The organism is Roseovarius aestuariivivens, from assembly GCF_004761875.1.
GTDB lineage: Bacteria > Pseudomonadota > Alphaproteobacteria > Rhodobacterales > Rhodobacteraceae > Roseovarius > Roseovarius aestuariivivens.
The window spans coordinates 1-55,823 of sequence record NZ_SJEY01000002.1; the positions used below are offsets into that span (position 1 = coordinate 1).

Annotated in this window: 54 protein-coding genes; 32 read left to right on the plus strand and 22 right to left on the minus strand. The window is 64.7% G+C overall.

Annotated features, from left to right (window positions below):
* Positions 1–127: 127 nt before the first annotated feature.
* On the plus strand, positions 128–403 hold the full coding sequence (locus EZV60_RS03495) for an I78 family peptidase inhibitor (RefSeq protein WP_135502226.1): 276 nt from the start codon (positions 128–130) through the stop codon (positions 401–403).
* On the opposite strand, the gene EZV60_RS03500 is transcribed toward EZV60_RS03495, so the two are convergent.
* Positions 381–917 carry a hypothetical protein gene (locus tag EZV60_RS03500; protein ID WP_135502228.1) on the minus strand — a complete coding sequence of 179 codons (537 nt, stop codon included), beginning with the start codon at positions 915–917 and terminating at the stop codon, positions 381–383. The two genes, EZV60_RS03495 and EZV60_RS03500, sit on opposite strands and share 23 nt — an antisense overlap.
* A 152-nt stretch (positions 918–1,069) precedes the next feature.
* On the opposite strand from EZV60_RS03500, the gene EZV60_RS03505 reads away from it, so the two are divergent.
* Both EZV60_RS03505 and EZV60_RS03510 read left to right on the plus strand, forming a co-directional pair.
* A complete protein-coding gene (locus tag EZV60_RS03505; RefSeq protein ID WP_135502230.1) occupies positions 1,070–1,951 on the plus strand; it encodes a LysR family transcriptional regulator in 882 nt (293 codons plus the stop codon).
* The gene (locus tag EZV60_RS03510) at positions 1,948–2,835 is read left to right on the plus strand and encodes a DMT family transporter (RefSeq protein WP_135502231.1); all 888 of its coding nucleotides are present in this window, start codon (positions 1,948–1,950) and stop codon (positions 2,833–2,835) included. The genes EZV60_RS03505 and EZV60_RS03510 overlap by 4 nt, the downstream gene beginning before the upstream one ends.
* Before the next feature lie 6 nt (positions 2,836–2,841).
* Here EZV60_RS03510 and EZV60_RS03515 read toward each other — a convergent pair whose 3' ends face one another.
* Together EZV60_RS03515 and EZV60_RS03520 are read right to left on the minus strand one after the other, a co-directional pair.
* Positions 2,842–3,831, minus strand: coding sequence for a glycosyltransferase family 61 protein (locus EZV60_RS03515; protein WP_135502234.1), 990 nt, complete (start codon positions 3,829–3,831; stop codon positions 2,842–2,844).
* Positions 3,828–4,166: an ArsR/SmtB family transcription factor gene (locus tag EZV60_RS03520; protein ID WP_135502236.1), complete on the minus strand. Its 339-nt coding sequence runs from the start codon at positions 4,164–4,166 to the stop codon at positions 3,828–3,830. Before EZV60_RS03520 ends, EZV60_RS03515 begins: the two co-directional genes overlap by 4 nt.
* A 106-nt stretch (positions 4,167–4,272) precedes the next feature.
* Between EZV60_RS03520 and EZV60_RS03525 the strand changes: the two genes are divergently transcribed.
* Both EZV60_RS03525 and EZV60_RS03530 read left to right on the plus strand, forming a co-directional pair.
* Entirely contained in the window at positions 4,273–4,695 is a 423-nt protein-coding gene (locus tag EZV60_RS03525; protein WP_167853455.1) for a universal stress protein, read from the plus strand.
* Between the two features lie 107 nt (positions 4,696–4,802).
* Positions 4,803–6,458: a Y-family DNA polymerase gene (locus tag EZV60_RS03530; RefSeq protein ID WP_135502240.1), complete on the plus strand. Its 1,656-nt coding sequence runs from the start codon at positions 4,803–4,805 to the stop codon at positions 6,456–6,458.
* A 1,771-nt stretch (positions 6,459–8,229) separates the two neighbouring features.
* Here EZV60_RS03530 and EZV60_RS03535 read toward each other — a convergent pair.
* Complete coding sequence (locus tag EZV60_RS03535) at positions 8,230–8,976, minus strand: SDR family oxidoreductase (protein WP_135502242.1); 747 nt, start codon at positions 8,974–8,976, stop codon at positions 8,230–8,232.
* A gap of 198 nt (positions 8,977–9,174) precedes the next feature.
* A complete protein-coding gene (locus EZV60_RS03540) occupies positions 9,175–9,519 on the minus strand; it encodes a cyclophilin-like fold protein (protein WP_135502244.1) in 345 nt (114 codons plus the stop codon).
* A gap of 265 nt (positions 9,520–9,784) precedes the next feature.
* On the opposite strand from EZV60_RS03540, the gene EZV60_RS03545 reads away from it, so the two are divergent.
* The 6 genes from EZV60_RS03545 to EZV60_RS03565 all read left to right on the plus strand — a co-directional run bounded on the left by EZV60_RS03545 (position 9,785) and on the right by EZV60_RS03565 (position 13,219).
* Entirely contained in the window at positions 9,785–10,249 is a 465-nt protein-coding gene (locus EZV60_RS03545) for a (R)-mandelonitrile lyase (protein WP_245306195.1), read from the plus strand.
* 93 nt (positions 10,250–10,342) lie between these two features.
* Entirely contained in the window at positions 10,343–10,606 is a 264-nt protein-coding gene (locus tag EZV60_RS19440; RefSeq protein WP_280952562.1) for a helix-turn-helix domain-containing protein, read from the plus strand.
* Positions 10,607–10,618: 12 nt separating this feature from the next.
* Positions 10,619–11,272 (plus strand): LysR substrate-binding domain-containing protein, encoded by a 654-nt coding sequence (locus EZV60_RS03550; protein WP_280952566.1) that lies wholly within the window; start codon positions 10,619–10,621, stop codon positions 11,270–11,272.
* Between the two features lie 107 nt (positions 11,273–11,379).
* On the plus strand, positions 11,380–12,141 hold the full coding sequence (locus EZV60_RS03555) for a carboxymuconolactone decarboxylase family protein (protein WP_135502246.1): 762 nt from the start codon (positions 11,380–11,382) through the stop codon (positions 12,139–12,141).
* A 25-nt stretch (positions 12,142–12,166) separates the two neighbouring features.
* Entirely contained in the window at positions 12,167–12,802 is a 636-nt protein-coding gene (locus tag EZV60_RS03560) for an NADPH-dependent F420 reductase (protein WP_135502248.1), read from the plus strand.
* Between the two features lie 18 nt (positions 12,803–12,820).
* On the plus strand, positions 12,821–13,219 hold the full coding sequence (locus EZV60_RS03565) for a (R)-mandelonitrile lyase (RefSeq protein WP_135502250.1): 399 nt from the start codon (positions 12,821–12,823) through the stop codon (positions 13,217–13,219).
* 137 nt (positions 13,220–13,356) lie between these two features.
* Here the strand turns inward: EZV60_RS03565 and EZV60_RS03570 are convergent, their stop codons facing one another.
* Positions 13,357–13,713, minus strand: coding sequence for a cupin domain-containing protein (locus EZV60_RS03570; RefSeq protein ID WP_135502252.1), 357 nt, complete (start codon positions 13,711–13,713; stop codon positions 13,357–13,359).
* Between the two features lie 344 nt (positions 13,714–14,057).
* Here EZV60_RS03570 and polA point away from each other — a divergent pair, with 344 nt between their 5' ends.
* On the plus strand, positions 14,058–16,862 hold the full coding sequence (polA, locus tag EZV60_RS03575) for a DNA polymerase I (protein WP_135502254.1): 2,805 nt from the start codon (positions 14,058–14,060) through the stop codon (positions 16,860–16,862).
* Between the two features lie 34 nt (positions 16,863–16,896).
* Here the strand turns inward: polA and EZV60_RS19025 are convergent, their stop codons facing one another.
* Positions 16,897–17,046 carry a hypothetical protein gene (locus EZV60_RS19025; protein WP_167853456.1) on the minus strand — a complete coding sequence of 50 codons (150 nt, stop codon included), beginning with the start codon at positions 17,044–17,046 and terminating at the stop codon, positions 16,897–16,899.
* Positions 17,047–17,211: 165 nt separating this feature from the next.
* On the opposite strand from EZV60_RS19025, the gene EZV60_RS03580 reads away from it, so the two are divergent.
* The gene (locus tag EZV60_RS03580) at positions 17,212–17,685 is read left to right on the plus strand and encodes a hypothetical protein (RefSeq protein ID WP_135502256.1); all 474 of its coding nucleotides are present in this window, start codon (positions 17,212–17,214) and stop codon (positions 17,683–17,685) included.
* 72 nt (positions 17,686–17,757) lie between these two features.
* Entirely contained in the window at positions 17,758–18,501 is a 744-nt protein-coding gene (locus EZV60_RS03585) for a sulfite exporter TauE/SafE family protein (RefSeq protein WP_245306196.1), read from the plus strand.
* 6 nt (positions 18,502–18,507) lie between these two features.
* Here EZV60_RS03585 and EZV60_RS03590 read toward each other — a convergent pair whose 3' ends face one another.
* Positions 18,508–19,086, minus strand: a complete 579-nt coding sequence (locus EZV60_RS03590; RefSeq protein WP_135502258.1) for a DUF1285 domain-containing protein — start codon at positions 19,084–19,086, stop codon at positions 18,508–18,510.
* A gap of 68 nt (positions 19,087–19,154) precedes the next feature.
* Between EZV60_RS03590 and EZV60_RS03595 the strand changes: the two genes are divergently transcribed.
* From EZV60_RS03595 to EZV60_RS03610, 4 genes are read left to right on the plus strand one after another with little or no spacing between them, the layout of a single operon-like run.
* Complete coding sequence (locus EZV60_RS03595) at positions 19,155–20,162, plus strand: AAA family ATPase (RefSeq protein WP_135502259.1); 1,008 nt, start codon at positions 19,155–19,157, stop codon at positions 20,160–20,162.
* Positions 20,159–21,043 carry a DUF58 domain-containing protein gene (locus EZV60_RS03600; protein ID WP_135502261.1) on the plus strand — a complete coding sequence of 295 codons (885 nt, stop codon included), beginning with the start codon at positions 20,159–20,161 and terminating at the stop codon, positions 21,041–21,043. Before EZV60_RS03595 ends, EZV60_RS03600 begins: the two co-directional genes overlap by 4 nt.
* A complete protein-coding gene (locus EZV60_RS03605; protein ID WP_135502263.1) occupies positions 21,040–23,808 on the plus strand; it encodes a DUF4159 domain-containing protein in 2,769 nt (922 codons plus the stop codon). Before EZV60_RS03600 ends, EZV60_RS03605 begins: the two co-directional genes overlap by 4 nt.
* On the plus strand, positions 23,805–25,853 hold the full coding sequence (locus EZV60_RS03610) for a DUF7408 domain-containing protein (RefSeq protein WP_135502265.1): 2,049 nt from the start codon (positions 23,805–23,807) through the stop codon (positions 25,851–25,853). The genes EZV60_RS03605 and EZV60_RS03610 overlap by 4 nt, the downstream gene beginning before the upstream one ends.
* A gap of 3 nt (positions 25,854–25,856) precedes the next feature.
* Here the strand turns inward: EZV60_RS03610 and EZV60_RS03615 are convergent, their stop codons facing one another.
* On the minus strand, positions 25,857–26,243 hold the full coding sequence (locus tag EZV60_RS03615; protein WP_245306197.1) for a hypothetical protein: 387 nt from the start codon (positions 26,241–26,243) through the stop codon (positions 25,857–25,859).
* Positions 26,244–26,376: 133 nt separating this feature from the next.
* Between EZV60_RS03615 and EZV60_RS03620 the strand changes: the two genes are divergently transcribed.
* From EZV60_RS03620 to EZV60_RS03650, 7 genes are all read left to right on the plus strand, one after another.
* Positions 26,377–27,816 (plus strand): FAD-linked oxidase C-terminal domain-containing protein, encoded by a 1,440-nt coding sequence (locus EZV60_RS03620; RefSeq protein WP_135502267.1) that lies wholly within the window; start codon positions 26,377–26,379, stop codon positions 27,814–27,816.
* Between the two features lie 51 nt (positions 27,817–27,867).
* Entirely contained in the window at positions 27,868–29,001 is a 1,134-nt protein-coding gene (gene glcE, locus EZV60_RS03625) for a glycolate oxidase subunit GlcE (protein WP_135502966.1), read from the plus strand.
* Entirely contained in the window at positions 28,998–29,366 is a 369-nt protein-coding gene (locus EZV60_RS03630) for a hypothetical protein (RefSeq protein ID WP_135502269.1), read from the plus strand. The genes glcE and EZV60_RS03630 overlap by 4 nt, the downstream gene beginning before the upstream one ends.
* Positions 29,363–30,661, plus strand: coding sequence for a glycolate oxidase subunit GlcF (gene glcF, locus EZV60_RS03635; protein WP_135502270.1), 1,299 nt, complete (start codon positions 29,363–29,365; stop codon positions 30,659–30,661). Before EZV60_RS03630 ends, glcF begins: the two co-directional genes overlap by 4 nt.
* A gap of 59 nt (positions 30,662–30,720) precedes the next feature.
* A complete protein-coding gene (locus tag EZV60_RS03640) occupies positions 30,721–31,551 on the plus strand; it encodes a trypsin-like serine peptidase (protein WP_135502272.1) in 831 nt (276 codons plus the stop codon).
* Positions 31,548–32,366, plus strand: a complete 819-nt coding sequence (locus tag EZV60_RS03645; protein WP_245306198.1) for a trypsin-like serine peptidase — start codon at positions 31,548–31,550, stop codon at positions 32,364–32,366. Before EZV60_RS03640 ends, EZV60_RS03645 begins: the two co-directional genes overlap by 4 nt.
* 151 nt (positions 32,367–32,517) lie before the next feature.
* Positions 32,518–32,985: an Hsp20 family protein gene (locus tag EZV60_RS03650; RefSeq protein WP_135502274.1), complete on the plus strand. Its 468-nt coding sequence runs from the start codon at positions 32,518–32,520 to the stop codon at positions 32,983–32,985.
* 86 nt (positions 32,986–33,071) lie between these two features.
* Here EZV60_RS03650 and EZV60_RS03655 read toward each other — a convergent pair whose 3' ends face one another.
* Positions 33,072–34,547, minus strand: coding sequence for an NAD-dependent succinate-semialdehyde dehydrogenase (locus EZV60_RS03655; protein ID WP_135502276.1), 1,476 nt, complete (start codon positions 34,545–34,547; stop codon positions 33,072–33,074).
* An 81-nt stretch (positions 34,548–34,628) separates the two neighbouring features.
* Here EZV60_RS03655 and EZV60_RS03660 point away from each other — a divergent pair, with 81 nt between their 5' ends.
* Entirely contained in the window at positions 34,629–35,423 is a 795-nt protein-coding gene (locus EZV60_RS03660) for an alpha/beta hydrolase (protein WP_135502278.1), read from the plus strand.
* A gap of 8 nt (positions 35,424–35,431) precedes the next feature.
* Here the strand turns inward: EZV60_RS03660 and EZV60_RS03665 are convergent, their stop codons facing one another.
* Complete coding sequence (locus EZV60_RS03665) at positions 35,432–36,424, minus strand: P1 family peptidase (protein WP_135502280.1); 993 nt, start codon at positions 36,422–36,424, stop codon at positions 35,432–35,434.
* 159 nt (positions 36,425–36,583) lie between these two features.
* Between EZV60_RS03665 and EZV60_RS03670 the strand changes: the two genes are divergently transcribed.
* Positions 36,584–37,819, plus strand: a complete 1,236-nt coding sequence (locus EZV60_RS03670) for an aminopeptidase P family protein (protein ID WP_135502282.1) — start codon at positions 36,584–36,586, stop codon at positions 37,817–37,819.
* 222 nt (positions 37,820–38,041) lie between these two features.
* Here EZV60_RS03670 and EZV60_RS03675 read toward each other — a convergent pair whose 3' ends face one another.
* Complete coding sequence (locus tag EZV60_RS03675; protein WP_135502284.1) at positions 38,042–38,857, minus strand: cyclase family protein; 816 nt, start codon at positions 38,855–38,857, stop codon at positions 38,042–38,044.
* A 108-nt stretch (positions 38,858–38,965) separates the two neighbouring features.
* On the opposite strand from EZV60_RS03675, the gene EZV60_RS03680 reads away from it, so the two are divergent.
* Positions 38,966–39,541 (plus strand): DUF1523 family protein, encoded by a 576-nt coding sequence (locus EZV60_RS03680; protein ID WP_135502286.1) that lies wholly within the window; start codon positions 38,966–38,968, stop codon positions 39,539–39,541.
* 5 nt (positions 39,542–39,546) lie between these two features.
* Here EZV60_RS03680 and EZV60_RS03685 read toward each other — a convergent pair whose 3' ends face one another.
* From EZV60_RS03685 to EZV60_RS03720, 9 genes are all read right to left on the minus strand, one after another.
* Entirely contained in the window at positions 39,547–40,419 is an 873-nt protein-coding gene (locus tag EZV60_RS03685; protein WP_135502288.1) for a dimethyl sulfoxide reductase anchor subunit family protein, read from the minus strand.
* The gene (locus tag EZV60_RS03690; protein ID WP_135502290.1) at positions 40,419–41,180 is read right to left on the minus strand and encodes a 4Fe-4S dicluster domain-containing protein; all 762 of its coding nucleotides are present in this window, start codon (positions 41,178–41,180) and stop codon (positions 40,419–40,421) included. The genes EZV60_RS03685 and EZV60_RS03690 overlap by 1 nt, the downstream gene beginning before the upstream one ends.
* Positions 41,177–41,323: a hypothetical protein gene (locus EZV60_RS19030; RefSeq protein WP_167853457.1), complete on the minus strand. Its 147-nt coding sequence runs from the start codon at positions 41,321–41,323 to the stop codon at positions 41,177–41,179. Before EZV60_RS19030 ends, EZV60_RS03690 begins: the two co-directional genes overlap by 4 nt.
* Positions 41,320–44,151, minus strand: coding sequence for a molybdopterin oxidoreductase family protein (locus EZV60_RS03695; RefSeq protein ID WP_135502292.1), 2,832 nt, complete (start codon positions 44,149–44,151; stop codon positions 41,320–41,322). The genes EZV60_RS19030 and EZV60_RS03695 overlap by 4 nt, the downstream gene beginning before the upstream one ends.
* Before the next feature lie 72 nt (positions 44,152–44,223).
* On the minus strand, positions 44,224–45,279 hold the full coding sequence (locus EZV60_RS03700; RefSeq protein WP_135502294.1) for an acetate/propionate family kinase: 1,056 nt from the start codon (positions 45,277–45,279) through the stop codon (positions 44,224–44,226).
* Positions 45,276–46,208: a phosphate acyltransferase gene (locus tag EZV60_RS03705; RefSeq protein WP_135502296.1), complete on the minus strand. Its 933-nt coding sequence runs from the start codon at positions 46,206–46,208 to the stop codon at positions 45,276–45,278. The genes EZV60_RS03700 and EZV60_RS03705 overlap by 4 nt, the downstream gene beginning before the upstream one ends.
* An 82-nt stretch (positions 46,209–46,290) precedes the next feature.
* Entirely contained in the window at positions 46,291–48,066 is a 1,776-nt protein-coding gene (gene xsc, locus EZV60_RS03710; RefSeq protein ID WP_135502298.1) for a sulfoacetaldehyde acetyltransferase, read from the minus strand.
* A gap of 111 nt (positions 48,067–48,177) precedes the next feature.
* Positions 48,178–49,638, minus strand: a complete 1,461-nt coding sequence (pdxR, locus tag EZV60_RS03715) for a MocR-like pyridoxine biosynthesis transcription factor PdxR (RefSeq protein WP_135502301.1) — start codon at positions 49,636–49,638, stop codon at positions 48,178–48,180.
* 102 nt (positions 49,639–49,740) lie between these two features.
* Positions 49,741–50,436, minus strand: a complete 696-nt coding sequence (locus EZV60_RS03720; protein ID WP_135502303.1) for an ArsR/SmtB family transcription factor — start codon at positions 50,434–50,436, stop codon at positions 49,741–49,743.
* Positions 50,437–50,508: 72 nt separating this feature from the next.
* Between EZV60_RS03720 and EZV60_RS03725 the strand changes: the two genes are divergently transcribed.
* The 3 genes from EZV60_RS03725 to EZV60_RS03735 all read left to right on the plus strand — a co-directional run bounded on the left by EZV60_RS03725 (position 50,509) and on the right by EZV60_RS03735 (position 52,428).
* Entirely contained in the window at positions 50,509–50,832 is a 324-nt protein-coding gene (locus tag EZV60_RS03725; RefSeq protein ID WP_135502305.1) for an NIPSNAP family protein, read from the plus strand.
* A complete protein-coding gene (locus EZV60_RS03730) occupies positions 50,829–51,176 on the plus strand; it encodes an antibiotic biosynthesis monooxygenase family protein (RefSeq protein ID WP_135502306.1) in 348 nt (115 codons plus the stop codon). Before EZV60_RS03725 ends, EZV60_RS03730 begins: the two co-directional genes overlap by 4 nt.
* A gap of 64 nt (positions 51,177–51,240) precedes the next feature.
* On the plus strand, positions 51,241–52,428 hold the full coding sequence (locus EZV60_RS03735; protein WP_135502308.1) for an aminotransferase-like domain-containing protein: 1,188 nt from the start codon (positions 51,241–51,243) through the stop codon (positions 52,426–52,428).
* Positions 52,429–52,462: 34 nt separating this feature from the next.
* On the opposite strand, the gene EZV60_RS03740 is transcribed toward EZV60_RS03735, so the two are convergent.
* Positions 52,463–54,295: a peroxidase family protein gene (locus tag EZV60_RS03740; protein ID WP_135502310.1), complete on the minus strand. Its 1,833-nt coding sequence runs from the start codon at positions 54,293–54,295 to the stop codon at positions 52,463–52,465.
* A 171-nt stretch (positions 54,296–54,466) separates the two neighbouring features.
* Here EZV60_RS03740 and pncB point away from each other — a divergent pair, with 171 nt between their 5' ends.
* Positions 54,467–55,759, plus strand: coding sequence for a nicotinate phosphoribosyltransferase (pncB, locus tag EZV60_RS03745; protein WP_135502312.1), 1,293 nt, complete (start codon positions 54,467–54,469; stop codon positions 55,757–55,759).
* Positions 55,760–55,823 lie beyond the last annotated feature (64 nt).

A 55,823-nucleotide genomic window follows, 5' to 3' on the forward strand; every position in this document is an offset into this window, starting at 1 on the left:
TCTTGTTCTCATGACACTGTCCTTCCCTTTTGTGTTTTGTCGCGCGATGTTCATCGGATTAGACAATCAGGACAACATAGACAGAGGGGTGTGTCCAGCACCGGACGGCACGGAGGGAGCGAGGAACATGGTATCGAGAGGGCGGACGATTGTCCTGGCGTTCTGCGCCGTCGCAGGTCTTGCGGCCTGCAAAACCGAAGACACGGAAAAGGCGGACGCGTGCGGCGGCGCCGGGCTTGGGACGCTCGTGGGTGCACCCGTTTCAGAGTTCGATGCGGATGCATGGGATGGTCCCGTGCGCATCCTGCCACCCGACAGCGCCATGACCATGGATCACCGGCCCGATCGTCTGAACATCGACAAGGACGGGACCGGCACGGTCACGCGGGTCTGGTGCGGCTGATGGCCGGTGAGGCCGAACGCGCACCGCGCTCGTCCAGCCATTCGTTGACTGCGCACACCAGGCGCGCCGCAGCGCGGCCCGAGGCGTAGATCTCGGTCACCGGGTGCACGGTTTCGCGGGACGGGTCCGATGCGCCCGGTATCCTCGGCGCGGCCAGCACGAGCGCCGGCCGGGACAAACGGCGGGCGCCCGGCCCGCGCTCTTCGGTGGCGTGCAGAACCCTTTGCAGCGGCAGCACGGTCTCGGAGCGCTGCCACAGAGTACGGCGGCGGATAACGGCGCGCCCGGTCCGGGCGTCGAGCACCAGTTGCAGCCGTTCCACGAACACGCCGAGCGCAGCGCAGCCGAGCCCGCCGCCCGCCCCGGCAAAGAGCAGGCCCGCTGGAACCCCGCTGGCGGCGATGGCAAGCCCGACACCCAGAAAGGTCATGGTGAAAAGAAAAAGCATGACCGCAATCAGCCATGGCACCTCTTCGGCGACAAGACGCTCGGGTGTGTTTTGAATTATGCGCATTTCGTCCTCCTGCAGGGTGTCCGAGTCATAGGTCGGGCGCGGTGGGCGCGCGGTTCAATCGACCGGGCATTTGGATTTGACTTGTGCCGGAGGACACGCAAAACTCGCCGCGCTTTGCTATTTGTTGATTTCCGCACAGTACGAGGGACAGGATGGAAAGCTGGGACGAAGTGCGCACCGCTTTTCACGTCGCGCGCGTGGGTACGGTCAGCGGGGCGGCCGACGCGCTTGGGGTGCATCACGCCACCGTCATCCGCCATATCGACTCGCTGGAAGAGCGGCTGGGCGTGAAACTGTTCCAGCGTCACGCGCGCGGCTACACCACGACCGAGGCAGGGCAGGACCTGTTGCGCGTGGCCCAGGCCACCGACGAGCAGTTCAACCAGCTTTCGGGCCGCATCAAGGGGCGCGGCAACGATGTCTCGGGCGAGCTGGTCGTGACCTCTCTGGGCGGGCTCAGCCATGCTCTTGTTCCGGTGCTGGCGGCGTTTCAGCGCGATTACCCGGACCTGATCGTGCGTTACCTGACCGGCGAGCGGCTTTTCCGTCTGGAATACGGCGAGGCGCATGTGGCGATCCGCGCTGGCGCGGCCCCCGATCAGCCCGACAACGTGGTACAGCCCTTCTTTCGGCAGGCAATCACGCTTTATGCCGCCGACAGCTATATCGCGCGACACGGCCTGCCCAAAAGCGTGGATGATTTCCAGGGCCATGTCTTCGTCGGAGCCGACGATCCCAATTCGCGCGCGCCGTTCCACAAATGGCTGCGCGATACCGTCCCCGACAGCGCGATCACCTTTCGCAGCGGCGATGTCTATGCGCAACGCTACGCGGTGGCGCAGGGCGCGGGCATCGGTTTCATGTCGCGGCTGCAGGCGCAGGAGATCGGCGGCCTGACCGAGGTGGTGCCGCCGCGTGACGAATGGTCTGCGCCGCTTTGGATCGTGACGCATATGGACCTGCATCGCACGACCAAGGTGCAGGCTTTTCTCAAGTTCCTCAAATCCCGCGCCGAGGACTGGGATACGTTATGACCGACCGCCTGCGCGGGCATCTGGCGATGCTCGCCTTTTCGGCGCTGATCGCGGGGTCGTTTCCGCTCGGCGCGATGACGGTGCAGCATATCTCGCCAGAGGCGTTTACCGCCCTGCGGTTCGCCATTGCCACCGGTATTCTTGGCGCAGTGGCGTTGGCGACGGGCGGCGTGCCGAGAACCAGCCTGTCGGCCCCGTGGCGGTATCTGCTTCTTGGCGGGTCGATGGCGATCTATTTCGTGCTGATGTTCGAGGGCCTGAAGACCGCGGCCCCGGTAAGCGCGGCGGCGGTCTTTACCCTGACGCCGATCCTGTCGGGGGCGTTCGGCTATCTTCTTTTGCGGCAGATCATGACCCGGCGCATGTCGGGCGCACTAACGGTGGGCGCGGCGGGCGCGCTTTGGGTGATCTTCAGGGGGGATTTGACCGCCCTGCTCGCCTTTGCGGTAGGACGCGGCGAGGTCATCTATTTCCTCGGCTGCGTGGCGCACGCGCTTTACACGCCGATGGTGCGCAAGCTCAATCGCGGCGAACGCCCGGTGGTGTTTTCCTTCGGCGCGATGGCCGGGGCGGCCGTGCTGCTGCTTGTCGCGGGTGCGGCTGACATCGCACGCACCGACTGGGCCGGGTTGCCCCCGATCGTGTGGATCACTCTGGTCTACACCACCATGTTCGCCACTGCGCTAACCTTCGTTCTGTTGCAATATGCCTCGCTGCGGCTGCCGGCGGCGAAAGTGATGGCCTATACGTATCTCACCCCGACCTGGGTGATCTGCTGGCAGGCGGCGCTTGGGCGGGGCCTGCCCGGCTGGGTGGTGTCGTGCGGCGTGGCGCTGACCATCGTGGCGCTGGCGATGCTTCTGAAGGACGAGCACCCGGCTTGACGCGTGTCAGAGAAAGCCCGCCGCATCCAACTGGCGCGAGAGCGCGCGAAAGTTGATCGGGGCCGTCTTCAGCGCGCGGTCGTCGCCGCTCTGACGTTCGCGGGGCAGAAGCGGGGTGATCAGATGCGTCTCGACCTCGGCGAAGGCGGCAAACTGATCGAGGAAGGACTGCACCACCTCGGGCCGGTGCCGCCGCTGGATCACGCCGACGCGAGTGCCGGGCACCACCACGCAGGCGGCCAGGTGAAAGGCCGACCCATCGGGCCCGACCAGCCAGCGCGCGGCCCGGTAGCGTGCGACCTGCGTCGCGATGTCATGACGTTCGGGGTGAAAAACGGTGTAGCCCGCGCGGCGCATCAACTTTTCGATCCGCGCCTCGCCGTCGACCAGTTTTTCCGCACCCCGGAGCCGGCTGCGCGAGATGTAAAGCCGCTCTGGCCCGTCGGCGGGAAAGGCCGATTCGAGCCGGCTGCGCATCAGCGCGCGAAAGGCGGGCGTGCCGGTGATCCAGGGCCCGTGACCGAAGGCCTGTCCCGGCACGATCAGTTCCTCGACGACCACCGGCTCGGTCGTGGCGATCTGCGGCAGGCCGGGACAAAGCGCGTCGAACAGGCCGGCATGCTGGCTCTGGAGCGGTCCCAGCGAAATGTCCGCGCGGGGCGGCAGGAACAGCAGGCCGTCGGGTGGCACGGCGTCTTCGGTCAGCGGCCAGAGGCGGCCGAGGCTTTCCAGAAGGAAATGCCCGAAATGCGCGCGCGCCGGGCCCGCGAATAAAAACCGGCCGGGCAGACGGCGCGCGCCTGCCGGATCCGGTCGGGGCGGAACATCCGTAAGCCGCCCGCGCGACAGCAGGGTGCGCGACGCCTCGACAAAACTGCCATCGGCGCGAAAGACGCCGGCGGCCATGCGCCCGTGCGGCAGCACCGGCGCGACGCAGGCGTTGCGCACGATCTCGACACCCGGCACGGGCGGTGCGTCGGGCGCAGGCGCTGTCACCGGGGCGGGCTTTCGTCTTCGAGTTCCGCCCGCAGAAACCGTTCGAACGCGTCCAGGTTTATCGCCTCGAACTGGCCAAAGCTTTGCATCCAGATCGACGCATCGCGCAGCGCATCGGGTTCCAGCTTGCACCATTTCACCCGGCCCCGGCGTTCTTGACTGATCAGTCCCGCGCGTGTGAGGATCGCAAGATGTTTGGAGATCGCCGCAAGCGACATGTCGAACGGGTCGGCCACATCGGTCACGGCCATGTCATCCTCAAGCAGCATCGACAGGATCGCCCGCCGCGTGGGATCGGCCAGAGCGGCGAAGACGGTATCGAGCGGATTTGACATGGAAACCGTTAAAGCCCCGGCCCGCGTCCCCCGTCAACTGCCTTTGATCTGGAACAAGGCACGGGCCATCGAAACACTTAGCCTTAGGGAAAAGGAGGATTTCTATATGTTTAAACATATCATGGTGCCGGTCGATATGGCGCACGAGGAAAACATGGACCGCGCCGCCAAGGCCGCTGCCGATCTGGCGAAGCTCTATGACGCCAAGCTGACCTTCGTCAGCATCAGTGGCGGGCCTTTGTCCGGCAAAGAGCATTCGTCCAAATCCGAGCCGCAATTGTTAGAGGACTATGCCAAGTCGCAGGCGGAAGAACATGGGGTGGCAATCGACACCCACACGCTCGATTCGCATGACGTCAGCGTTGAGGTGGACCGCAAGCTTCTGGAAGCGATCGAGAAGATGGGTTCAGACCTTGTGGTGATGGCCACGCATCAGCCCGGCTGGCTCGACTACCTTGTCAATTCGCATGGCGGGCGGCTTGCGTCGCACGCACCGATCTCGGTGATGGTGGTGCGCAACCCGGGCTGACTGCCCGTCCCCGGCAGATCAAAGAGTGGACTCGACTTCGTGTCGGGGCCGCTCTAATTGTGGGAACATAAAGAGAACATTCATCCTGCTGATCCGGGGCCGCTGCCATGCCCGAACGGCGTATCCTTTCCGTCTGGTTTCCCCGGCTGGGGGCCGAGCGCCTGCTGCGGCGGCTCGCCCTGCCCCATGACGTTCCCTTTGCCGTGGTGCGCGAGACCGGCCAGATGCAGGTGCTGATCAGCCTGTCGCCCGCCGCCGAGGCGGCGGGGTTGCGGGTGGGTCAGCCGCTGCGCGATGCCCACGCGATGTGCGCCGCACTGCTGACGCGCCTCCAGACCCCGCAGGAGGAGGCGGCGTTTCTCGACGTGCTGGCCCGCTGGGCTGGCAAGTTCTCGCCCTGGGTGGCGGTAGAGCAGCCCGATGCGCTGATGCTCGATGTGACGGGCTGTGCGCATCTTTTCGGCGGCGAAGAGGGGCTGATGGCGCGGGTCACCGAGGAGGCGGGCGATCTTGGGCTGACGGCGCGTTGCGGCATGGCCGGTACGGTCGGCGCGGCCTGGGCGCTGGCGCGCTATGCGGGCGCGGCGCCAGGGGCCACGCGGTCCGGCGACGCCATCGACCAGGAGGCCCGCGCGACCCGCTCGCGCGCGGCCAAGCGCCGGCACTGGGAACGCGGCGGCGCGGCACCCGCGCAGGGGACCCCCACCGCCGTCACCGGGCGCATCGCGGCGCCCGGCAAGGCGCATGGCGCGCTTTCGCCCCTGCCGGTCGCCGCCCTGCGGCTGGACCCCGAGACGGTCGAGGCGCTGGCGCGGCTGGGGCTGCGGCGCGTGGGCGATCTTCTGGGCCAGCCACGCGCGCCGCTCGCGCGCCGTTTCGGCCGGGGGCTGGTGCACCGGCTGGATCAGGCCATCGGCGCCGCCCCAGAGCCGGTTTCGCCCGCCCGCGACGCGCCGCGATTCGCCACGCGCCTCACCTTGCCCGAGCCGATCGGGCTTCGAACCGACCTGCACGCGGGTCTCGACCGGCTGGTGCCACGGCTCTGTGCGCTGCTGGCGGCGCAGGGACAGGGCGCGCGGCAGCTGCGGCTGGAGGCTTTCCGCGCGGACGGCACGATGACCTGCGTCGAGGCCGGGCTCGCGCGCGCCAGCGATGTGCCCGACCGGATCTTGCCGCTTCTGGCGATGAAACTCGAAGAGATCGACGCGGGCTTCGGCATCGACGTGCTGCGGCTCGAAGCCGTGCGGGTGGAACCGCTGGAGACGCGGCGCATGTCGGGGCACCTGGAGGCCGGCGCGGCGGTACGCGCGCGGCTGGCGCAGGATACCGGAGTGGAGGATCTGACCGCGCGGATCGGGGCGCGGATCGGGCTTGAGGCGATCACCCGCCGCCACCCGGTCAGCAGCCACATCCCGGAAAAGACCGCGCAGGTGCTGGCCGCCGCCTGGTCGGAGCCGGCGACGGGCTGGCCCGCGCCGCCGGGGGACCGCCCGCTGCTGATCTGGCGCCCCGAGCCGGTGCAGGCCCCCGACACACCGCATCTCGCGGCGCGGTTTCGCTGGCGCGGACGTGATCACGACCTTGCCGAGGCGCGCGGCCCCGAACGCATCGCGCCCGAATGGTGGCTGGATGAGCCCGACTGGCGCTCGGGCGTGCGCGACTACTGGCAGGTGATCACCGCCGGGGGGGAGCGGCTCTGGCTCTACTATGCCCATGGCGCGGCGATGAGTTCGGGCTGGTTCTGCCAGGGCAGCTTCACCTGAGCCACGCTACACGGTCCGGGTCCGCCCTCGTGACCGCTTGACGGCATCCCTGAACACGTGTCCGGAAATTTGAACCCATCTAAAGCAAGCGAGCCGTCGCTGAATGCCTTCTGGCTTTTCCATCTTTAGACTTTGATCTGCCAGGCCGAAGATGGATACCTAACCCCTCGTCGGGCCGTATACGACGCTTGACTACGGCGAACGCACGTTAGGCGAAGACGTCCGCATCATGGGGACGATGGCCTCTTTTTGCGGTGTTTCGATGCTCGGCCTTTCAACGGCGTGTCTCGTTGGCGTGACTGGCAGAATATTTGGAAAGATCGAGCACGGTTGATCGCAGCCTGTGCGCGATGCGCCATACGGCGTCAGTTCGGGGCAAGCACCCAAGCGCCGCTGGCGTCACGGCATCTGCGCATGTAATAACGCATCTTCGGTTTCGCCTTGCGACTTGGCCAGATGACGGAACACCACGCAAGGGCCGTCTCTTTTGACTTCCAGAACCTCGACCGCACCTGCGGCCCCGGTTTCGGCATTTGCCCATTCGGCGGTCGACCCGACCTTTACCCCGTCATCGATATAAAGTCGCGCTGCCAGCAGCGGTGGCCAGTTTCATGGCCTCTGACGTCAGCGCCGCGTCTTTGAAGAAATGCGCGACTGGGCCGACACCGGAAGCGACATGGTCAACAAACCTGCACCGGCCAGAGGAAAAGCAGGCTTCAAAAGAAGGCTGAAAGATAAGTCGTTCCCGTTCAGCTCCAGTTCATAAAAATCATCTGTGCCATCAGCGATACGGTCGGGGCACCACAGCCTGCAAATGTCGCAAAGTTGGTAGGATCGCCGTCGCCTGTCGACTCACCGCTCTCGATTACACCGCTGATCGGCCTTTGGCCCAGAACGAAATCGCAGACCAAATGGCACGGTAGGCTCAGCACAAGATCGGCGTCGTCCGCAACCGCTTCGACGAAAGCGCCTATGCCGTAAAACTCTTTCAGCTAGGGATCGTTCACAAGGCAATCCGGCACCTAAATCAGGTCCACGAGTACTTCGCGCATGGCGTCTTTGTTCATGTGCCGGATAGACCGAACGTGCAGGTAGTGGATGACATTGCGGTAATTGCGGGTTCGCTCGGTGATAAACCAGTCGCCGACCCAAGACCGCCTGCGAGAGTGACAATACGCATCGATCTGCTCGGTATGGGCGAAAAGTTGGTCGACACACTTGTACCATTTCTATCCGGCCACGGTACCAGACGCGGTGCAGCGTGTAGCAGTTGGGACAGGTCTCACCCTAATGGTCTCGGCCCCATGGACGAGAAATACGCGGGCAAGGTAAAAAAATGCACCTACCGGTCGCCAGTGAACGCGACCCCGGCTAGTCCTTTCCCACACGTTCCGGCATCACTATTGCTCCGTCAAAGCAAGCGGGCAGTGTTTTCCAGACAGGCTTGATCGGACAGGACCTGAGCAATTGTCATTTGTCTGCACCTGTGGATCAAGTCTGCTTTGCGAAGACTGCGCTGCGGAGTTTACGGCCTTTAGCAAGGTTCAGATTGGGCCGTTTCCAATGCTTGGTCTGGTTTGGACAGCAAATGGTCATTGCCAGCGTGTACCGAAAAGGGCTGTTACCATGTCCGAGGGGTCCTAGATTTGTACATTCGACCTGCTTTCCGTGAAGAGATACCGAAAGCTCAGGGAAAACAGGCAACAACTCGTTTGGTTCGGGGGGAAGTGTTCCGACGCCGCAAGTTCTGCGGCGCCGGTAGTGCTCATCATCACACGGGCTGCACGGTCGGGCGGAACAGGATCTCGTTCACATCGACGTTTTCCGGCTGCGACACGGCGAAGGACACCATGTCGGCCATCGTGCTGGCCGGCACCGCGATATGCTTGACGAAGTCGCGCACGTTATCGCCAAGCTCGGGCTCGGTGATGTGCTGGGTCAGTTCGGTATCCACTGCGCCCGGCGAAATCACGGTGACGCGCACGTTGTAATCCTTGACCTCCTGCCGCAGCCCTTCGGAGAGCGAGCGCACGGCGTGTTTGGTGGCGCAATAGACCGCGCCCGAGGCGACGGTGATATGGCCGTAGACAGAGGACACGTTGATGACGTGGCCCGACTTCTGTTCCTTGAAGATCGGCAGCACGGCGGCGATGCCGTAAAGCGTGCCCTTCACGTTGACGTCGATCATCTGGTCCCACTCGTCGATTTTCAGGCTTTCGAGCGGCGAGAGCGGCATCAGCCCCGCATTGTTGAAGATCACGTCAACGCGTCCGAACGTGTCCTTTGCCTTGGCAACAAGCGCCTGCACGTCGTCGAGCTTGGTCACGTCTGTTTCCACCGCGACAGCCTCGCCGCCCGCGTCGGTGATGTCCTTGACGATGCTGTCGAGCCGGTCCTTGCGTCGCGCGCCTAGGGCGAGCTTGGCGCCTTTCGCGGCCAGATCTCGGGCCGTGGCCTCGCCCATCCCCGAAGATCCGCCGGTGATCACAATGACTTTTCCTGTGATGTTGTCGGTCATGATATGTCCTTTCGTTTGGATGCAGGTGTTGCGCGGGCAAACCGTTTTGGCCCTGCCCAGTGTTACTTGAAGGGTGTCAGGAGAGGCCTACTCCGCCGTCTCGATCCGGACCGGGAACTCTCCGCCGCGCATCAGCGCGTCGATCGGCCCGTCGAAAGCGCCCAACCGCACGAGACCGCGCGAGCGCTGAAACGGTTTTCAGAAGATCGCGAGATTGCCCCAGGGCACATAAAGCGTGATATCGCCGGCCTTCGGCTCGTAGCTGTCCGGTGCGCCGGTGGTGTCCAGCGCGCGCGGCAGGTCCGCGACCTTTTCGATGCCGTGGTAGTCGCTCAGCGTCAGGTCGAGCGGCAGGAGCGCGGCAAAATCCTGTGCCACATGCGTTGCGTCGAGCGTGGCGGTCAGGGTCTCGTCCCCGACGATCACTCTGATATGGGTCATTGCGGCCTCCTGTTTCAGTTCGGTTACCTGTGCGGCAGGCAGATGGCTGATCGTCAGCACCGCGACAGCCAGACTGGCAAGTCCTGTCTTCGTCCCGTTCATGGTCGATCACCCTCGTTGATGAGGGGGGATATACGTCGAAGACCGCGCCGGATAATCCCCCATGTATCTCTACCTCTCATGAGGCCGCCTCATGAATGCCGGGGATTGTACAGGCAAAGGTTGGGCGGTTCATTTATGAACCCTCCTCATGTCCGCATCCGGTTTGCGCCCCATTATCCGCACAAACCCAGGTCCTAGCTTTCACGCTATGAAAGGCCGGTCGCGGTGATCGGCCCCAGCACACAGGCAGCAGGAAACAATTCAAATGACACGGATACTGGGACCCACACTTGCGCTTGGGCTTGCCGCGCCCGGCGCCTTCGCGCAATCCATGGACTTAACCCGCGCGGGAGAACAGGACGGCTTTATCGGCGATGCGGAGCTATTCACCGGCACCGCCTATATCGAGCCGGTCTTTCCCGCGAACGAGCCCTTCGCCGTGAACGCCGGAAAGGTGACCTTCCTGCCGGGCGCGCGGTCGGCCTGGCACACGCATCCGGCAGGACAAATGCTGATCGTGACCGAAGGTACCGGCTGGGTGCAGGAGCGCGGGCAAGAGCGCGAGGTCATGCAGGCCGGTGATGTGGTCTGGTGCCCGCCGGATGTCGAGCACTGGCATGGTGCGACCGACAGCACTGCGGTGACCCATATCGCGGTCCAGCAATTCGCGGACGGTGAAAATGTCGTCTGGGGTGAGCATGTGACCGACGCCGAATACGGGGCAGAGTAAAAGCGTCCGCGCCGCCCCGTCATGTCATGTGTCGGGGCGGCATAATTCTTCGACACATGAAGAAGCGACATATATCCTGAAGGGCAAACCAACGTGATCATCGATCCGCAGATCCAGGGCGCCCTCATGCTTCGAGAGAAAATCCAGGACCTTATCGCGCTGGCCGCCGTGGCCGGAGAGCGCAGCTTTACCCGCGCCGCCGCGCGACTGAACGTGTCACAATCCGCGCTGAGCCATACGATCAAGGGTCTGGAGAAGCGCCTTGGTCTGCGGCTTCTGACGCGCACGACACGATCCGTCGCACCGACGCTGGAGGGCGAAGATCTGCTCGCCACGCTGAACCCCTGCCTGGAATAGATCGAGGCCCGGCTGCACGCGCTCAACGACTCGCAAGGCGCGCCGTCGGGCACGGTGCGGATCGTGGGCGTGGAATACGCCATCGAGTCCCTGCTTTGGCCCAAGCTGTCGCCGGTTCTGAAGGACCATCCCGATGTGAAGATCGAGTTCGTGATGGATTATGGCTATACCGATCTGGCCGAAAGCCCGTGTGATGCGGGCGTGCGCTATGGCGATCAGGTGAGCGAGTGGATGATCGCCATGCGGATCGGCCCGGATGAGCGCACGGTCTGCGTCGGCGCGCCGGCCTATTTCGACACGGCGGGCACGCCCGAAATGCCGCAGGACCTGACCAGACACCAATGCATCAACCTGCGCCTCAGCAACCATGGCGCGCTTTATGCGTGGGAGTTCGAAGACAGGGACGGCAACGAGATCCGGGTCAAGGTGCAAGGCCAGGCGATTTTCAACACGATCAATCCGGTGCTGCGGGCCGCAAAAGATGGTCATGGTCTGGCCCTTGTCCCTGAGCGCCTTGCGCAGGAGCATCTTGACAGCGGAGCGCTGCGCCTCTGTCTCGGGGACTATTCACCTTATTTCCCGGGCTTCCACCTCTACTATCCCAGCCGACAACGCCCATCCTCGGCCTTTGGTGTGGTGCTCGATGCGCTGCGCGAAAAAGGCTGAGGATTAATGCACCGGGATCATGAATGGTTTGAGCATCCCCGCCATTAAGGCCGAGGCCCATCGCACCATATCAGGAGGAGACAACAGCGAACCAAGGAGATCCTCCGATGAAGACCATTCTCACCGCCTCCGCTCTTGGCCTGCTAACCGGTGCCGCCATGGCGCAGGATGCGGCCAAGACCCTCCCAGAAGACGTGGGCAAGGTCGCCCCGGCGCTTGAAGCCTATTCCGACAACACCCTTTTCGGCAAGGTCTGGACAGATGAGACGATGTCGCCGCGAGACCGGGCGCTTGTCACGTTTGCGGCGCTGATGACCCGGCAAGAAACCGGCGCTTTGGCCGATCATGTCGCGCTGGCCCTTGATGCCGGTGTGACAGCGGCCGAGATTTCCGAGACGATCACCCATCTGGCCTTTTACACCGGGTGGGGCAATGCGACCGCTGCTGCAACCGCCGCAGCGCCGGTTTTTGAGGCGCGCGGCATCACCGCCGAGGACCTTCCGGCGGTAGACCCCGAGTTGCTGGGCTATGACGAGGAAGCCGAGGCAAACCGCCAGGACTTCGTGCAGGGCACCTATGGCGGCGTCAGCCAAGGCGTGGTCGACGACACCGAGCAGTTGCTGTTCCTCGATCTCTGGCGCCGTCCCGCGCTGGCGCCGCGCGACCGGAGCCTCGCGACCGTCGCCGCGCTCATCGCGGCCGGCCAGGCAGAGCAGATGACCTTTCACCTCAACCGCGCGATGGACAACGGCCTGACGCAGGACGAGGCCGGCGCGATGCTCTCGCACTTGGCGTATTATGCGGGCTGGCCGAAGGTCTTTTCTGCCATGCCGGTGGCCAAGGACGTGTTTGAGAAACGCGCAGAGTAAACCTCTTGCCGGCGAGGGAAACGCTATGAAGATCGGAATTCTCGGCTCCGGCCTGATGGGATCGCAACTGGGCCGTATCTGGGCCGCTTCCAGGCATGATGTGCTGTTCTCATATGCCCGAAACAAGACCAAGCTGGACATGCTCGCCAGAGAATATGGCGCATTGAGCGGACGGGTGGACGAAGCCGTGCGCTACGCCGATGCCCTTCTTCTCGCGGTTCATTGGTCTCGTATTCCCGACGTGCTTGAACAGGCCGGCTCGCTCAAGGACAAGATCGTGCTGAATTGCAGCGTGCCCTTGAACGACGCGAATACCGAGCTTGTTCTCGGCACGAACACCTCGGGAGCGGAAGAACTGGCACGCATGCGTCCCGAGGCGCGGTGGGTGTCATGCTTCAACACCGTGCCGTCCGAAGCTTTTGCGCCGGTCTTCGCCCGCAAAGGACAAATGCCCCCGCCCCAGGTTTTGACCTACGGGGACGATCCATCGGCCAAGAAGATCGCTCAAAAGCTGATCCGCGACGCGGGTTTCGAACCGCTGGACGCAGGGCCTTTGCGGACCGCGAGGTTCGCGGAACCCTTCGCCATGGTGACGGCGGAACTGGCCTATTCCCATTCGGGCGGCCCGGCATTGACCTATCGTTTCACGAAATTGCGCTGACAGCGCGGGAAGGGAAAAATGAAGATCACCAGATCCGGCAGCAACGCATCACAACCCGGTCCAGAGGATTATTTCACCGGAAAAGTGCGGCTCGATCCGCTTTTCACAGCCGAAGACCCCGGCAGAACCAGCGGCGCGCACGTCACCTTCGAACCCGGCGCAAGAACGGCCTGGCACACGCACCCGGCCGGTCAAACGCTGATCGTGACGTTCGGGCGTGGCCGAGTGCGGCGCGAAGGTGGGCCGGTCGAAGAGATCAGCCAGGGCGATGTGGTCTGGTTTCCGGCTGGCGAAAAACACTGGCATGGCGCATCGCCGGAAACGGCCATGAGCCATATCGCCATACAGGAAAGCATAGACGGCACACCTGTCACCTGGATGGAGAAGGTCTCGGATAAAGACTACAACGGCGTTTGAGCCTGCCCGGTGGATGGAAATGGATCACCTGGTTCGTTTCCGGCTTCTTAGGCAGGCGGAGATCGGGCATTCGGCTTTCGTCCAGCGAAGGGCGGCACTGGGCCGCTACGCGCAATCCGGATTAGCGCTTGTCCGGCTCAAATCTTCGTCTTCGACACGGCGGTTGCCGCATCGCCGGTGTTGGGCTCGCCAATCGGTTCAATGAGAAGCAAATGAACCTCTTCATCGGCGACGGGCCGATGCTCGACGCCCTTGGGCACAACGAAGAGTTCGCCCGGTCCTAGCACCACATCGCGATCGCGCAGCTCGATCCGCAACGTGCCGGACAGCACCAGAAAGAAGTCGTCGGTTTCATCGTGCTTGTGCCAGTTAAACGCCCCATGTGCCTTGACCACCATGACATCACAATCATTGAATCGAGAGATGATTTTGGGGCTCCAGTGCTCTGAAAATGTGGAGAGTTTCTGGGTCAGATTGACGGCATCGCTGGTCATGAGGTGCAGGTCCTTTGTAATATGTCGAGCGCTTTGTCGTTTGTTGGTCCGAAGGCTAGCCGCAGCAGAGTGGTTGCGCCATTCTTCGCGGACGGGTGACCGATTGCCGAAACAGGTGAACCAGGCCGAGAATGCGGATGGCCTGATCGTTTTCGGTGCGGCCCAGTAAAAAAGAATACTCCTCCGGCGGGAGTGTTTGATCCAGAAAGACGTCGAAGCGCGCCTTTCTGATTCTTCTTGGCGAAAATACTCATTCCACGTCGGCCATTCTGCACCCCGTTAATCACTTTCCGCGCCGCGCGGCCCATGGCATACCTGCGCCATCTGCAAGAACGGAGCGCGCCATGGCATTCGGTAAAGGCTGTCACCTGCATCTCATCGACGGCTCGGCCTTCATCTTTCGCGCCTTTCACGCGCTGCCGCCGCTGACGCGCAAATCCGACGGGATGCCGGTGGGCGCGGTGCAGGGCTTCTGCGACATGCTGCGCCGCTACGTGGACCGCGATCACGGGTCGGATGCGCCCACCCATATCGCCGTGATCTTCGACAAGGGCAGCCACACCTTCCGCAACGACCTTTATGAAGACTACAAGGCCAACCGCGACGAGATGCCCGAGGACCTGCGCCCGCAGATCCCGCTCACGCGCCGCGCCACAGAAGCCTTCAACATCGCCTGCAAGGAGATGGAAGGCTATGAGGCCGACGACATCATTGCGACCCTGGCCTGCCAGGCGCGCGACGCCGGCGGGCGCGTCACGATCGTCAGTTCCGACAAGGATCTCATGCAGCTTGTGGGCGGGGGCGTCGAGATGTTCGACGCCATGAAGAACCGCCGCATCGACAGCGAAGGCGTGGAAGAGAAATTCGGTGTCGGCCCGGACAAGGTGGTGGACGTGCAGGCGCTGGCGGGCGATTCGGTCGACAACATTCCCGGCGCGCCCGGCATCGGCATCAAGACCGCGGCGCTTCTCATCAATGAATACGGCACGCTGGAGGAGCTTCTGGACCGCGCCGAGGAGATCCCGCAGCCCAAGCGGCGCGAAACGCTTCTTGAAAAGCGAGACCAGATCGAGCTCTCGAAGAAGCTGGTGCAGCTCGATTGCGAAACGCCGCTCGACTTTACCATCGACGATCTGGAACTGCGTGATCCCGATGTGGACAAGCTGATGGCGTTTCTGGCCGAGATGGAGTTCCGCACCCTGTCAAAGCGCATCGCCGACGCGCTGGACGTAGAGCCGCCGGTGATAGAGGACACCAACCCGGCGGGCGCCAACCCCGACGAGCAGAGCGCGCCCGACTGGCCCAAGATCGATCCGGACACGTACGAGACCGTCACCGACATGGAGGCGCTGCAGACCTGGATCGATCGGATCAACGCGCGGGGCTACGTGGCGGTCGACACCGAGACGACGTCGCTCAACGAGATGCAGGCCGAGCTTGTGGGGATCTGCCTTGCCGTCGAAGTGGGGCAGGCCTGCTACATCCCGTTGGCGCACAAGGATGGGACCGCCGACGATCTTTTCGGCTCGGAGGCGATCCTGGACGGGCAACTGGACCGTGACGAGGTGTTGAAGGCGCTCAAGCCCGTCTTCGAGGACGACGCCGTTCTAAAGATCGGCCAGAACATGAAATACGACGCAAAGATTCTCGCCAATTACGGCGTCGAGATCACGCCCATCGACGACACGATGTTGATGTCCTACGCGCTCAACTCGGGTTTGCATGGGCATGGGATGGACACCTTGTCGGAACGGTACCTCGGCCACGCACCCATCCCGATCAAGGAGCTTCTGGGCTCGGGCAAATCCGCCATCACCTTCGACCGGGTGCCGATCGAGACCGCCACGCGCTATGCGGCCGAGGACGCGGATATCACCCTGCGCCTTTGGCACACGTTCAAGCCGCAACTGCACCGTACGAAGGTCACGACCGTCTACGAGACGCTGGAACGCCCGCTGGTGCCCGTGCTGGCGCAGATGGAGCGCGCGGGCATCCTCGTGGACAAAGGGACGCTGTCGAAGATGTCCAATGCCTTCGCCCAGAAGATGGCGCAGCTGGAGGACGAGATCCACGAACTGGCGGGCGAGAAATTCAACGTCGGTTCCCCCAAGCAGCTGGGCGAGATCCTTTTCGACAAGATGGGGCTGGAGGGCGGCAAGAAGGGCAAGACCGGCGCCTATGCCACGGGGGCCGATGTGCTGGAGGATCTGGCGACCGAGCATGACCTGCCCGCGCGCGTTCTCGACTGGCGGCAGGTATCCAAGCTGAAATCGACCTACACAGACGCGTTGCAGGATCATATCGACCCCGATACGGGCCGGGTCCATACCTCATACGTGCAGACCGGCGCCAGCACGGGCCGGCTGGCCTCGACCGATCCGAACCTGCAGAACATCCCCATACGCACCGAAGAAGGCCGGCGCATCCGCGAGGCCTTTGTGGCGGGCGAGGGCAAGGTTCTTCTGTCGCTGGACTATTCCCAGATCGAGCTCCGCATCCTGGCGCATGTTGCCGACATCGCCCAGCTCAAGGAGGCGTTCCGCGAGGGGCAGGACATTCACGCAATGACCGCGTCAGAGATGTTCGACGTACCGATGGACGAGATGACACCCGAGGTGCGCCGCCGCGCCAAGGCGATCAATTTCGGGGTGATCTACGGCATCTCGGGCTTTGGGCTTGCCCGCAACCTGCGCATCCCGCGCGCCGAGGCCCAGGGATTCATCGACCGGTATTTCGAGCGCTTCCCCGGTATCAGGGATTACATGGACGACACGGTGAATTTCGCCAAGGAGCACGGGTTCGTGCAGACGCTATTCGGCCGCAAGATCCACACGCCAGAGATTTCCGCCAAGGGGCCGCGCGCGGGCTTTGCCCGGCGCGCGGCGATCAACGCGCCCATTCAGGGCACTGCCGCCGACATCATCCGCCGCGCGATGATCCGGATGCCGAAAGCGATCGAGGACCTGCCCTGCAAGATGCTGTTGCAGGTGCATGACGAACTTCTCTTCGAGGTCGAGGAAGGCGCCGCCAACAAGGTGACCGAAGCGGCGCGCGAGATCATGCAAGGCGCCGCCGATCCGGCGGTCAAGATCGACGTGCCGCTGGTGGTGGAGGCCGGCGCGGGCAGGAACTGGGCCGAGGCACATTGAGGCCGCGCTGAAGCACGGCCTACGGGTGGTCGCCTTAGCTTCCGTGACAAAGGCTGCAGGTGGCCGCCGCGCGATCGGCCCATGTGCCGGACCCTTGCGATGCGCTGATCAGCGTTGCGTGGATGCCAAGCCCAGCACCGAAAAAGATACCGAGGGCCAGAAGGCCGATGAGGATGCGTTTCATGGTCTCTCCTCCCGAGCAGGTCCAGCGGCCCGATCATAGCCTTTTCCACGCCACGTCGCGAGTCGCCCGGCCCCGCAGGCAGCCATGTTTGGGCCGCATTGCCCCCTTAAGCAGGCCGTAAATCCATGCGACGGGTCGAACCGGGACACCTATCGGAGGTTGCAGATGTCCGAGCAACTCATCGCGCCGCGCCCGGTCTGGGGCCTTGCGGGCTTCGTCGCTGGGGCCGTCGCCCTGGTCATCGTCGTGCTGCAGATCTCGGCGGTCTTCGCCGAGCCGCCGGGAAATCCCGGCACAGCCATCGGAGAGATCGCGGCCGAGATCAAGAAATCCGCCGTACGCAGCCTTTTGGGCCAGCCGCAGCCCGAACCGGAGGTCGAGCCGTGGAATATCATGGACTATCTCAGCTTTGCCGCGCCGATCCTTGCGGGACTTGCCGCCATTGCGGGGGCGGTCGGGCTTTTCAGGCGTGAAACACCGCAGCTGCCGGTCATTGCCATCGGGTTTGGCGCGGGGGCTTTTGTCATGCAATACGCGTTCTGGCTGGCGCTGCTGATCGGGGGCATCTGCATCCTCGTGGCGATCCTAAACAACATTGGCGACATCTTCGGCGGCTGGGGCGATATGTTTAGCGGGTAGGATTCCGCTAACACCGACGCCGCATTTGGCCTAGCGTCCCCGTATGTCGGGTCGATAGTGGAGCGGGGCGGAGTGCTGCCGGATTTTCAAACGACGCAAATCGCGTTTCTGGCCGGCGCCTGTTTTCTGGCGGCGCTGGTGCGCGGGTTTTCCGGCTTTGGCTCGGGCCTTGTCTACCTCCCGCTGGCCGCGCAGGTGCTGACGCCGTTCCAGGCGCTGACCACCATCGTGATTTTTGATCTGTTCGGCCCGATCCCGATCCTGCGCCGCGCCGCACGGTCGTGCGAGGCGCGCGATCTCGTCCGGTTGCTGACGGGACTTGTCGTGGCGCTGCCTCTCGGTCTTTTCGCGCTCACGCTCGTCCCGGCGGAGGTGTTTCGCTATGCGGTGTCGGCGGTGGCGCTGACGCTCTTGGTCTGCCTGGTGTCCGGACTGCGCTATCACGGCGCGCTGACGCCACCGCTCGTGTACACCACAGGTGGCCTGTCGGGCTTCCTGCAGGGGGTGGCGGGCCTGCCCGGACCGCCGGTCATCCTGCTTTACATGGCCAGCACCCGACCGGTTCAGGTGGTGCGGGCCAACACACTTCTGTTTCTCTTCGCGACTGACGTGGTGCTGTTGCCGATGCTGGCGCTCTTCGGGCGGCTCGACCCGTCGGCGCTGGTGCTGGGCGCCGCGCTTGTCGTGCCGAATCTTCTTGGCGGACTTCTGGGCGCCCGGCTGTTCCGGCCCGAATACGAGCGGGTGTACCGCACCATCGCCTACACGATCATCGCGGCCTCGGCGCTGAGCGGTCTGCCTTTCTGGGACGGCTGAGCGCCATTACTCTGGCAGCTCGTCCTCGGGGATGATGCGGAAGAAATCCCCACCCGACCAGAGGCCGAACCAGCCGTCCTGCCGCGCGCCGATCTCGACCAGCCGGTAAAAGCTTTTGCGGTCGATGAGCGCCTCCAGCCCGTCGCGCACCAGCACATATGGAGAGGGCTCTCCGGTCTCGGGGTCCCGCTCCACCCGAATCGGGTTATCGGGGCCGGCCAGCACCTTGTCGCCCACATTGGTCTCGAACAGAAGATTCTGCGCCTCGCCCGCGCCGCCGGCCTCGAAATCGACCGCCACGAAAGGCGCGTCATCGACGGTGATGCCGACCTTTTCCACCGGCGTGACGAGGAAATACTTGTCGCCCTCGCGCTTGAGAATGGTGGAAAAGAGCCGCACAAGCTCGGGCCGGCCGATGGGCGTGCCGAGATAGAACCATGTGCCGTCCCGGGCGATGCGCATGTCCAGATCACCGCAGAACTCGGGGTTCCACTTGTGTACCGGCGGAAGGCCCTTCTTGCCGGCCTGCCGGGCAGCCTCGGCGAGGCTTTCTGCTGACGGGGTCGTGATGGATTCTTTGCTCATTGCTTTTGCCATTTCCATCCTGCGCTGTACATTCACCGATAGATATAGCCGACAACGGAGCTTTTGCCATGGATGACACCGCCGACCTGCTGGCCGGGATCGAGGCCCTCGAGGACAAGCTGGCGCAGGCGCGCGCGTCGATCACGCGGCGGTTTATCGGGCAGGAACGGGTCGTGGACCTGGCGCTGTCGGCGTTGCTATGCGGCGGGCACGGCCTTTTGATCGGCCTGCCGGGTCTGGGCAAGACTCGACTGGTGGAAACGCTGGCCACCGTGATGGGGCTGGCCTCGAATCGGGTGCAGTTCACGCCGGACCTGATGCCTGCCGATATCCTCGGCTCGGAAGTGCTGGAAACCGGGAGCGACGGCACGCGGGCCTTCAAGTTCATCCCCGGCCCGATCTTCTGTCAGCTTCTGATGGCCGACGAAATCAACCGCGCCAGCCCGCGCACGCAATCCGCGCTGCTGCAGGCGATGCAGGAACGCAAGGTCTCTGTCGCGGGCGAGGATCGCCCGCTTCATCCGCCGTTTCACGTGCTGGCCACGCAGAACCCGATCGAGCAGGAGGGCACCTATCCCCTGCCCGAGGCGCAGCTTGACCGGTTCCTCGTGCAGATCGACGTGCCTTACCCAGACCGCGACACCGAGCGGGCGATCCTGCTGGCCACCACCGGTGTCGCCGAGGAAGAATCGCACGAGGTCTTCACTCCCGCCGAACTGATGGAGGCGCAGACGCTGTTGCGGCGCATGCCCGTGGGCGAGGCCGTGATGGAACGGATCATCGACCTTGTCCGCGCCTTCCGCCCCGAGGACCCGAGCGCACCAGACCGGGTGCGCGAGGCCGTGGCCTGGGGGCCCGGCCCCCGCGCCGCACAGGCGCTGATGCTGACGGTGCGGGCGCGCGCGATGCTGCAGGGCCGGCTGGCGCCCGACGCGGACGACGTTGCCGCGATGGCGCAGCCGGTGCTGGTGCACCGCATGGCGCTCAACTTCGCCGCGCGGGCGCGGGGCGATGACCTCAATACGCTGATCGCCGATGTGGCCGCTGGCGTCACGAGCACCGCGAGCGCTGCATGAGCCAAGCCCACATCGCCCCCCTGCGCGCCCGGTCCGAGACCGAAGCCGCGCGCTTTCCCGCGCTTCTGGCGCGGGCAGAGCATCTGGCGGGGACAGTTCTTTTGGGCGAACACGGGCGCCGTCGGCCCGGCATGGGCGACGATTTCTGGCAGTACCGGCCTGTGCAGGCGGGCGATGAGCTTCGTCAGATCGACTGGCGCCGCTCGGCGCGCTCGGACGCACAGTTCCTGCGGCAACGGGAATGGCAAATCGCGCAAAGCGTGACGCTCTGGGTCGATGGAGCGGCCTCGATGCGGTTCAGCTCCGACCCGCTGATCCCGGAAAAGGCCGACCGTGCGCGCCTACTGGCGCTGGCGGCGGCGATCCTGCTCAACCGCGCGGGCGAACGCATCGGGCTCTCGGGCTCGGGTGTGCCGCCGCGCCGGGGCGAGGCGCAGATCCAGCGGCTGGCACAGGCGCTGACGCTGGATCGGGACGAGGATTACGGCGCGCCCGAAACGGCGGGCATGCCCAGCCACGGGCGCGCGGTCTTCCTGTCGGATTTCCTTGGCGATCTCGATCCGGTGAAGGGCGCGCTGACCGCCGCCGCCGACAGGGGTGTGCAGGGCATTCTGATGCAGGTGCTGGACCCGGCGGAGGAGAGCTTTCCCTATCGCGGGCGCACCATTTTCGAGAGCATGGGCGGCACGCTGGCGCATGAAACGCTGAAAGCCTCCGAGTTGCGCGACCGGTATCTGGCGCGCCTTGCCGAGCGCAAGGACGAACTGGCGCGGCTCTGCGCCGCGACCGGCTGGCGCTATGGCCAGCACCATACGAACCAGAGCGCGCAATCGGCGCTTCTGTGGCTTTACAACGCCATTGACGGGGGGCGCGGACGATGACGCTTGGCCCCATCGGATTCGCCGCGCCGTGGCTTCTGGTTGCGCTGGCCGCGTTGCCGATCCTGTGGCTGATCCTGCGCGCCGTGCCGCCCGCACCGATCCGGCGGCGCTTTCCGGGTGTGGCGCTTCTGCTTGGCCTGCGCGACGACGATACGGTGACGGACCGCACGCCGTGGTGGCTTTTGCTGTTGCGGATGCTGGCGGTGGCGGCGGTGATCGTGGGTCTTGCGGGCCCGGTCCTGAACCCGCGCGACGAGGGCGAGACGACCCGCAGCGGGCCGATGCTTCTGGTGCTGGACGCAAGTTGGGCCGCCGCCCGCGACTGGCCCGCCAAGGCCGATCTTCTGGACGCGATGCTGGCCGAGGCAGGGCGCGACGTCCGGCCCGTCGGCGTGTTGCGCCTGACCGATCCCGAGCCGCCGGTTTTCCAGGCCGCCGAAACGCTGCGCAGTCAGCTCTCGGGGCTGGACCCCAGCCCCTGGCCGCCCACGGCGACCGACATGGCCGAGGCGGCCGGCATGCTTGGGGACGACAGGTTCGAAACGCGCTGGTTCTCGGACGGACTGGCGCGCGACGGGCGCGACACGCTTTTGTCCGCGCTGGAGGCGCGCGGCCCCGTCACGGTGCACGAAAGCGCGGTGCCGGTCATCGCGCTGCGCCCTGCGGTGGTCGAGGACGGCGATCTGCGCCTTTCGGCGCTGCGCGCCCGCAACGGAACCGCCCGCGAGATCACGATCGAGGCGCATGGCCGCGACCCGTCGGGCGTGTTGCGGCTTCTGGCGACGCTGCCCCTCACCTTCGAAACAGACGCGGTCGAGGCTACGGGCCTTTTGTCCCTGCCTGCCGAGCTGCGCGCGCGGCTGACCCGGTTCGAGATCGCCGGCCAGCGCCACGCCGGCGCGGTGACGCTCACCGATGACAGTCTGCGCCGTCGCGAGATCGCGCTTCTGGCGGGCCGCGAGGACCGCGAGGGGCTCGAGCTGCTGTCGCCGCTGCATTATCTCGAACAGGCGCTGGAACCCTCCGCAGATATTCTCGATGGCGCCTTGATGGATATCCTGCCCGCCAATCCCGACGTGATCGTTCTGGCCGATGTCGCCACGCTCTCGGGCGCCGAGGAAGAGGCGCTTCTTGAGTGGACCGAGGGAGGCGGCATGCTCTTGCGCTTTGCCGGGCCGCGGCTGGCGGCCTCGGACGTGTCGCGCTCGTCTGAACATCCCCTGATGCCCGTGCGCCTGCGCGCTGGCGGCCGGTCCGTGGGCGGCGCGATGAGCTGGGGCGAGCCCAAATCGCTGGCCCCCTTCGCCGAAGACAGCCCCTTTTTCGGGCTCGACCTCTATAACGACGTGACCGTTTCGGCGCAGGTCATGGCGCAGCCCGACCCGACGCTCGCAGACCGAGTGATCGCGCAACTCAGCGACGGCACGCCGCTTGTGACGCGCAAGCGGATCGGGGCGGGACAAGTGGTTCTGTTCCACGTCACCGCAAATGCCGAATGGTCCAGCCTGCCGCTTTCGGGCCTTTTCGTGCAGATGCTCGAACGGCTGGCCGTTTCTTCCGCCGTCGCGCTGCCCGATCTGGCAGAGCTTCAGGGCACCACCTGGCAGCCGGTGCAGGTGCTGGATGCGTTCGGTACGCTGCAGGACGCGGGCACCTTGCCCGGCGTGGATGGCGAGCGGTTCGTACAGGACCGGATCGGCCCGGATTTCCGCCCCGGGATCTACGAGGGTCCCGACCGGCGTCTGGCGCTGAACGTGGTGACGGAAACCACGGTTCTGCAGCCGACCAGCTGGCCCGCCCGCGTGCCTGTCACCGGCCTAGACCGCCCGCCCGAGGCCCCGCTTGGCGGTTGGCTGCTGGCGGCGGCGATGGTTCTACTGATGGCGGACATCCTGGCGTCGCTGGCGCTTTCCGGACGGCTTTTGCCGGCGCGCGCCACCACCGCCGCGCTGCTGGCCGCGCTGCTCTTCGCGCCGCAGGGCGCGGACGCGCAGGACGACGCCGCGGGCCTCGAAAAAGCGTTGCAAGCCACCTCGGAGGTGACGCTGGCGCATGTCGTGACGGGTGATACCCAGCTTGACGAGATGGCCCGCGCCGGGCTGGCGGGCTTGTCCGAAACGCTCTTTTTCCGCACCTCGGTGGAACCTGCCGACCCGGCGAGCGTCAATCTCGAGACCGACGAGATCTCGGTCTATCCGATGCTCTACTGGCCCATCAGCCCTGATCAGCCGATCCCCTCGCGAGAGGCCTATGTGAAGCTTAACGAGTATCTGCGGACGGGGGGCATGATCCTGTTCGACACGCGCGATGCCGATATCGCAGGATTCGGCGCGGCCTCGCCCAACGGGCGCAAGCTGCAGCGGCTGGCCGAGCCGCTGGATATTCCACCGCTGGAGCCTGTTCCGGCGGACCATGTGCTGACCCGCACCTTCTACCTTTTGCAGGATTTCCCGGGCCGTCACACTGGGCGCACCGTCTGGGTCGAGGCCGCGCCGCCCGATGCCGAACAGGTGGAAGGCATGCCCTTCCGCAATCTCAACGACAACGTCACCCCGGTGGTGATCGGCGGCAATGACTGGGCCGCGGCCTGGGCGATGGACGCGCGCGGCAACCCGATCTACCCGGTGGGCCGGGGCTTTGCCGGGGAACGCCAGCGCGAACTCAGCTACCGCTTCGGCGTGAACCTTGTCATGCACGTGCTCACGGGCAACTACAAATCCGACCAGGTGCACGTGCCCGCGCTTCTCGACAGGTTGGGCCAATGACCGCCAGCATCGTCTTCGATCCGCTTCTCAACCTCTGGCTCATCGGCGGGCTGACGGGCATGTTGATGGCCGGCATCGCGCTGGCGCTCTGGCGGGGATTGTCGGGCTGGGCCTTGCGCGGCCTGGCGGGGCTGGTCATTCTCGGGGCGCTTCTCGGACCGGCCTATCAGCAGGAAGACCGCGAACCGCTGTCCGATATCGTGTTCCTCGTCGAGGACGACAGCGCCAGCCAAAGGCTTGCGAACCGCGCCGAGACCACGCGCGACGCCGCCGACACGCTGGCCGCCCGGATCGAGGCGATGGGCGCGACCGAACTGCGCCGGGTGACCGTGCCGGACGGCGCGGACAACACCGGCACCGCCCTGATGACCGCCCTGTCCGAGGCCATGGCCGAGGAACCGCGCGGCCGCATCGCCGGCGCGATCCTTCTGTCCGATGGACGCCTGCATGATCTGGATCGCGCGCCGACCCTGCCGGCGCCGCTTCACCTTCTGCATACCGGGCGGCAGGATGACTGGGACCGCAAGCTGAGCGTGGACAACGCCCCGGCCTTCGCCATTCTCGACGAAGAGATCACCATGACCCTGCGGATCAGCGACCACGGCGCCGCACCTGAGGGCGTGGACACCGTGCCGGTCGATGTCTCGGTCGACGGAGAGGATCCGCAGCGGTTCAATGTGCCTTTGAACGAGGATATCAGCCTGCCGCTCCGCCTGTCGCATGGCGGGCGCAACGTGCTGCAGTTTTCCACGCCCGAAGCCGAGGGCGAGCTGACCGACCGCAACAACACCGCGCTGGTGCAGATCAACGGCGTGCGCGACCGGCTGTCGGTGCTGCTGGTGTCGGGCGAGCCGCATGCGGGCGGGCGGACCTGGCGCAACCTGCTGAAGTCCGACAGTTCCGTGGACCTCGTGCATTTCACCATCCTGCGCCCACCCGAAAAACAGGACGGCGTGCCGGTCCGGGAACTGTCGCTTATCGCCTTTCCCACGCGCGAGCTTTTTCTCGAGAAGATCGACGATTTCGATCTGATCATCTTCGACCGCTACAAGCGGCGCGGCATCCTGCCGTCGATCTATCTCGAAAATGTCCGGCAATATGTCGAGGGCGGCGGCGCGGTTCTGATCGCCGCGGGGCCGGATTTCGCCTCTGCCGACAGTATTTACCGCACGCCCCTTGAAGAGATCGTGCCGGCGCGGCCCACCGCGCGCGTCATCGAGGAACGCTATCGCCCCGCCATTACCGAACTGGGCCAGCGTCATCCGGTGACCGCCGGACTGGAAGAGGAATTCGGCGGAGAATGGGGCCGGTGGCTGCGCCAGATCGAGGTCGAGCAATCCTCGGGCGATGCGGTGATGACCGGCGCAGACGACAGCCCGCTTCTCGTGCTCGACCGCGTGGGTGACGGGCGCGTGGCGCTTCTGGCCTCGGATCACGCGTGGCTGTGGAACCGCGGCTACGAGGGCGGCGGGCCGCAGCTGGAACTGCTGCGCCGTCTTGCACACTGGATGATGAAAGAGCCCGAGCTGGAGGAAGAGGCGCTTTGGGCCGAGGCTACCGGTCAGCAGATGCGAATCATTCGCCGGTCGTTGTCGGATGAGGTCGGACCGGTCACGGTCACCACGCCCTCCGGCGACGAGATCGAGCTTACGCTCGACGAGGTCAGCCCGGGCCGGTTCGAGGCGCTTTACGACGGGCCCGAGATCGGGCTTTACCGGCTGGCCAACGACACTCACACGGCGGTGATTGGGCTTGGGCCCGCCTCACCCGTCGAGTTCGAGGAAACCATCGCCGACACCGAAACGCTGGCGCCGCTGATCGACAGTACGAATGGCGGTGTGCGCGCGCTGGAGGACGGGCTGCCGCGCGTCCGCGAGGTCCGCGAGGGACGTCCCGCTGCCGGGCGTGGCTGGATCGCGATCACCCCGCGCAATGCCTATGAAACACGGTCGGTCACGCAGACCGATCTGCTGCCGCCGTGGGTCGTGCTTTTGCTGGTGTCGGCGCTGATTCTGGGCGGCTGGCTCCGCGAGGGTCGGCGCTAGCGGTCAGGGCCGCAACGCGACGGCGGTTTTCTGCCCGGCCCAGCCCTCTTCCGAGCAACGTCCGCGCAGGAATATCTCACGCGTGCCATCAGGAATCACCACACCGCTAAGCGACCGGGTGAATGGCTGCTCTTCGACATGCGGATGCATAAGCTTGCGAAAGCCGAGACGGTTTCCGGCACTGTCCAGAACCTCCCAGCCATCGGCGAAATGGTCCCATCCCGTATCGGGATGCCGCATCGTCACATGCACGTTCCAGACCATGCCGACCTTTTCGACCGTGACATCCTCGATCACCGGGCTTTCGCAAAGCGCCGGGGGCGCCAGCAAAAGGCAGATCCCGAAGATCAACTGTTTCGTCACACCGGTCATGTCGGTTAGTATAACCATGGCCGCGCGAAAGAGGAGTCACGAAGGTGTGTCGCGCGGTCCGGAGGGATGGGCCGGGTGCGACGGCATGGCCCGCTTGTCGGAAAGTCGAATTGGTTATATTCCTTGACCAATCTCGCGGGAGGAGCCGCCCATGGAAATGCCAGTACCAAATCCCACGATCCTCAGCCGCAAGGCGAAGCTGATCGAGAAGCTTGAGTCGGTGCTGCCCAAGGATGCGGTCATCCATGACCCGTCCGAAACCCGCGCCTATGAGTGCGACGGGCTGACCGCCTACAAGTGCCCGCCGCTGGCCGTGGTCCTGCCTGCATCCACCAAGGAAGTGTCCGACGCGCTGCGCATCTGCCACGAGATGGGCGTGCCGGTGGTGCCACGCGGCGCGGGCACCTCGCTTGCCGGGGGCGCCCTGCCGACAGAAGACAGCGTGATCCTCGGCGTTGCCAAGCTCACCGATGTGCTGGAAACCGATTACGACAACCGTTTCATCCGGGTGCAAACCGGCCGCACGAATCTGAGCGTCACGGGTGCTGTGGAAGAAGACGGCTTTTTCTATGCGCCCGACCCGTCGAGCCAGTTGGCCTGCGCCATCGCGGGCAATATCGCGATGAATTCGGGCGGGGCGCATTGTCTGAAATACGGCGTGACCACCAACAATCTGCTCGGCGTGACCATGGTGCTGATGGACGGAACGGTGACGGAAATCGGCGGGGCGTTCCTCGATGCGGAAGGGCTCGACATCCTCGGGCTGATCTGCGGCTCGGAAGGCCAGCTTGGCGTGGTGACCGAAGCCACCTTGCGCATCCTGCATAAGCCCGAGGGCGCGCGGCCCGTGCTGATGGGCTTCGACTCTTCCGAGGTGGCGGGCCAGTGCGTGTCGGATATCATCAAGGCAGGCGTGCTGCCCGTGGCGATCGAGTTCATGGATCGCCCCTGCATCCGCGCGACCGAGAATTTCTGTGGCGCGGGTTACCCCGATTGCGAGGCTCTGCTGATCGTTGAGGTCGAAGGCTCGGACGCGGAGATCGACGAACAGCTGGAAACGATCATCGAGATCGCCGAAAGCCACAACCCCGTTGCCCTACGGCAGTCGAGCAGCGACGACGAGAGCAAGCGCATCTGGCTGGGCCGCAAATCGGCCTTCGGCGCGATGGGCAAAATCAATGATTACATGTGCCTCGACGGCACGATCCCGGTGAGCCAGCTGCCTTATGTGCTCAAGCGCACCGGGGAGCTGTCCAAGGAATACGGGCTGGACGTGGCCAACGTGTTCCATGCGGGCGACGGAAACATGCATCCGCTTATATTGTTCAACGCCAACGAACCCGGAGAGCTTGAGACCTGCGAGGCGCTTGGTGCCGAGATCCTGAAACTCTGCGTCGAGGTGGGCGGCTGCCTGACCGGCGAGCATGGCGTGGGCATCGAAAAGCGTGACCTGATGCTGCATCAGTACGACCCCGCGGATCTGGAGATTCAGATGGCGGTGAAGGATGTGTTCGATCCCGGCTGGCTTCTGAACCCTGCCAAGGTCTTCCCCCTGCAATCGAGCGACGCGCGCCGGATCGCGGCGGAGTGATGGCGGGGGCGTCCCCCCGGAGCCCGGAGTAGTATCGACCCCATGAAAGCCCTGACCCCCAAGACCGAGGCCGAGCTGGCCGAGATGGTGGCGCAAGCTAACGGCCCGATGCGCATCATTGGCGGCGGCACCCGGCCCATCGGCAAGCAAAGCGACGGCACGGTCCTTTCGACGTCAAAGCTGAGCGGCGTGGAGCTTTACGAGCCGGGCGCGCTGACACTGGTGGCGAAGGCCGGCACGCCCGTGGCCAAGGTGGAAAAGACGCTGGCCAAGGAAGGCCAGCGACTCGCCTTCGAGCCGATGGACCATCGCGGCCTTCTGGGCACCAAAGGAGAGCCAACGATCGGCGGCGTCTTCGCCGCGAACGTGTCCGGCCCGCGGCGTATCCAGACCGGCGCGGCGCGCGACTTTCTTCTGGGCGTGCGCTTTGTCGACGGCACGGGACAGGTCCTGCGCAACGGCGGACGGGTCATGAAGAACGTGACGGGCTACGACCTCGTGAAGCTGATGGCGGGCAGCTACGGCACGCTTGGTGTGATGACAGAGGTTTCTCTAAAGGTGCTGCCGAAGTCGCGGCATACCGGCGTGCTTTTGATGGAGGGTCTGGACGACGCCGACGCGGTCAAGGCTCTGTCGCGCACGCTGGCCTCGCCCTTCGAGGTGACCGGGGCTGCCCACCTTCAGAAGGGGCGGGATGACGCACCGGTCACGATGATCCGCATCGAGGGCTTCGAAAATTCCGTCGCCTATCGCGCGGAGGCGCTGCAAAAGATCCTCGCGCCCTTCGGCGCCGCAACGCTTGAGACAGACGAGGCCAAGACCACTGCCGGCTGGCGCTATGTCCGGGACGTAGAGCCGTTTCACGACACGGCCGGCGATGTCTGGCGCATCTCGGTCAAGCCATCCGATGCACCGGGCCTTGTAGCGCAGATCGACGGGGCCGAGGCGATCTATGACTGGGGCGGCGGGCTGATCTGGCTTCTGGTGCCAGAGGGAACGAAAGGCGCAGCCATCCGTGAGGCGATGAAGGACACGCCCGGCCATGCGACCCTGATCCGGGGCGATGCGGGCGCGGGCGCGTTTCAGCCGCTCAGCCCCGCCATGGCCGCGCTGCAAGACGGGCTGCGCGCCCGGTTCGATCCCAAGGGCCTGTTCAATCCTGGCCTTATGGATCGCGCCGCATGATCTATCTGCCGGCCTTTCTGCTGTGCTTCGTGGCAGGTCCCGCGATTTTCTGGCTGACGGCCCGGCTCAGATCCTCACGCGGGCGTTTCGCCGCGCTCTGGACGCTGTGCGTCGCGATGATCTGTGCGGCACTTCTGGCCCGCTACGCCCTAGTTCCGGCCTATCCCGACAGTGTCCTGCCGGGGCTCGCCGCGCTGGGGTCGCTCTGGCTGGCCTGGGTTCTGGTGCTTGCCCTTGCAGTGCTGGCCGTGCGCGCGCGTCCGCTTCCCTTTGCCCTGCATCGCACGGCTTTCGCGCTGGGTGCCGTAGGCACTACCCTGCCCTGGTTCGGGCTTTATGCCGCTGACATGGTGACCAAAAGATGAAAACCGAATTTACCGAAACCCAATTGCGCGACCCGGCCTTTCAGCGGTCGAACGAGATCCTGCGCACCTGCGTGCATTGCGGCTTTTGCACCGCGACCTGCCCCACCTATCAGGTGCTTGGCGATGAACTCGACAGCCCGCGGGGTCGGATCTACCTCATCAAGGACATGCTGGAAAACGAGCGCAAGCCGGATGAGAAGACGGTCAAGCATATCGACCGCTGCCTGAGCTGCCTGGCCTGCATGACGACCTGCCCTTCGGGCGTGCATTACATGCATCTTGTTGATCATGCACGGGAATATATCGAAGAAAATTACGACAGGCCGCTGACCGACCGCGCCCTGCGCTGGGTTCTGGCGCGGATCCTGCCCTATCCGACGCGCTTTCGCCTGGCCCTTCTGGGCGCCAAGATCGGGCGGCCCTTCGCCCGGCTGATGCCCGACGCACGGCTGCGCGCGATGCTGGAAATGGCGCCAAAGGAAATTCCGCCTGTCAGCCGCAATGACGACCCGCAGACCTTCCCGGCCAAGGGCGAGATGAAAAAGCGCGTCGCGCTGATGACCGGCTGCGCGCAAAAGGCGCTTAACACCGATATCAACGATGCGACCATCCGCCTGCTGACGCGCCTCGGCTGTGAAGTCGTCGTTGCAGAGGGCGCAGGCTGCTGCGGCGCGCTCACGCATCACATGGGCAAAACCGACGAAAGCCACGGCACCGCCGCCAAGAATATCCGCGCCTGGGCGCGCGAGATGGACGGCAAAGGGCTCGATGCGATCGTGATCAACACTTCGGGCTGCGGCACGACGGTCAAGGATTACGGCCACATGTTCCGCACCGATGCCAAGCTGGCCGCCGACGCCGCGCGGGTGTCAGAACGGGCGATGGATGTCTCGGAACTTCTGATGCAGCTCGACGTGCCCGAGGGCGCGGGCAAGGACCTGCGCGTCGCCTATCACGCCGCATGCTCGCTGCAGCACGGCCAGCAGATCAAGACGCATCCCAAGACCCTGCTGAAATCCGCGGGGTTCGAGGTGGTAGAGCCCGCGGATAGCCATCTCTGCTGCGGCTCGGCCGGCACCTATAACCTGATGCAGCCGAAAATCTCGAAGGAACTCAAGTCGCGCAAGCTCAAAACCCTGATGGACAAGACCCCCGACGTGATCGCCACGGGCAATATCGGCTGCATGATGCAGCTCGGCTCCGGCGCGGGTGTGCCGGTGGTCCACACGGTCGAGTTGCTGGACTGGGCGACCGGCGGCCCCAAGCCCCGCGCCATGGTTAAGAACGCGGCCTGAGCGCCCTATTTTCGCCTAAATGAAAAGGTACCTCTTCGGCAAATCGAACGGGGTCTATTTTGCATCGTCTTCTGACAGCCATTCTGTTGGGGCTCTGCCTCGCCGGCCCGCTTCAGGCGCAGCCAGCGGACGGGGACGCGGAACTACAACGTCTGGATACCGGCGACTCCGGTCGCCACTGGGAAGGCGTGGGCCGGATCGATATCGGCGGCGGGCGCGGGTTCTGCACCGGCGCGCTGATTGAGCCGAACATCGTTCTCACCGCCGCGCATTGCCTCTTTGACCGCACGTCCGGAGAGCAGATCGACGTCACCGAGCTGGAATTCCTCGCCGGCTGGCGCAACGGGCGCGCCTCGGCCTATCGCTGGGTCCGGCGTGCCGTGGTGCATCCGCACTACGACTTTTCGACCCAGCTTCAGGCCGAGCGGGTGCGCAACGACGTGGCGCTTCTGGAGCTGCATCAGCCCATCGCCAAAAGCCGCGTGATCCCCTTCGTCACCCATAGCCAGCCCGAAGAGGGCGACAAGATCGGCCTTGTCAGCTATGCGCGGGGCCGCTCCGAAGCCGCCTCGCTGCAGGAGATGTGCCAGGTTCTGGCCAGTCAGCAGGGCGTGCTCGTGATGTCCTGCGACGTCGATTTCGGATCTTCCGGCGCGCCGGTCTTTTCATTCAAGGACGGCATACCGCGCGTCGTTTCGGTCGTCTCCGCGATGGCAGAGATCGAGGGCGAGAAAGTATCGCTCGGCACCCAGCTCGAAGAGCCGCTGAAACTGATGCGCGCGCTGTTAGGCAAGAACGAGCATTTCAGGCGCGTCGAACGGGATGGCCTCTTTCCCGCCGATGGGCGCCGGGACACCGGCGCGAAATTCGTAAAGACTGGACGTCAATGACCCTGAACAGAATGTTGCAATCCCTGATCGGCACGCTAATGGCCTGCTTTGTCGCGGTACCGGCGCTGACCGATACGCTCTTTCGTCTCGACGACCGGGCCGAGCTTCTCGGGTGGGAGGCAGTGGGCCGGGTCGATATCGGCGATAGCGGCTTTTGCACCGGCGTTCTGATCGCGCCGCACCTCGTGCTGACCGCCGCGCATTGCGTGCACGACGCGCGCGGCGCCTTGCACGTCGGCGACGACATGACCTTTCGCGCCGGGCTGCGAGACAACGTCAGCATCGCCGAAAGATCCGTCAGCCGCGTGGCCGTTCTTGACGCCTACGACCCCTTCGAAGGCATGAGCGCGGAGAACGTGCGCAGCGACGCCGCCCTGCTGGAATTGAGCATACCGGTACCGACAGCGGTGGCCGCGCCATTCGCGCTGCACAGCGGCCCGGCGGTCGATCAAAAGGTTAGCGTGGTTTCCTACGGCCACGACCGCGACGAGGCACTGTCATGGCAACGCGAATGCGGCGTTCTGGGACAGGGCCGGGGTCTGATTTCCTTTGATTGCGACGTGACCTTCGGATCTTCCGGCGCGCCGGTGTTCGAATTGTCGGGCCGCCGGGCGCGGATCCTGTCCCTGGTCGTGGGCGGCGCCAAGACGGAAACCGGCGGAACCGTCGCCTACGGCATGGAACTGCCAGAGGTCGTCGCCGAACTGAAGCGTAATCTGCGCGTCATGCCGCAGACAGGCAGCGCAACTGGGTTCAAACGGGCGCGCGTGGGCCAGGGCGGCAACGCGTCAGGCGCCAAATTCGCCCGTCCCTGACCGGCACGAAACGCGTTTCAGAGGTCTTGAAACCCGCAAATCCGCTTCCCACATTTCCTATGCCCCGGCGCCGCGTGGCGGGCCGGGCTGTTCCGCCTGTCCCTCATGGGAAGGCAACATGACATCAGGTATCGCTCAACGGAGGATAACCATGCGAAACTTTGATCTTGCCCCGCTTTACCGGGCCACCGTGGGTTTTGACCAGATCGCCGATATGATGGACCGTGTCCTGTCGGCAGACGTCAATCACCCGACCTATCCGCCTTACAACATCGAAAAGACCGCCGACGACGCCTATCGCATCTCGATCGCCGTCGCAGGTTTTGCCGCCGAAGACCTGACCGTCGAGGTCCGCGAAGGCGCGCTGATCGTGTCGGCCAAGAAAGCCGATGAAGACAACGAGCGGACGTATCTGCATCGCGGCATCGCGACCCGCGCGTTCGAGCGCAAGTTCCAGCTGGCCGATCACGTCCGCGTCGAGGGCGCGACCCATGCCGACGGCATGCTGCATATCGACCTCGTGCGCGAAGTGCCCGAAGCCCTCAAGCCGCGCCGGATTGAGATTGCGAGCGGCAGCCAGACCCGCAAGGACGTGCTGGACCACCAGTCGGTGAACTAAGCCCCGCGCGCATGCCTTAAGTGGCACGAAAAAGCCCCGCCGATCGTCCGGATCGGCGGGGCTTTTTTTGTGAAAAGCGGCCTCTATCAGACGCTGAGGCAGACGTATTTCATCTCGAGGTAATCCTCGATCCCGTGATGGCTGCCCTCGCGGCCAAGGCCAGATTGCTTGACGCCACCAAAGGGTGCGACCTCGGTCGAGATGATGCCGGTGTTCACACCGACGATCCCGTATTCCAGCGCCTCGGCCACTTTATAGACCCGGCTCAGATCCTTGGCGTAGAAATAGCTGGCAAGCCCGAAGATCGTGTCGTTCGCCATGGCGATCACGTCATCCACGTCCTCGAACTTGAACAAGGGCGCCAGCGGGCCAAAGGTTTCGTCCTTGCTGACCACCATGTCCTGCGTGACACCGGTCAGGATCGTCGGCGGCAGGAAATGCCCCTGGCCTTCCATCGGCTCCCCATCGCCGAGGATCACCTCGGCGCCCTTCGCCTTGGCGTCGGCCACATGCTCCTTCACCTTCTCGATGGCGTCCGCATTGATCAGCGGGCCAAGCTGCGTGCCTTCCTCAAGCCCGTCGCCGATCTTCATCTTGGAGACAGCCTCTTTCAGCTTTTCGGCGAAAGCGTCATAGACCCCGGCCTGCACATAGATCCGGTTGGCACAGACACAGGTCTGCCCGTTGTTGCGGAACTTGCAAAGGATCGCGCCTTCCACGGCCGCATCCAGATCGGCATCGTCGAACACGATAAAGGGCGCGTTGCCGCCCAGCTCCATCGAGCATTTCATCACCTGGTCGGCCGCCTGCCGCAGCAGGATGCGCCCCACCTCGGTTGAACCGGTGAAGGTCAGCTTGCGCACCGCAGGGTTCTCGCAGAACTCCTTGCCCACATCCGAGGACCGCGACGAGGTCACGATGTTGAACACGCCCGCAGGAATACCCGCCCGCTCGGCCAAAACGCCCATCGCGGTCGCCGACAGCGGCGTCTCGGCGGCAGGACGGCCCACGAACGCACAGCCCGCCGCCAGAGCCGGGCCTGCCTTGCGGGTGATCATCGCGTTGGGGAAATTCCACGGCGTGATCGAGGCGGCCACACCGATGGGCTGCTTGATCACCATGATGCGCTTGTCGCGCTGGTGGCCCGGGATCATCTCGCCATAGATCCGCTTGGCCTCTTCGGCGAAGAACTCGATGAACCCCGCGCCATAGCCGATCTCACCCTTTGCCTCGGCATGGGGCTTGCCCTGCTCGGCGGTCAGGATGGTAGCCAGATCGTCGGCATTTTCCATCATCAGGTCGAAGAACTTGCGCAGAACGCCGGCGCGCTCCTTGCCGGTCCACTTGGCCCACTCCTTCTGCGCCGCTTCGGCCTTGGCGATGGCTTGCGCCACCTGATCGCGGCTCAGGTCGGCCACATGCGCGATCACGTCGCCGCGCGCGGGGTTGGTGACCGGGAATGTGCTCTCGCCGTCAATCCACTCTCCGCCGACATAGGCCTTTTCGGCCAGAAGCGAGGGGTCTTTCAGAAGCGACTTGAGGTCGGTTGTCGTATCCAGCATGGGATCCTCCAATTATTCGTCTCGTGCTGCCAAACCATCTGAGGCAATCTTTGTCCAGTACCATAAGAAAGGACCAGATGCATGAAGCTGGATCGCGCCTATGCCAATCACCTCGCCGTCCCCGACGCCGACGGCTATCCGCCCCGCTGGTCCGAAAAAGCGGCCGGTTTCCGTGAAAAGCTGGTCGGGGAAGGCCGCGCCGAGCTGGGGCTCAGCTATGGCCCGACCGCGCGGCAGGCCTATGACCTGTTCCTGCCCGAAGGCCCGTCGCAAGGCGTCGTGATCTTCGTGCATGGCGGCTACTGGCGGCGATTCGACCGCTCCTTCTGGTCGCATCTGGCCGCCGGGCCTCTGGCGCGCGGCTGGTCGGTGGCTATGCCCTCCTACGATCTTTGCCCGGAGGTGCGCATCGCCGACATCACCCGTCAGATCGCCCGCGCGGTCGAGGCCATCGCGGCGCACGTGCCCGGCCCCGTCGCTCTGGCGGGTCATTCGGCGGGCGGACATCTCGTGGCCCGGATGCTCGCGCCCGGCATGCTGTCCGAGGCCACCGGCGCGCGTCTTACCCGCGTGACGCCGATTTCACCCGTCTCCGACCTGCGCCCGCTGCTCGAAACGTCGATGAACGCCGAGTTTTTCCACATGGACATTGAGGACGCCACGGCGGAAAGCCCGGCCTTGGTGCAGGATCGCCCCCCGGTGCCGGTCACCGTCTGGGTCGGGGCCGACGAACTGCCGGCCTTCCTCGATCAGGCCCGCTGGCTGGCCGAGGCCTGGTCCTGCCCGCTCCATCTTGAGGCCGGAACGCATCATTTCGATGTGATCGACGGGCTGGCGGACCCAGACAGCGCACTTGTCGCCGACATCCTTCCGTAGGCCGTGCTTCAGCGCGGCCCGAACCGCGCCTGCCAAGTGGGCAACGCATCGCCCTCCTGCGCACGCGCCTCATAGACCCCCCGCGCCACGGCGCGGGCCATGCAGATTGCGGCGGCATGGCCCAGGTCCACCAGACCGGCCAGATCCGGCGTATCGCGTTCCCCGGTCGCGGCGGCAAAGATCAGATCGCCATCCATTGCCGTGTGCGACGGAAAGAGCGCCCGGGCGAACCCGTCATGCGCCGCCGTGGCAAGCCTTGTGCACTGCGCCTGAGTGAGGCGCGCATCCGTCGCCACGATCCCAATCGTCGTGCTCTCATGCTGGCCCAGCTTGGTCACGGGCATACCTGCGCCGACACGCGCGCCCACTCCCTGCCCGCCGAACTCGTCCTCCATTTCCCATGGACCGGCCCAGAATTGCGGCCCACCCTCGACCACGGCGGACCCTACCGCATTCACCGCCACCAGCGCGCCCACCGTCGCGCCGCTTTCCAAAACGACAGAGGCCGAGCCCAGCCCACCCTTGAGGTCCGCCGTCAGCGCGCCCGTCCCCGCCCCGGCCGAGCCGAGCGCGAAATCCTCGCACCGGGCGGCAAGCGCCGCAGCACCCAGCCTCTTGTAAGGGTTTTCTCCCCAGTCTTTCTCGCCCCCGTTCAGCAGATCAAAAAGGATCGCCCCAGGCACGATGGGAACGCGCTGGTCGCCCACGGCGAACCCGCGCCCTTGGGCCCGAAGCGCATCCGCCACACCCGACGCGGCATCCAGCCCGAAGGCCGAGCCGCCCGCCAGCACCAGCGTGTCGACCTCCTCCACCAGCTTGTCGGCCGCCAGAAGATCCGTCTCGCGCGTCCCCGGCGCGCCGCCCATCACATGCACACCCGCCGTGAACGGTGCCGCGCCCACCAGTACGCTCACACCGCTTTTCAGCCGCGCGTCGTCGGCATTGCCAACCAGCAGCCCGCTCACATCGGTGATCAGATTTCGTGCGCCTTGCCGCCACATGGTCGCTTCCCCGCCTTGCCTGTCGCAAACCACCTTGCCAGATCGCCCCGACTAGGCCAAGAAAGCCGAAGGCCCGGGCGATGGCGTCGCCCTCTATGACCGGCCCGTTTCCAACAGTCCTGAACGCCGGGACCTTTCTTTGCGAAGGAGGGTCTGAAAATGACTGCGCAAGCTCCCATCACCGCCGCCACCGCGCGGCCCGAATTCTACCGCTTCCACAATGGCGAAAAGGCCCCGCTGCCCTTTGCCGCGTCCGAGTATGACGCCCGCCTGAACGGCCTGCGCGCCATCATGGCGCAACACGGCCTTGACGCCGTCGTGCTCAGTTCGATGCACAACATCGCCTATTACTCGGGCTTTCTGTACTGTTCCTTCGGGCGGCCCTACGGCCTTGTCGTGACCGCCACTGACAGCGTCACGATCTCGGCGGGGATCGACGCAGGCCAGCCGTGGCGGCGCTGTCACGGTGACAACATCACCTACACGGACTGGGCGCGCGACAATTACTGGCGCGCGATCCGCCACCTGACCGGTGAGGGCGCGAAGATCGGCTATGAGGGCGATCACCTGACGCTGATGCAGAAGGCTAAACTCGACAGCTTCCTTGCGCCTACCGCGACCCTTGACATCGCTGCCGACGCGATGGTCCAGCGTATGGAAAAATCCCCCGCTGAGATCGAGATGATCCGCAAATGCTGCAAGATCGCCGATGTGGGCGGCTACGCCATCCGCGACGCAGTAAAAGTGGGCGCGCGCGAGATCGACATCGCCATGGCGGGCCGCGACGCGATGGAGCTGGAGATCGCCCGCGTCTTTCCCGATGCCGAATACCGCGACACCTGGGTCTGGTTCCAGTCCGGGCTCAACACCGACGGCGCGCATAACCCCGTCACCGCAAGGCAGGTGGAGACGGGCGATATCCTGTCGCTCAACACCTTCCCGATGGTCTCGGGCTATTACGTGGCGCTGGAACGCACGATGTTCGCCGGCCACTGCGATGACGCCTCGCTCAAGCTCTGGCAGGCCAATGTGGACACCCACGAATACGGCATGTCGCTGCTGAAACCGGGCGTCACCTGCGCCGAGGTCACGCACAAGATCAACGCCTTCTTGGCGGAGCGTGATCTGCTGCAATACCGCACCTTCGGCTACGGCCACAGCTTCGGCATCCTCTCGCATTACTATGGCCGCGAGGCGGGGCTCGAGCTGCGCGAGGATATCGACACGGTGCTCAAGCCCGGCATGGTCATCTCGATGGAACCGATGCTGACCCTGCCCGAGGGCCAGCCGGGCGCGGGCGGCTACCGCGAGCATGACGTGCTGATCATCACCGACGATGGCGCCGAGGACATAACCGGCTATCCCTACGGCCCGGAGACGAATGTCGTCGGGTAAAATGAAGGAGCCCCCACAGACGGCTGTGGGGGCTTAAGTAAGTCCAAGCCGCGCGATTGCCAGACCGCGGGATGGCGACCTGACAGTAGTTCAGATCACTTTATCGCTGCTGTTCCGCAAAACCTCTGATCGAAGCGCAAACGTCACCCAATCGCCAGCCCGTTCGAGCGGTCTGGCGATCGCGCGGCGGCCTGCGGCCTTGGGTCCGCGCGGGAAAGCCTCTCACACCATCGCAAAGATCCGGGCCGGCCCCCCGGTGCCGCCCTTGTGCTTGGGCGCGCCGATCACGACGGTGGCCCCACTGGCCGGCACCTTGTCAAGATTGGCGATGTTCTCGATCCCGAACCGCCCGGTGGGCAACCACGCGTAATGCGTCGCAAAATCCGCCGACGGCCCATGATCAAGCGACAGCGTGTCCGAGGCAATCGACATCGCGCCCGTCTCTTCGAGAAGCATCTGCGTCGCCTCCACATGAAAGCCCGGGAAATGCATCACCTCGCCGTCGAACCCCCGGAACGCGTCCGTGCCAGTCTTCGCGCCCCAGCCCGAATGCAGCGCCACGCAGGCATTGTCGGGAATATCGCCGTGGCTCGCCATCCAGGCCTTGAGATCCTCGGGCGTTACCTGCGCATCGGCGTTCTCCTCGGCCTTCGCGGCGATGTCGATCACGCATAGGGGCGCCACCAGCGTGCCCACCGGGATCTCGTCCACCGACATGCCGTCCGCCGAAAAATGCAGCGGCGCATCCACATGCGTGCCGGTATGCTCGTTCACGCTCAGCTCCAGCAGGTTGAAGCCATTGTCGGCGAAGTTGAACTTTTGTTCCCGCGAAATCCCCGGCGCGCCGAAATAGGTGGGAAAGCTTTCATCATAGGCATGGGTCAGATCCTCGACCATCCCATGCCCGGCGGCCAGAGCGGGCGGCGCGCTGAAAGAGCCCACCGCGGCCGCGGCTCCGGCTGCGGCACTGACCCCGAAAAACTGGCGCCGCGACAGCATCCTGTCCTTCACCGCTTGCATCACGCAGATATCACACATTATCTCGGCTCCTGTTGGTTGTGTTTGCGTCCTGGACGCAGGATAACATGATCACACCGCATGGCGTCCCAAATTCGACCGACGCCGCCGCGAAAGGAGCGATCGGATATGTATTATTTCAAGCTGGGCTTCTGGGCCGTGGTCTGGATCCTGATCGCCGCCTTCCTGCATTACACCCTGCCCCAGACAGATATCGCGCGGATCACCGATACATATGAAAAGCGCATGGATTTCGGTGACAATGCGCTTTTCTGGGCCGGGGCGGATACCGGCAACAACGCCACCCTGCAAAACCGCGACGTGCAGTTCATCCAGTCGATCCTCGCCAAGGGCGGACCGATGGTCTACCGCAACGAAGATACCGGCTGGGGCTGGCCGCCTTATTTCAAATTCGACACCGCCAATCTTCAGGCCGAGGCGAATGACCTGCGCTCGACCGCCGACAGCCCCAACTGGGTGGCGATCAAGCATTACGGCTGGCGCAACGAGTTCTTCACGATCTTTCCCAACGCGATCAGCGTCCGCTCGATCGAGGGGCCCGATGTGACGATCATCCCGTGGTTCAACATCATCTTTCTGACGCTGCTCTTTGCCGCCTTCTGGGCGATCCGCGTGCGCTGGCGCCGGTTCCGCCGCCGGCGCATTGACCCCACCTTGGATGAATGGACAGACGGCTGGGGCTGAGCCCCCTAGCGCTTGCCGTAGTAAAGCCCGACCACATGCTCGGCTTCCGCAAAGAAAAGCCAGCGTGACGCCGCCACCCCCGCGACATGCGCGATCACGGCCAGCAGCGCCATGAGATGCGAAAACGGCAGCACCAGAACCAGCACCGGCACCATGTAACCGAGGCTAAGCGCGATCGCCCGCAGCTTGACGGCATGCTTGCGTCCGACCACGTGCACGAATTCCCGCAGGAGGTAATTGTTGCCGGTATGCGGCGGCTCGAAGGCACGCACCGTCCCGATCTCACCCAGCCCCGTGGCGCTCGCCATATCGGTGCCGCTCTGCAGAAGGGCCTTGTCGCCGCGCACCCACCACGCCACCTGCAGTGCCGCCGCCGCCGTCAGGAACCACGGCGCAAGACTCACCTGCCCGGCGAGAAGCGCGCCGCCGCCTAGGGAAAGAGCCAGAAAGAGCGCCGGCGTCAGCGCGGTGTTCCAGCGCGGCACGGTCCTGAGCTGCGCGTAGATCATCGAGGTGGTGAACACCGTCCCGGCAGAGAGCGCCGCCCCAAGCCAGCCCAGCACGCTCAGCCGGACCCCGAACAGCACCACCAGCGCCGCGTAAAGCCCCATCACAGACAAGGCCGCGACCGCACAGATGCCTTCCCGGCTGAGCCAGCTCGACCGCCATTGGGAAAACGCTTTTACTGCGCGTTCCGGGTGACCAAGGTGAAAGGTCGACGCCAGAAGACCACCCACCGAGAGCGCAAAGGCAATGGCGAAGAACACCGCCGCCACCCAGCCCTCCGACGCCGGCATGCCCAGCCCCAGCCAGAACAAAAGGCCGAAACCGAGCCCGGAAAGCGTGGTGAAGACAATGACGGACGGAGCGGGATGCATCAGATCTTCTCCAGCATCTTGTCGAGCCACCCGACAAAGCCGCGCGGCTCTTCCGCCACCGGCTTCAGAAGCGGCGCGAGAATGTCGATCTCGCCCGGGCCGACCGGCTCGGTCCGGTCCTTGGGCCGGGGCGGCAGGTACTTGTTGACGGGTTTAGTGCCCTGTTCGGGCATCAGGTCCATCCCGCCGCGCGCCTCGACCAAACGGCTGACATCGCTCTGCGGATCGCCCAGATCCCCGAAATGCCGCGCCCCGGCGGGGCAGGTACGCACGCAGGCGGGCACCCGGTCCACCTCGGGCAGGTTCTCGTTATAGATCCGGTCGACACAAAGCGTGCACTTCTTCATCACGCCTTCGGCGGCGTCCATCTCGCGCGCGCCATAGGGACAGGCCCAGGCGCACAGCCCGCAGCCGATACAATCGCTTTCATTGACCAGAACGATCCCGTCTTCCACCCGCTTGTAACTCGCCCCGGTCGGGCAGACGGTCACACAGGGCGCGTCCTCGCAGTGCAGGCAGGATTTGGGGAAATGCACCAGCTGCGCCGCGCCGCTCTCGGGCTGCACTTCGTAAGAATGCACGCGGTTGAGGAAAGTGCCGCTCGGGTCCGCGCCGTAAGGGTCCTGATCCGACAGGGGCGCGCCGTAGTTCTCGGTATTCCAGCCCTTGCAGCTGACCACGCAGGCATGACAGCCCACGCAGGTATCGAGATCGATCACCAGCCCCATCTTCCGCTGCGTCGCTTCGGGCAAATCCGTCATGCCGCCACCTCTTGCGCTGTCCCGATCCCGGTGACCGGCTCTTCCGTCGCCGGGTCCCAGCTCACGATGAACCAGACAAACGACCCCACCACCAGCGCGACGAACACCAGGATCGCCAGAAGCGTCACCGACTTCCCACTCATTTGCCGACCTTCCATGCCAGCGTCCCCGGCCCCGTTCCGACCGGCGAGGTCTGCAACCCAAAGGTCGGCTGCGTCTCCTCCGGCGGGGCCGGAACCCGCTCAATCTTCACGCGAAGATCGAACCACGCGGCCTGACCGGTCACCGGATCGCCGTTGGCCCAGCGCAACCCGTCGCCCTTGGGCGGCAGCAATTCGTGAATGAGATGATTGAGCAGAAAGCCCTTCTTCGTCTCCGGCGCATCGGGTTTGAGCGCCCAGGCCCCCTTGCGCTTGCCAATCGCGTTCCACGTCCAGACGGTGTTTTCGTTGAGCGCGGCCATATGCGCCACCGGCACGACGATCGCCCCATGCGCAGAGCTGACCTTGGCCCAGTCACCCTCGGCGAACCCGTGTGCCTCCCAGATCTTCGTCGGCAGGTAGAGCGGATTATGCCCGTGGATCTGGCGCAGCCACGCATTCTGCGATCCCCAGGAATGATACATGGCCATAGGCCGCTGCGTCAGCGCATGAATGGGATACTCCACCGGGTCCACATGGCCATCCTCGAAGGGCGGATACCAAATGGGAAGCGGATCGAGCGTGGCCTTGATCCGCTCGCGCAGATGCTCGGGCGGCTGGCGGTCGCCCTGCCCTTCGGCGGCCAACTGAAACTTGCGCATCGTCTCGACATAAAGGTCGAAAACATACGGTTGCGGATGGTCATACAGCCCCATCCCGACCGCCCAGTCCTGATAGCCCATGTTCCAGGGCTTCATATAGGCGTGCTCGTCCGCAATGTGGCTCACGAAAAAGCCGCCGTTCCTGATATAGCTGTCAAGCTGCGCTTCGTTCGGCGCGCCACGTCCGTGGGTCAGGCCCTTGTCGCCCATGCGCCAACCCGCCAGCGGCCCGATCCCCGGCTTGCGTTCGTGATTGACGATGTAATCAGCGTAATCGGCATATTTCGCCGCGCCGCTCTCGTCGACGAAGCCCGGCAATCCCAGCTTGTTGGCCAGCTGCACCAGCACCGTCTGAAACCCGCGCACATCGCGGTCGGGCTCCACCACCGGCCAGCGGATTGCGTCAGCCGCCGCATCCGCCTCGCAGATCGGACGATCCAGCAGGCTGATGCAATCGTGCCGCTCCAGATAGGTTGTGTCGGGCAGGATCAGGTCGGCATAGGCCACCATCTCGGAACTATACGCATCCGAATAGATAATACGCGGGATGACGTATTCGCCGTCCTCGCCCTTGTCCGTCAGCATGTCGATCACGCCGCGCGTGTTCATCGACGAGTTCCACGACATGTTGGCCATGTACATGAACAGCGTGTCGATCTTGTACGGATCCCCCGCATGGGCGTTGCTGATCACCATATGCATCAGCCCATGCGCGCTCATCGGGTTTTCCCAAGTGAACGCCTTGTCGATCCGCGCCGGGCTGCCATCGTCCTTCAGCGCTAGATCCTCCGGCCCGCGCACGAACCCCAGATGCGGTCCATCGAGCGGCTTGCCGGGCGTTACCTTGCAATGCGGCGTGGGGTGGATCGTCATCGGCTTCGGATAGGGCGGCTTGAAACGAAAGCCCCCTGGGACCTCGACCGACCCCAGCAGGATCTGCAGCATGTGCAGCGCACGGCAGGTCTGGAAGCCGTTGGAATGTGCGGAAATTCCGCGCATCGCGTGAAAGCTGACGGGCCGGCCCCGCATCTCCGAATGCGTCTCACCCCGGAAATCGGTCCATTTCCGCTCCAGTACGATCTCTTCCTCAAACGCCACGCGCGCCAACTCGGCGGAGATGGCGCGGATACGTCCCGCGCTGACGCCCACGCGCTCGGCCACCGCCTCCGGCGCATAGGCCTTGTCCATATAACGCTCGGCCAACAGGTGCATCACCGGGCGATGCGTCACGCCCGCCTGCCGATGGGTCGCGGCCAGATCCGGCTTCACGCCTTTCGCATCGAAGGCCGCCAGCTTTCCCGTCCTCCGGTCGATCACTTGCGGCTTACCGTCGTCATCGCGCAGAAAGAGGCCATGTTCGGCGCTCTTCGGATCGCTGTTCACCAGCACCGGCGCGTTGGTGTAGCGCGCGAGATAGTCGAGGTCGATCTTGCCCGCGCGAAGCAACTCATGGACCAGCGCCAGAATGAATAGCCCATCGGTGCCCGGCGTGATCCCGACCCACTCATCCGCCACGGCGTTATATCCGGTGCGAATGGGGTTCACCCCGATCACCTTTGCGCCGCGTTCCTTCAGCCGGCCAATGCCCATCTTGATCGGATTGCTGTCATGGTCCTCGGCCACCCCGAAAATCATGAAGAGCTTGGTCCGCTCCCAGTCCGGTTGCCCGAACTCCCAGAACGCGCCGCCCATCGTATAGATGCCCGCCGCCGCCATGTTGACCGAACAAAACCCGCCATGCGCGGCGTAATTCGGCGTGCCGAAATTCTGCGCCCAGAAACTGGTGAAGCTCTGGCTCTGATCGCGGCCTGTAAAAAACGCCAGCTTCTCCGGCGCTTTTTCTCGCAAAGGCTTCAGCCAGCTCACCGCCAGGTCCAGCGCCTCGTCCCAGGAAATCTCCTCGAACTCGCCCGAGCCACGCGGCCCGACCCGCTTCAATGGCGCCCGCAGGCGCGAGGGCGCATTGTGCTGCATGATACCCGCGCTGCCCTTGGCGCACAGAACACCCTTGTTCACCGGGTGATCCCGGTTGCCCTCGATATACGCGACCTTGCCGTTCTTCATATGCACGTTGATCCCGCAGCGGCAGGCGCACATGTAACAGGTCGTCTTGCGCACCTCGTCGCTGACATCCGGCGACAGGTCGAGACTGGGCTGCGTATGGTTCATGTGCACTCCACGGTCATGCTCGGAAACACGCTCTGTCGATGTGATCGCGTGCAGGGCTTGGGGTCAAGCCGTTCATGCCAAAAGCCCTGCGACATCCCGCGCGATCTGGCGCTCTTCATCGGCGGGCACGACATGCACCGGCACGTCGCCCAGCCAGGCAAGATGCTCCATTATACGCCTGCGTATGGGTCCCGCGTTCTCCCCGATCCCCCCGGTAAAGGCGACCGCATCGACACCCTGCATCGCGGCGATCGCCGACCCGGCCTGCCGGGCAGCCCAGTAGCAGAAATGCGCAACCGCAAAGCGCGCCGCGTCGTCGTCCCGGGCCAGCAGCGCGGCCATGTCATTTGTTCCGGCCAGTGCGGTCAGCCCGCTTTGCTTGTTCAGGATCGCGCCGGCCCCGTCGATTCCGTGATCCTCGGCCAGCCGCAGCACCGCCATGCCGTCGATGGCCCCGGCGCGGGTGCCCATCACCAGCCCGTCCAGCGGCGAATAGCCCATGGAGGTCGCCACCGACCGCCCGTCGACCATCGCACAAAGACTTGCCCCGTTGCCAAGGTGAAGCCCAAGCAGGCGGCGCGGCAGGGCGTCACCGAACTGCGCCACCATCCCGGCATAGGACAGACCATGAAACCCGTAGCGCCGGATGCCCTTGGCCCGCTCCGCTTTGGGGATGGCATAGGTCACGGCCACCGTCGGGTTGCCGGCATGAAAAGCGGTGTCGAAACTGCCGAATTGCGGCAGGTCCGGCGCTAGCGCTTGCAAGGCCCGCACGCCCGACAGGTTGTGCGGATTGTGCAGGGGCGCCAGCGGCACACAGGCCTCGATCTGCCGGAGCGTCGCATCGTTCAGGCGCACAGGCGCCGTCAGATCCGCGCCGCCATGCACAATCCGGTGGCCCGCCGCCGTCAGCGCGCGCACCGGATGCCCGGCCTGGGCAAGGCGCTCCAGCAACATACCACACGCCTGCGTATGGTTTTCAGCCACCACATCCTGCACCGTGCCCCCAAGGCGCAGCTGCCCTGCTCCGCCGATCTCGGTCACCGCGCCGGATATCACCGACGTCAGGTCCGGCGCGAAAAGTTCGACCTTGATCGAGGACGAGCCCGCATTCACCACAAGGATCATGCCGCCGCTCCGATCACGCCAAGGGCCGCCGACGCGATCCGGTCCTCGGCCACCTGCGCGCGCGAGGTGAGCAGGATCGGCACCTTCGCGCCCAGCACCACGCCCGCGCAACAACAGCCCATGCCGAAAGACATCAGTTTGAAAAGCGCGTTGCCCGTGGTGATGTTCGGCGTCAGCAGAATATCGGCATCTCCCGACACCTCGGATTCGAAATTCTTGGCCTCGGCGGCGGCCCGGGACAGGATCAGATCCATCGCCATCGGCCCCTGCACGACCGCCCCGGGCAACGCGCCCTTGGCCCAATCAGCGATCTCCCGAGCTTCGATCGTGTTTGGCACAGCCGCGATCAAATCTTCCGTTGGGGCCAGGATCCCCGCCTTGGGCCGCTCTATGCCCAGCTTGTGCGCCAGCATCACGGCATGGCTCAGACACGCCTGCCGCGTCACCACGTCCGGATCGACGTTCAGCGCCGCATCGGTTAGCAGGAGCGGGCGCTCCGACCCCGGCATCGTGATGTGGAACACATGCCCGCAGCGCGCGTCCGGCGCGCGCAAGCCCGCCGACGATGGCAGCAATCCCTTGAGAAAGGTCGAGGTGTGGATCTGCCCTTTCATGATGGCGTTCACCTCGCCGCTGCGCGCCATGCGCGCCGCTTCGGGGGCTGCGGCCGCCTTGGGGGCGTGGACCAGTGGAAGGCCCGATATGTCCCAGCCGATCTCGTCGGCGGTCGCCTTAATCTTCTCGATATCCCCGATCAGCACCGGCTCGGCCAGCCCGGCCTCTGCCGCCTCGCGGATCCCCTGCAACGGGTTCGGCGCACCGGCATTTACCAGCGCCACGCGCGGTCGCGGCAACGTCCGTGCCCGCGCCAGCAAAGAGGGCGGGCAAACCGGCCCGGTGGTGGCGAGAAACGGATACGGGTCTGTCATGTCCGGTACGGTCCCACGGTTCGGGGCCCCTGCATGGACCCTGCGCATTGATCTGCCCAAGGCCCTACAGGATTATGACGGCTCAGACCATCGGTTCGGCCATGTCCCCGGCGCTGACGCCCGCCACCGCGACCGGCTTTTTCATCGCGTCGCGGCGGAACGGCTCGCCCAGTTCCTGGTTGATCATCGCCTCGATCAGCGTGGTGCGCCCGTGCTGCATCTGGTCCTTGATCGCCACGTTCAGCGCCTCGGTCAGCCCGTCCATGGTGCGCGCCTGCACGCCCTGCAGGCCACAGGCCTGCGCGATCCCGGCATAGCTCACCTTGGTGTCCAGCTCGGTGCCGATGAAATTGTCGTTGTACCACAGGGTCGAGTTCCGCTTCTCTGCGCCCCACTGGTAGTTGCGGAAAACGACCATGGTGATCGCCGGCCACTCGTCACGGCCAATCGCGGTCAGTTCCGTGACCGCGATCCCGAAGGCCCCGTCGCCGGCAAAGCCCACGACCGGCACGTCCGGACAGCCGATCTTGGCGCCCACAATAGCCGGAAGGCCATACCCGCAGGGCCCGAAAAGACCGGGCGCAAGGTATTTGCGGCCTTCCTCGAAGGTGGGATAAGCATTGCCGATGGCGCAGTTGTTGCCGATATCCGAAGTGATAATCGCATCCTTCGGAAGCGCGGACTGAATCGCGCGCCACGCCATGCGCGGGCTCATCCAGTCGGGCTTGGCCTCGCGGGCCCGTGCGTTCCAGGTCGTGCCGGGATCGTCCTCTTCGTGGTCCATCGACGACAGCTGCTGCGCCCAGGCGCTCTTGGTCTGGGCGATCTTGGCCTTGCGCGCGTCGCGGTCCGCATCGCCCGCCGTGTCGTCGAGCTGCGCGAGGATGCCGCGCGCAACCTTGCCCGCATCGCCCACGATGCCCACGCTTACTTTCTTGGTCAGGCCGATCCGGTCGGGATTGATATCCACCTGGATGATCTTCGCGTCCTTGGGCCAGTAATCGATGCCATAGCCCGGCAGCGTCGAGAACGGGTTGAGCCGCGTGCCAAGGCAAAGCACGACATCCGCCTGGGCAATAAGCTCCATCCCCGCTTTCGAACCGTTATAGCCAAGCGGCCCCGCGAAAAGCGGATGCGACCCGGGGAAGGCGTCGTTATGCTGATAGCCCACGCAAACCGGTGCATCCAGCCGCTCGGCCAGCGCCATGCTGTCGCCAATGGCGTCGGCCAGCACCACGCCCGCCCCGTTGAGGATCACCGGAAACTTCGCCTTGCTCAACAGCTTGGCCGCCTCGGCCACGGCGGCCTCACCGCCCGCCGGGCGCTCGAACTCCACGACGGCGGGCAGGTCGATATCGATCACCTGCGTCCAGTAATCGCGCGGCATGTTGATCTGCGCGGGCGCGCTTGCGCGCTTGGCGTTCAGGATCACGCGGTTGAGCACCTCGGCCACCCGGCTAGGGTCGCGTACCTCTTCCTGATAGGCGACCATGTCCTCGAACAGCTTCATCTGCTCGACTTCCTGGAACCCGCCCTGCCCGATGGTCTTGTTCGCGGCCTGCGGCGTCACGAGAAGAAGCGGCGTGTGGTTCCAATAGGCGGTCTTCACGGCGGTAACGAAATTGGTGATGCCGGGGCCGTTCTGCGCGATCATCATGCTCATCTTGCCGGTCGCGCGGGTGTACCCGTCGGCCATCATGCCGCCCGATCCCTCGTGGGCGCAGTCCCAGAACATGATCCCGGCCTGCGGAAAAAGATCCGAGATCGGCATGAAGGCCGAGCCGATGATGCCGAACGCATGTTCGATCCCATGCATCTGCAGTACCTTCACAAAGGCTTCTTCGGTGGTCATCTTCATCGCGCGTCTCCTGCAAATGGGGAAAGACCCGGGTGGTCGGGCGTCGGGCGCAAACCTACGCCAGCACCCCGTCCACCACTAGGGCCAGTTGCGTGGTCGCGATAAGACCAGTCAGGTCATCTTGCGCAGTTCTTCGGCCAAGAGGCCGATCCCGTCACCGATCCGTTCCGACGGGATCGAGGAATAAGCCAGCCGGTAGTAATTCTGCGGACCCCACGCGCCGAAGAACGGCCGCCCCGGTTCGATCAGCACGCCGCGCGGCCGCAACCGCGCGTCGAGCGCTTCGGTATCCACCCCCTCGGGCGCGCGCATCCAGATCGAACTGCCCCCGAAGACGCCGCGCCCCGCCACGCCAAGCCCCTGCGCCGCCAACGCGTCTTCCATGGCGCGGCGCCGCTTGGCAAAGACCTGCCCCATCTTGCGGATCAGGCTGTCGTAATGCCCGAGGCTCAGGAAATAGGCCGCCGTGCGCTGCACATGGCCGGGCGGATGCCGCAGCACACTGGCGCGCAGCGCGCGGGCCTCTCGGATAAACGGTTCCGGCCCCACCAGATAGCCCAGCCGCAGCCCCGGAAAGATCGACTTGGAAAAGCTGCCCACGTAGATCACCCGCCCGTCCGTATCGAGCGATTTCAGCGACGGCAGCGGCGACCGCAGGAACGAGATCTCGAACTCGTAATCGTCCTCGACGATCAGCGCGTCCATCTCCCGCGCCCGGGCCAGAAGCGCCTGTCGCCGCCCCAGCGGCATGGTGGCGTTCGTGGGCGCCTGGTGACTGGGCGTGCAAAAGATGACGTCGGCCCGATCTGGCAAACCCTTGGGCGGCAACCCGTCGCCATCCACCGCAACCTCGGCCAGGTGACATCGCGCCTGACCCAGAATATCGCGCAGCGCGTGATAGCACGGCGTCTCGATCGCCGCCGTCCGCCGCTGCGTCAACAGCACCTGCGCCGTCAGCCACAGCGCGTTCTGCGCCCCCATCGTCAAAAGGATCTCGCCCGGCTCGGCAAGGATCCCGCGCCGCGGCAGAGTGTGCCGCGCGATGAACTCGATCAGCTTGGGATCATCCTGATCGTAGTAATCCGCCGTCAGCGCCTGAAAATCCTTGGTGCCCAGCGCCCGCAGCGCGCAATGCCGCCAGTTGGCGTGATCGAAAAGCCCCGGATCGGTCTGCCCGTAGATGAACGGATACCGATAGCGTGACCAATCCTGCGGCTTCTCCGGCGTCGTCCCCCCGGTATAGCGCCGGCCCAGCGCGCGCGCCCAGTCCACACCGTCACGGCGCGGCGCACTCGGCGCGAACTGCGGCGGCTCGGGCGCGTTGTCCGACACGAAATAGCCCGAACGGTCCCGGCTTTGCAGGTAATCATTGGCCTGCAACTCGGTATACGCCAGCGTCACGGTGATCCGGCTCACCCCAAGATGCGCCGCCAGCCGCCGTGACGACGGCAGCTTTTCACCCTTGCGGAACCGCCCCGACAGAATGCCTTCCGCGATCATCGCCTGGATCTGCGCCTGCAGCGTGCCCTCCGCCTCGGGCCGCAAGAAGAAACTTTCCACCGGGATCGCCATGGCACACCTTAATCTGGCCTTACGCGCCGGGCAATCTGGCAATACGCGCTTTCTTCTTGGCGAAAAGGCTTTCGACAAAGACGCACAGCGTAGCAGGATCTGTCAAAGCCGCTGTTCCACCGCCCCGAACGTCTCGGCAAATCCGGCCTCGCCCTCGCGCGTGAACCGCACGATCCGCGTGCCGGCCACGCGCCGCGCCCAGCCCAAATCCTCCATGCGCGCAAGCATGGCGCGCCCCAGTTGACCGGCCAGATGCGCCTGCCGCTCCGACCAGTCAAGGCAATCGCGGCACAAAGGCGCCCGGGACCGCGGTAGGGCATCAAGATCGATCCCGAACGTGCCGACAAAGGCCCGCCCCGCCTCCGACAGATCGAGCAGATCACCCTTGGCGATCAAAATCCCACGGTCCAGCAGGCAGCGATACATCCGGGTGCCCATATCGCCGGCCAGATGGTTGTAACACACCCGCGCGCGGCGCAGTTCCGGATCACGCGGGCCAGGGCGGGTACGCAATTGCCGTGTCCCTGCGGCCAGACCCATCAGGGCCTCAAGCACGCTGGCCACATCGTCCGAGGCCAGCGAGAAATACTTGTGCCGCCCGGATTTGCGCGCCCTCACCAGCCCGCCCGCCTCAAGCTTCGACAAGTGGGACGAAGCCGTCGACAGGCTCACCCCCGCCTCTCCGGACAGTTCGGTGGCGGTCAACGCCTTGCCGCTCATCAGCGCGGTCAGGATGTTCGCCCGCGCCGGATCCCCGATCAGCGCGGCGACATAAGCAATATCAGGTCCGTCTCTCATGGTTCGATCTTAATCGAAGCATAACGTCCGGTCCATCGGCTAGTTTCTGTTCATCAAAGAAACGGACCCATCATGCTGACCTGCATCATCCGCTACCACATCAACCCAACGCAACACGCCCAGTTCGCCCAGTACGCCCGAAACTGGGGGCAGGCCATCCCGCGTTGCGGGGCCGAGCTCATCGGGTATTTCGCACCGCACGAAGGCTCGTCCACTCTCGCCTACGGGATTTATAACATTGCAAGCCTGGCGGATTACGAGGCATACCGCGCGCGACTCGCGGAAGATCCGCTTGGGCGCGAAAACTACGCCTTCGCTCAATCCGAAAAGTTCCTCTTGCGTGAGGACCGCACATTTTTGAAATGTGTCTCCCAACCACATGGAGAAGCCACATGATCGCTGTCATTTTCGAGGTCTTTCCCGGCAAGGATCAGGTCGACCCCTATCTAGACATGGCCGCCAAGATGAAACCGCTGGCCGAAGGCATCGACGGCTTCATCTCCGTCGAGCGCTTTCAAAGCCTGACGAACCCGGAAAAGCTTCTGTCCCTCAGTTTCTGGCGCGACGAAGAAGCGCTCGACAACTGGCGGCGCCTTTCGGCGCATCGCAACGCGCAAAAGGCGGGACGCGAGATCATGTTCGACGACTACCGCCTGCGAGTCGTCTCGGTCATCCGTGACTACGGCATGTTCGAACGAGACGAGGCGCCGGAAGACAGCAAAGAGGTGCATGGCGGCTGAGAACCGGGGCGGGGTTTCCATGTCGGCGCGCATTGGCTAAACCCCGCGCCAACAGGAGTCCGCCATGCCCCAACGCCCCGCCTTCGCCCCCTGGCTCGACGACACCAACGATGTCACTGCCACCTTTCTGGCCGCAGGCCAGATTCCCGGCCTGATCAATCTGGGCGGCGGCCTGCCCGACCCGTGCGTCTGGCCGGTCGCCGAGATGGCCGAACTGGCAAGCCGTGCGGTCACCGATCACGCCGCCGAAACGCTGGCCTACACCCCCGTCACCGGCATCCCGGATCTGCGCGACCTGATCGCGGCGCGCTTTTCCGAGGGCGATCTGCACCTCACGCGCGACAACGTCCTGATCGTCGCCGGCGGCAGCCAGGGCCTTGCGCTGACCGGCAATGTGCTTTTGGAATATGGTGGCCGCATCACCAGTCAAAGCCCCGCCTATCTTGGCGCGCTCGACACCTGGCGCCCGCAGCAGCCAGAATATCGCCACATGCGGCTTGAACGGAACGATCTCGACCTGCCCGCGCTGATGAAAGACGCGCAATTCGCCTACACCGTGCCGAACTTCTCAAACCCCACCGGGCGGCTGGTTCCCACGGACATACGCCACCGTCTGGTCGAGGCAGCAGAGCAGACCGGCACCTGGCTGATCGAGGATGATCCCTATGGCACGCTCTACTATGACGGCCCGCCGCTGCCGCGCCTGATCACGCTCTCGGCCAAGGGCGAGACGCCCTATAACGGCCCCGTGATCTATATGGGCACCGTGTCCAAGGAACTGGCGCCCGGCCTGCGTATCGGCTGGGTCATCGCCGCGCCGAACATGATCAAGGCGCTCGCCACCGCCAAGCAATCGGCGGATATGTGCACCTCGGGGCTTTGTCAGCGGATGACCCATGACGCTTTCGCCACCGGCCTCGCCGACCGGATGCTGCCCGGCGTGATCGAGCTTTACCGCACCCGCCGCGACGCGCTCCTTGCGGCGATGGACACGCATCTGTCCGATCTCTTCGATTGGGAAAAGCCTTCGGGCGGCATGTTCGTCTGGGCCACCGCCCGCGACGCCAGCCTCGACACGAACGCGCTGATGGAAGTGGGCCTCGATCACGGGGTCTGCATCTCGCCCAGCTCGGTCTTCGATCCCGAAGGGCGCGATCACCGGTCGATCCGCATCAACTTCACCCTCAATCCACCCGATAAACTGACCGAGGGGATCGCGCGGCTGGCAAAGGCCACCCGCGCGATGGGCTGACGGCGCAGGGAACACCCCGCGCCGCTTCAGTGCATCACTCCAAAACCAGCGCGAACTTCATCCAGTTCTCGATGGAATCGATCATATCGCCATGTTCGGTCAGAAGCGGGCTCTGCGACGGATCGAACCCGATCGACAGGGCCGATTCCGGATCGTCCAGCAGCGTCGCGATCATCACACTCGCCACGATCCAGCTGCCCAGTTCGCCCAGGTGATTACCGCCCGCAGCTTCGGCTTCTGCCAGAAGGTAGAACCACAGCGGCGTGCGCTCATGCAGGCGCGACTGCGAGTTCTGCAAGAAATCCCTCAGGTTCGGACGATGATCGAAGAGTGCGCCCACATCCGCGATCGGCCCGCTCTGCACGGCGCCCTGGGCCTTCAGATGCGCGTGCAGCGCCTGACCCGTCGGCAGGCGCAGCGCATTGCCCCGCCGCAAGTTCCGACGCGCCAGATGCCGCGACATCTTGCGGATCTGCTCGTCCGCCGCCTCGGCCCCTTCGATGATCATGTCGCCCAGGGGCGGCGCGATCTGGGTGTCGATGGCCCGCGCCCGGCGCGCGGGCTTGCCGTCTGAACTGTCCTGCCCGGGCGTGACGAACCGCGACCAGTCGATGATCCGGTCCTTCGTCAGCCGCCCGTGCCCGTCGAAGGGATCGCGGTGCTGGCCGTCAAAGCCCGGCCCGCCCCCGAAAACGCCGCCGAACACGAAAAGGTCCTCGAATGGCGCCCTGTCCGGCCCGGACGAATCGCGCCCGAAGTTGCGGTTATAGTCATAGGCGTCCCGCACCATCGTGTGGCCAAAGCGATAGGCCGCCACGGAAAACTCCAACGGCAGCACATCGCCCAGCGTGGTCTGCCCCGTCCGCGCGTTATACGCGGTCCGGAAATCGAAGTAATGCTGCGCCTTGTTTTCCAGCACGCTGGTGACCACCGCCGGGTCGCACACCTTCTTGAGATACCCCTCGACGATCAGCCACTGGTAATGCAGCCGCGTCAACGTCCGGGCCGAGTTGAAATCGGCGATCCACCCGGTGTCATGCGCAGCCAGGTAATCCACCACCCGGTTGTGAAACCGCAGAAAGCTCAGGTGGAACTGCGCCACGTTCAGGTTCTCGTCGTTGCGCATATCCCCGATGATCGCGCGCCGGTCGAGCCCGTCCTTGATCTTGTCGAAATCCTCCTGGCTCATCCGGTTGTCGTTCACCCGCGCCTGCAAAAGGCTCAGAAAGGCCTGCCGCACCTCGGACGACACCTGCGAAAAGCGCGGCAGATCGCGATGCGGGTCAAGCCCGTCGGGCAGCGGCCCGGCGCCCACCGCCGTGCCCACGCGCATCTTCTCGGGAAAGCTCGGGTGCCGCATGCCCGAGATGACCTTCACCGCCTCGGGCGGCAGGTCGGGCCCGATTGGAATGCCGCCATAGACCGAATCCAGGTCGAACCGCGGGCTGCGCGCGTTCTTCAGCCCCGCCTCGATCTCTTCGGCGGTCTTGGCCGGCACGCCATCCGCAAAGTTGGAGAAATCCGTGTCGCGATCCGTCCGCGCCGTCAGTTCGTGATCCAGGAACTGACCCCAATAGGTCAGAACCGGCGCAAGATCGGAATCCGGCGTGGCGTTCGGGTCGGTGCCGTGCGGGTCATTCGGCCCCGGCACCATGAGATTGCCCAGCTCATCGAGCTCTCCCAGCACGTCGTCGGGCAGGTAATCGCCCGGATCCCCCGACGGCGGCAGCAGGTATCCGAAATCCGCCGCCTCATCGACGGCGACGTCGCCCACCTCGGGCACAAGCGCCTCTCTTTGAACCTCCGAGCGTTTCTTAGGTGTACTTTCACGGGCAGAACCGCCGTGCGACTGATACAAAAGCGTCATCTTATAACTCCTTTTTAAAATAATAGTGCGCGCACGGTATCAATAATGCAGCTTTCGCATCAGTCCGGAATTCCGGACCATTTCAGCACATGGCGGAATCCCGCCGACGCTTGCCTCGCCCCGCCCCCTTTGCTTTAACCTCGACGAACCTGCCTGCCCGGAGCCGCCCACATGGTCGACATCGCCACCCGCGTCTGGAACCACAAGTGGAAGATCGACCCGATCGTCCGCTCGCTCATCGACACGGATTTCTACAAGCTCCTGATGTGCCAGTCGGTCTTCCGCAACAGCCCCGACACCACCGTCACCTTCTCGCTCATCAACCGGACCAAATCGATCCGCCTCGCCGACATCGTCGACGAGGGCGAGCTGCGCGAACAGCTCGACCACATCCGCTCGCTCTCGCTGTCACGCGGCGAAAGCACCTGGATGCGCGGCAACACCTTCTATGGCCAGCGCCAGATGTTCACGCCGGAATTCATGGACTGGTTCGAACAGTTGCGCCTGCCGCCCTATCACCTCGAAAAACGCGACGGGCAGTATGCGCTCACCTTCGAAGGCCCCTGGCCCGAGGTCATGCTGTGGGAGATCCCCGCACTCGCCGTCATCATGGAACTTCGCTCGCGCGCCGTCCTGCACGACATGAAACGCTTCGAGCTTCAGGTGCTTTATGCCCGCGCCATGACCCAGCTTTGGGAAAAGGTCGAGCGCCTGCGCGGCATCCCCAGCTTGCGCATCGCCGATTTCGGCACACGGCGGCGGCACAGCTTCCTCTGGCAGGACTGGTGCGTGCAGGCCATGACCGAACGGCTCGGCGATACGTTTGTGGGCACCTCGAACTGCCTTATCGCAAAGAACCGCGACCTCGAGGCGATCGGCACCAACGCGCATGAACTGCCCATGGTCTACGCCGCGCTGGCCGACACCGACGAGGAACTCCGTCAAGCCCCCTACCGCGTGCTCGCCGACTGGCATGACGAGCATTCCGGCAACCTGCGCATCATCCTGCCCGATACATACGGTACCGAAGGGTTCCTGGCCAACGCGCCCGACTGGCTGGCGGGCTGGACCGGCATCCGCATCGACAGCGGCGCCCCCGAGGCCGGGGCCGAAACCGCAATCCGCTGGTGGAAAGAGCGCGGCGAGGACCCGCGCGAAAAGCTCATCATCTTCTCGGATGGTCTGGACGAAGACCGCATTCTCGCCCTGCACAAACAATTCGCGGGCCGGGTCAAGGTCTCCTTCGGCTGGGGCACGCTCCTCACCAACGATTTCCGCGGCCTGACCCCCGGCGACGCCCTCGCCCCCTTCTCAATGGTCTGCAAAGCCGTCGCCGCCAACGGCCGGCCCACGGTCAAGCTCTCGGACAACCCCAACAAGGCGATGGGCCCCGCCGACGAGGTGGCGCGGTATAAGCGGGTGTTCGGAGTTGGGGAGCAGGAAGCGATGGAGGTGGTGGTGTAAGCCGCGCCATCGACGGGCCGCGGTACGGCGTCCTGACCTTTGTGCGATGCACTTTATGGTGACG

Excerpts from the sequence above, each read along its gene's own strand:
- EZV60_RS03615 (WP_245306197.1), bottom strand. The coding sequence starts at position 26,243 with ATGGTTATACTAACCGACATGACCGGTGTGACGAAACAGTTGATCTTC.
- EZV60_RS03650 (WP_135502274.1), top strand. The coding sequence starts at position 32,518 with ATGCGAAACTTTGATCTTGCCCCGCTTTACCGGGCCACCGTGGGTTTT.
- EZV60_RS03525 (WP_167853455.1), top strand. The coding sequence starts at position 4,273 with ATGTTTAAACATATCATGGTGCCGGTCGATATGGCGCACGAGGAAAAC.
- EZV60_RS03645 (WP_245306198.1), top strand. The coding sequence starts at position 31,548 with ATGACCCTGAACAGAATGTTGCAATCCCTGATCGGCACGCTAATGGCC.
- EZV60_RS03560 (WP_135502248.1), top strand. The coding sequence starts at position 12,167 with ATGAAGATCGGAATTCTCGGCTCCGGCCTGATGGGATCGCAACTGGGC.
- EZV60_RS03705 (WP_135502296.1), bottom strand. The coding sequence starts at position 46,208 with ATGACAGACCCGTATCCGTTTCTCGCCACCACCGGGCCGGTTTGCCCG.
- EZV60_RS03740 (WP_135502310.1), bottom strand. The coding sequence starts at position 54,295 with ATGACGCTTTTGTATCAGTCGCACGGCGGTTCTGCCCGTGAAAGTACA.
- EZV60_RS03535 (WP_135502242.1), bottom strand. The coding sequence starts at position 8,976 with ATGACCGACAACATCACAGGAAAAGTCATTGTGATCACCGGCGGATCT.
- EZV60_RS19030 (WP_167853457.1), bottom strand. The coding sequence starts at position 41,323 with ATGAGTGGGAAGTCGGTGACGCTTCTGGCGATCCTGGTGTTCGTCGCG.
- EZV60_RS03620 (WP_135502267.1), top strand. The coding sequence starts at position 26,377 with ATGGAAATGCCAGTACCAAATCCCACGATCCTCAGCCGCAAGGCGAAG.
- EZV60_RS03665 (WP_135502280.1), bottom strand. The coding sequence starts at position 36,424 with ATGTGGCGGCAAGGCGCACGAAATCTGATCACCGATGTGAGCGGGCTG.
- EZV60_RS03520 (WP_135502236.1), bottom strand. The coding sequence starts at position 4,166 with ATGTCAAATCCGCTCGATACCGTCTTCGCCGCTCTGGCCGATCCCACG.
- EZV60_RS19025 (WP_167853456.1), bottom strand. The coding sequence starts at position 17,046 with ATGAAACGCATCCTCATCGGCCTTCTGGCCCTCGGTATCTTTTTCGGT.
- EZV60_RS03655 (WP_135502276.1), bottom strand. The coding sequence starts at position 34,547 with ATGCTGGATACGACAACCGACCTCAAGTCGCTTCTGAAAGACCCCTCG.
- EZV60_RS03505 (WP_135502230.1), top strand. The coding sequence starts at position 1,070 with ATGGAAAGCTGGGACGAAGTGCGCACCGCTTTTCACGTCGCGCGCGTG.
- EZV60_RS03730 (WP_135502306.1), top strand. The coding sequence starts at position 50,829 with ATGATCGCTGTCATTTTCGAGGTCTTTCCCGGCAAGGATCAGGTCGAC.
- EZV60_RS03690 (WP_135502290.1), bottom strand. The coding sequence starts at position 41,180 with ATGACGGATTTGCCCGAAGCGACGCAGCGGAAGATGGGGCTGGTGATC.
- polA (WP_135502254.1), top strand. The coding sequence starts at position 14,058 with ATGGCATTCGGTAAAGGCTGTCACCTGCATCTCATCGACGGCTCGGCC.
- pncB (WP_135502312.1), top strand. The coding sequence starts at position 54,467 with ATGGTCGACATCGCCACCCGCGTCTGGAACCACAAGTGGAAGATCGAC.
- EZV60_RS03495 (WP_135502226.1), top strand. The coding sequence starts at position 128 with ATGGTATCGAGAGGGCGGACGATTGTCCTGGCGTTCTGCGCCGTCGCA.
- EZV60_RS03580 (WP_135502256.1), top strand. The coding sequence starts at position 17,212 with ATGTCCGAGCAACTCATCGCGCCGCGCCCGGTCTGGGGCCTTGCGGGC.
- EZV60_RS03510 (WP_135502231.1), top strand. The coding sequence starts at position 1,948 with ATGACCGACCGCCTGCGCGGGCATCTGGCGATGCTCGCCTTTTCGGCG.
- EZV60_RS03545 (WP_245306195.1), top strand. The coding sequence starts at position 9,785 with ATGACACGGATACTGGGACCCACACTTGCGCTTGGGCTTGCCGCGCCC.
- EZV60_RS03630 (WP_135502269.1), top strand. The coding sequence starts at position 28,998 with ATGATCTATCTGCCGGCCTTTCTGCTGTGCTTCGTGGCAGGTCCCGCG.
- xsc (WP_135502298.1), bottom strand. The coding sequence starts at position 48,066 with ATGAAGATGACCACCGAAGAAGCCTTTGTGAAGGTACTGCAGATGCAT.
- EZV60_RS03685 (WP_135502288.1), bottom strand. The coding sequence starts at position 40,419 with ATGCATCCCGCTCCGTCCGTCATTGTCTTCACCACGCTTTCCGGGCTC.
- EZV60_RS03700 (WP_135502294.1), bottom strand. The coding sequence starts at position 45,279 with ATGATCCTTGTGGTGAATGCGGGCTCGTCCTCGATCAAGGTCGAACTT.
- EZV60_RS03695 (WP_135502292.1), bottom strand. The coding sequence starts at position 44,151 with ATGAACCATACGCAGCCCAGTCTCGACCTGTCGCCGGATGTCAGCGAC.
- EZV60_RS03670 (WP_135502282.1), top strand. The coding sequence starts at position 36,584 with ATGACTGCGCAAGCTCCCATCACCGCCGCCACCGCGCGGCCCGAATTC.
- EZV60_RS03555 (WP_135502246.1), top strand. The coding sequence starts at position 11,380 with ATGAAGACCATTCTCACCGCCTCCGCTCTTGGCCTGCTAACCGGTGCC.
- EZV60_RS03610 (WP_135502265.1), top strand. The coding sequence starts at position 23,805 with ATGACCGCCAGCATCGTCTTCGATCCGCTTCTCAACCTCTGGCTCATC.
- EZV60_RS03500 (WP_135502228.1), bottom strand. The coding sequence starts at position 917 with ATGCGCATAATTCAAAACACACCCGAGCGTCTTGTCGCCGAAGAGGTG.
- EZV60_RS03590 (WP_135502258.1), bottom strand. The coding sequence starts at position 19,086 with ATGAGCAAAGAATCCATCACGACCCCGTCAGCAGAAAGCCTCGCCGAG.
- EZV60_RS03725 (WP_135502305.1), top strand. The coding sequence starts at position 50,509 with ATGCTGACCTGCATCATCCGCTACCACATCAACCCAACGCAACACGCC.
- glcF (WP_135502270.1), top strand. The coding sequence starts at position 29,363 with ATGAAAACCGAATTTACCGAAACCCAATTGCGCGACCCGGCCTTTCAG.
- EZV60_RS03680 (WP_135502286.1), top strand. The coding sequence starts at position 38,966 with ATGTATTATTTCAAGCTGGGCTTCTGGGCCGTGGTCTGGATCCTGATC.
- EZV60_RS03540 (WP_135502244.1), bottom strand. The coding sequence starts at position 9,519 with ATGAACGGGACGAAGACAGGACTTGCCAGTCTGGCTGTCGCGGTGCTG.
- EZV60_RS03660 (WP_135502278.1), top strand. The coding sequence starts at position 34,629 with ATGAAGCTGGATCGCGCCTATGCCAATCACCTCGCCGTCCCCGACGCC.
- EZV60_RS03570 (WP_135502252.1), bottom strand. The coding sequence starts at position 13,713 with ATGACCAGCGATGCCGTCAATCTGACCCAGAAACTCTCCACATTTTCA.
- EZV60_RS03530 (WP_135502240.1), top strand. The coding sequence starts at position 4,803 with ATGCCCGAACGGCGTATCCTTTCCGTCTGGTTTCCCCGGCTGGGGGCC.
- EZV60_RS03675 (WP_135502284.1), bottom strand. The coding sequence starts at position 38,857 with ATGTGTGATATCTGCGTGATGCAAGCGGTGAAGGACAGGATGCTGTCG.
- EZV60_RS03720 (WP_135502303.1), bottom strand. The coding sequence starts at position 50,436 with ATGAGAGACGGACCTGATATTGCTTATGTCGCCGCGCTGATCGGGGAT.
- EZV60_RS03605 (WP_135502263.1), top strand. The coding sequence starts at position 21,040 with ATGACGCTTGGCCCCATCGGATTCGCCGCGCCGTGGCTTCTGGTTGCG.
- EZV60_RS03595 (WP_135502259.1), top strand. The coding sequence starts at position 19,155 with ATGGATGACACCGCCGACCTGCTGGCCGGGATCGAGGCCCTCGAGGAC.
- pdxR (WP_135502301.1), bottom strand. The coding sequence starts at position 49,638 with ATGGCGATCCCGGTGGAAAGTTTCTTCTTGCGGCCCGAGGCGGAGGGC.
- EZV60_RS03565 (WP_135502250.1), top strand. The coding sequence starts at position 12,821 with ATGAAGATCACCAGATCCGGCAGCAACGCATCACAACCCGGTCCAGAG.
- EZV60_RS03735 (WP_135502308.1), top strand. The coding sequence starts at position 51,241 with ATGCCCCAACGCCCCGCCTTCGCCCCCTGGCTCGACGACACCAACGAT.
- EZV60_RS03600 (WP_135502261.1), top strand. The coding sequence starts at position 20,159 with ATGAGCCAAGCCCACATCGCCCCCCTGCGCGCCCGGTCCGAGACCGAA.